The sequence below is a fragment of the Microbacterium gubbeenense DSM 15944 genome, from assembly GCF_000422745.1.
Lineage (GTDB): Bacteria > Actinomycetota > Actinomycetes > Actinomycetales > Microbacteriaceae > Microbacterium > Microbacterium gubbeenense.
This window is the reverse complement of the sequence record NZ_AUGQ01000007.1, coordinates 1-56,505: the sequence shown is the minus strand read 5'-3', so window position 1 is coordinate 56,505 and position 56,505 is coordinate 1. Positions and strand designations below refer to the sequence as shown.

Annotated in this window: 56 protein-coding genes and 1 pseudogene (1 of these 57 only partly in view); 26 read left to right on the top strand and 31 right to left on the bottom strand. The window is 68.8% G+C overall.

What is annotated here, in order from left to right:
* Positions 1–183: the 5' portion of an LGFP repeat-containing protein gene (locus G510_RS17460; protein ID WP_051216474.1), read on the bottom strand. The gene continues 1,644 nt to the left of window position 1, outside the view; the window shows 183 of its 1,827 coding nt (coding positions 1–183); it begins with the start codon at positions 181–183; its stop codon lies off the left edge, out of view.
* A 172-nt stretch (positions 184–355) separates the two neighbouring features.
* On the opposite strand from G510_RS17460, the gene G510_RS0106235 reads away from it, so the two are divergent.
* Entirely contained in the window at positions 356–1,447 is a 1,092-nt protein-coding gene (locus tag G510_RS0106235) for a glycosyltransferase (protein WP_029152941.1), read from the top strand.
* On the opposite strand, the gene G510_RS17455 is transcribed toward G510_RS0106235, so the two are convergent.
* Positions 1,433–3,139 carry a glycosyltransferase family 2 protein gene (locus tag G510_RS17455; RefSeq protein WP_051216472.1) on the bottom strand — a complete coding sequence of 569 codons (1,707 nt, stop codon included), beginning with the start codon at positions 3,137–3,139 and terminating at the stop codon, positions 1,433–1,435. The genes G510_RS0106235 and G510_RS17455 overlap by 15 nt on opposite strands.
* Before the next feature lie 89 nt (positions 3,140–3,228).
* On the opposite strand from G510_RS17455, the gene G510_RS0106225 reads away from it, so the two are divergent.
* Both G510_RS0106225 and G510_RS15590 read left to right on the top strand, forming a co-directional pair.
* Positions 3,229–4,530 (top strand): UDP-glucose dehydrogenase family protein, encoded by a 1,302-nt coding sequence (locus tag G510_RS0106225; RefSeq protein WP_029152940.1) that lies wholly within the window; start codon positions 3,229–3,231, stop codon positions 4,528–4,530.
* Positions 4,527–5,435: a glycosyltransferase family 2 protein gene (locus G510_RS15590; protein ID WP_051216470.1), complete on the top strand. Its 909-nt coding sequence runs from the start codon at positions 4,527–4,529 to the stop codon at positions 5,433–5,435. The genes G510_RS0106225 and G510_RS15590 overlap by 4 nt, the downstream gene beginning before the upstream one ends.
* Before the next feature lie 12 nt (positions 5,436–5,447).
* Here G510_RS15590 and G510_RS0106215 read toward each other — a convergent pair whose 3' ends face one another.
* The 10 genes from G510_RS0106215 to G510_RS0106170 form a co-directional block, all read right to left on the bottom strand.
* Positions 5,448–6,212: an ABC transporter ATP-binding protein gene (locus G510_RS0106215; protein ID WP_036322196.1), complete on the bottom strand. Its 765-nt coding sequence runs from the start codon at positions 6,210–6,212 to the stop codon at positions 5,448–5,450.
* Entirely contained in the window at positions 6,209–7,081 is an 873-nt protein-coding gene (locus G510_RS0106210; protein WP_029152937.1) for an ABC transporter permease, read from the bottom strand. Before G510_RS0106210 ends, G510_RS0106215 begins: the two co-directional genes overlap by 4 nt.
* Before the next feature lie 79 nt (positions 7,082–7,160).
* Entirely contained in the window at positions 7,161–8,588 is a 1,428-nt protein-coding gene (locus G510_RS0106205) for an LCP family protein (protein WP_029152936.1), read from the bottom strand.
* Positions 8,585–9,055 carry a 5-(carboxyamino)imidazole ribonucleotide mutase gene (gene purE, locus G510_RS0106200; RefSeq protein ID WP_029152935.1) on the bottom strand — a complete coding sequence of 157 codons (471 nt, stop codon included), beginning with the start codon at positions 9,053–9,055 and terminating at the stop codon, positions 8,585–8,587. Before purE ends, G510_RS0106205 begins: the two co-directional genes overlap by 4 nt.
* A gap of 90 nt (positions 9,056–9,145) precedes the next feature.
* Positions 9,146–10,267, bottom strand: a complete 1,122-nt coding sequence (locus G510_RS0106195) for a 5-(carboxyamino)imidazole ribonucleotide synthase (protein WP_029152934.1) — start codon at positions 10,265–10,267, stop codon at positions 9,146–9,148.
* Positions 10,268–10,280: 13 nt separating this feature from the next.
* Complete coding sequence (locus tag G510_RS15585) at positions 10,281–10,799, bottom strand: PH domain-containing protein (protein ID WP_051216466.1); 519 nt, start codon at positions 10,797–10,799, stop codon at positions 10,281–10,283.
* A gap of 117 nt (positions 10,800–10,916) precedes the next feature.
* Complete coding sequence (locus tag G510_RS0106185) at positions 10,917–11,648, bottom strand: biotin--[acetyl-CoA-carboxylase] ligase (RefSeq protein ID WP_029152933.1); 732 nt, start codon at positions 11,646–11,648, stop codon at positions 10,917–10,919.
* A complete protein-coding gene (locus G510_RS0106180; protein ID WP_029152932.1) occupies positions 11,645–11,845 on the bottom strand; it encodes an acyl-CoA carboxylase subunit epsilon in 201 nt (66 codons plus the stop codon). Before G510_RS0106180 ends, G510_RS0106185 begins: the two co-directional genes overlap by 4 nt.
* The gene (locus tag G510_RS0106175) at positions 11,842–13,473 is read right to left on the bottom strand and encodes an acyl-CoA carboxylase subunit beta (RefSeq protein ID WP_051216464.1); all 1,632 of its coding nucleotides are present in this window, start codon (positions 13,471–13,473) and stop codon (positions 11,842–11,844) included. The genes G510_RS0106180 and G510_RS0106175 overlap by 4 nt, the downstream gene beginning before the upstream one ends.
* Positions 13,474–13,499: 26 nt before the next feature.
* Positions 13,500–14,711: a class I SAM-dependent RNA methyltransferase gene (locus tag G510_RS0106170; protein WP_029152930.1), complete on the bottom strand. Its 1,212-nt coding sequence runs from the start codon at positions 14,709–14,711 to the stop codon at positions 13,500–13,502.
* Positions 14,712–14,792: 81 nt separating this feature from the next.
* On the opposite strand from G510_RS0106170, the gene G510_RS0106165 reads away from it, so the two are divergent.
* A complete protein-coding gene (locus G510_RS0106165) occupies positions 14,793–15,431 on the top strand; it encodes a Maf family protein (protein ID WP_029152929.1) in 639 nt (212 codons plus the stop codon).
* A gap of 78 nt (positions 15,432–15,509) precedes the next feature.
* Complete coding sequence (locus tag G510_RS0106160) at positions 15,510–17,276, top strand: acetyl/propionyl/methylcrotonyl-CoA carboxylase subunit alpha (protein WP_029152928.1); 1,767 nt, start codon at positions 15,510–15,512, stop codon at positions 17,274–17,276.
* Positions 17,277–17,329: 53 nt separating this feature from the next.
* Here the strand turns inward: G510_RS0106160 and G510_RS0106155 are convergent, their stop codons facing one another.
* A complete protein-coding gene (locus tag G510_RS0106155; protein WP_029152927.1) occupies positions 17,330–18,769 on the bottom strand; it encodes an NAD(P)H-quinone dehydrogenase in 1,440 nt (479 codons plus the stop codon).
* A gap of 29 nt (positions 18,770–18,798) precedes the next feature.
* Between G510_RS0106155 and G510_RS0106150 the strand changes: the two genes are divergently transcribed.
* Positions 18,799–19,626, top strand: coding sequence for a purine-nucleoside phosphorylase (locus G510_RS0106150; RefSeq protein WP_029152926.1), 828 nt, complete (start codon positions 18,799–18,801; stop codon positions 19,624–19,626).
* A complete protein-coding gene (locus G510_RS0106145) occupies positions 19,626–21,248 on the top strand; it encodes a phospho-sugar mutase (RefSeq protein WP_036322194.1) in 1,623 nt (540 codons plus the stop codon). Before G510_RS0106150 ends, G510_RS0106145 begins: the two co-directional genes overlap by 1 nt.
* 9 nt (positions 21,249–21,257) lie before the next feature.
* Here G510_RS0106145 and G510_RS0106140 read toward each other — a convergent pair whose 3' ends face one another.
* The 3 genes from G510_RS0106140 to G510_RS0106130 form a co-directional block, all read right to left on the bottom strand.
* A complete protein-coding gene (locus G510_RS0106140; RefSeq protein WP_029152925.1) occupies positions 21,258–22,181 on the bottom strand; it encodes a DUF1700 domain-containing protein in 924 nt (307 codons plus the stop codon).
* Positions 22,178–22,516 (bottom strand): PadR family transcriptional regulator, encoded by a 339-nt coding sequence (locus G510_RS15580; protein ID WP_036322192.1) that lies wholly within the window; start codon positions 22,514–22,516, stop codon positions 22,178–22,180. The genes G510_RS0106140 and G510_RS15580 overlap by 4 nt, the downstream gene beginning before the upstream one ends.
* Positions 22,517–22,642: 126 nt before the next feature.
* Positions 22,643–24,562 carry a BglG family transcription antiterminator gene (locus tag G510_RS0106130; protein ID WP_029152924.1) on the bottom strand — a complete coding sequence of 640 codons (1,920 nt, stop codon included), beginning with the start codon at positions 24,560–24,562 and terminating at the stop codon, positions 22,643–22,645.
* 86 nt (positions 24,563–24,648) lie between these two features.
* On the opposite strand from G510_RS0106130, the pseudogene G510_RS19065 reads away from it, so the two are divergent.
* Positions 24,649–24,804 (top strand): annotated as a pseudogene (locus G510_RS19065) (hypothetical protein); the annotation flags it as partial.
* Here G510_RS19065 and G510_RS18800 read toward each other — a convergent pair.
* Positions 24,784–25,011, bottom strand: coding sequence for a hypothetical protein (locus tag G510_RS18800; protein WP_169562570.1), 228 nt, complete (start codon positions 25,009–25,011; stop codon positions 24,784–24,786). The pseudogene G510_RS19065 and the gene G510_RS18800 overlap by 21 nt on opposite strands.
* 3 nt (positions 25,012–25,014) lie before the next feature.
* Here G510_RS18800 and G510_RS18795 point away from each other — a divergent pair, with 3 nt between their 5' ends.
* From G510_RS18795 to G510_RS0106105, 5 genes are all read left to right on the top strand, one after another.
* A complete protein-coding gene (locus G510_RS18795) occupies positions 25,015–25,281 on the top strand; it encodes an HPr family phosphocarrier protein (protein WP_029152923.1) in 267 nt (88 codons plus the stop codon).
* A gap of 5 nt (positions 25,282–25,286) precedes the next feature.
* Positions 25,287–26,933, top strand: coding sequence for a phosphoenolpyruvate--protein phosphotransferase (gene ptsP, locus G510_RS0106120; protein ID WP_029152922.1), 1,647 nt, complete (start codon positions 25,287–25,289; stop codon positions 26,931–26,933).
* A 25-nt stretch (positions 26,934–26,958) separates the two neighbouring features.
* Positions 26,959–28,962 (top strand): PTS mannitol transporter subunit IICBA, encoded by a 2,004-nt coding sequence (locus G510_RS0106115; protein WP_029152921.1) that lies wholly within the window; start codon positions 26,959–26,961, stop codon positions 28,960–28,962.
* Positions 28,959–30,107, top strand: a complete 1,149-nt coding sequence (locus G510_RS0106110; protein WP_029152920.1) for a mannitol-1-phosphate 5-dehydrogenase — start codon at positions 28,959–28,961, stop codon at positions 30,105–30,107. The genes G510_RS0106115 and G510_RS0106110 overlap by 4 nt, the downstream gene beginning before the upstream one ends.
* A gap of 142 nt (positions 30,108–30,249) precedes the next feature.
* Positions 30,250–31,056, top strand: a complete 807-nt coding sequence (locus G510_RS0106105; RefSeq protein ID WP_029152919.1) for a DUF308 domain-containing protein — start codon at positions 30,250–30,252, stop codon at positions 31,054–31,056.
* A gap of 11 nt (positions 31,057–31,067) precedes the next feature.
* Here the strand turns inward: G510_RS0106105 and G510_RS0106100 are convergent, their stop codons facing one another.
* From G510_RS0106100 to G510_RS0106060, 9 genes are all read right to left on the bottom strand, one after another.
* Positions 31,068–32,042 carry an MsnO8 family LLM class oxidoreductase gene (locus G510_RS0106100; RefSeq protein ID WP_029152918.1) on the bottom strand — a complete coding sequence of 325 codons (975 nt, stop codon included), beginning with the start codon at positions 32,040–32,042 and terminating at the stop codon, positions 31,068–31,070.
* A 114-nt stretch (positions 32,043–32,156) separates the two neighbouring features.
* Positions 32,157–33,293 carry an adenosine deaminase gene (locus G510_RS0106095; RefSeq protein ID WP_029152917.1) on the bottom strand — a complete coding sequence of 379 codons (1,137 nt, stop codon included), beginning with the start codon at positions 33,291–33,293 and terminating at the stop codon, positions 32,157–32,159.
* 23 nt (positions 33,294–33,316) lie between these two features.
* On the bottom strand, positions 33,317–34,606 hold the full coding sequence (locus G510_RS0106090; RefSeq protein ID WP_029152916.1) for a thymidine phosphorylase: 1,290 nt from the start codon (positions 34,604–34,606) through the stop codon (positions 33,317–33,319).
* A 4-nt stretch (positions 34,607–34,610) separates the two neighbouring features.
* Complete coding sequence (locus G510_RS0106085) at positions 34,611–35,009, bottom strand: cytidine deaminase (protein ID WP_029152915.1); 399 nt, start codon at positions 35,007–35,009, stop codon at positions 34,611–34,613.
* Positions 35,010–35,013: 4 nt separating this feature from the next.
* A complete protein-coding gene (locus G510_RS0106080; RefSeq protein ID WP_029152914.1) occupies positions 35,014–36,294 on the bottom strand; it encodes an ABC transporter permease in 1,281 nt (426 codons plus the stop codon).
* Entirely contained in the window at positions 36,291–37,523 is a 1,233-nt protein-coding gene (locus G510_RS15575) for an ABC transporter permease (protein ID WP_051216462.1), read from the bottom strand. The genes G510_RS0106080 and G510_RS15575 overlap by 4 nt, the downstream gene beginning before the upstream one ends.
* Entirely contained in the window at positions 37,520–39,049 is a 1,530-nt protein-coding gene (locus G510_RS0106070; RefSeq protein WP_029152913.1) for an ABC transporter ATP-binding protein, read from the bottom strand. Before G510_RS0106070 ends, G510_RS15575 begins: the two co-directional genes overlap by 4 nt.
* Before the next feature lie 75 nt (positions 39,050–39,124).
* A complete protein-coding gene (locus G510_RS0106065) occupies positions 39,125–40,228 on the bottom strand; it encodes a BMP family lipoprotein (RefSeq protein WP_029152912.1) in 1,104 nt (367 codons plus the stop codon).
* Between the two features lie 167 nt (positions 40,229–40,395).
* Positions 40,396–41,508 carry a mannose-1-phosphate guanylyltransferase gene (locus tag G510_RS0106060; RefSeq protein WP_029152911.1) on the bottom strand — a complete coding sequence of 371 codons (1,113 nt, stop codon included), beginning with the start codon at positions 41,506–41,508 and terminating at the stop codon, positions 40,396–40,398.
* 178 nt (positions 41,509–41,686) lie between these two features.
* Here G510_RS0106060 and sdhC point away from each other — a divergent pair, with 178 nt between their 5' ends.
* The 9 genes from sdhC (at position 41,687) to pstB (ending at position 50,378) form a co-directional block, all read left to right on the top strand.
* Positions 41,687–42,121, top strand: a complete 435-nt coding sequence (sdhC, locus tag G510_RS0106055) for a succinate dehydrogenase, cytochrome b556 subunit (protein ID WP_245563241.1) — start codon at positions 41,687–41,689, stop codon at positions 42,119–42,121.
* On the top strand, positions 42,121–42,564 hold the full coding sequence (gene sdhD / locus G510_RS0106050) for a succinate dehydrogenase, hydrophobic membrane anchor protein (protein ID WP_029152909.1): 444 nt from the start codon (positions 42,121–42,123) through the stop codon (positions 42,562–42,564). Before sdhC ends, sdhD begins: the two co-directional genes overlap by 1 nt.
* A 22-nt stretch (positions 42,565–42,586) precedes the next feature.
* On the top strand, positions 42,587–44,416 hold the full coding sequence (gene sdhA, locus G510_RS0106045) for a succinate dehydrogenase flavoprotein subunit (protein WP_029152908.1): 1,830 nt from the start codon (positions 42,587–42,589) through the stop codon (positions 44,414–44,416).
* Entirely contained in the window at positions 44,416–45,174 is a 759-nt protein-coding gene (locus tag G510_RS0106040) for a succinate dehydrogenase iron-sulfur subunit (protein WP_036322187.1), read from the top strand. Before sdhA ends, G510_RS0106040 begins: the two co-directional genes overlap by 1 nt.
* A gap of 68 nt (positions 45,175–45,242) precedes the next feature.
* On the top strand, positions 45,243–46,067 hold the full coding sequence (locus tag G510_RS0106035; RefSeq protein ID WP_036322185.1) for an exodeoxyribonuclease III: 825 nt from the start codon (positions 45,243–45,245) through the stop codon (positions 46,065–46,067).
* A 137-nt stretch (positions 46,068–46,204) separates the two neighbouring features.
* A complete protein-coding gene (locus G510_RS0106030; RefSeq protein WP_029152905.1) occupies positions 46,205–47,323 on the top strand; it encodes a phosphate ABC transporter substrate-binding protein PstS in 1,119 nt (372 codons plus the stop codon).
* 131 nt (positions 47,324–47,454) lie between these two features.
* Complete coding sequence (gene pstC / locus G510_RS0106025; RefSeq protein ID WP_051216460.1) at positions 47,455–48,453, top strand: phosphate ABC transporter permease subunit PstC; 999 nt, start codon at positions 47,455–47,457, stop codon at positions 48,451–48,453.
* A gap of 1 nt (position 48,454) precedes the next feature.
* Complete coding sequence (pstA, locus tag G510_RS0106020) at positions 48,455–49,561, top strand: phosphate ABC transporter permease PstA (protein ID WP_029152903.1); 1,107 nt, start codon at positions 48,455–48,457, stop codon at positions 49,559–49,561.
* A gap of 37 nt (positions 49,562–49,598) precedes the next feature.
* On the top strand, positions 49,599–50,378 hold the full coding sequence (gene pstB / locus G510_RS0106015; protein ID WP_029152902.1) for a phosphate ABC transporter ATP-binding protein PstB: 780 nt from the start codon (positions 49,599–49,601) through the stop codon (positions 50,376–50,378).
* A gap of 246 nt (positions 50,379–50,624) precedes the next feature.
* Here pstB and G510_RS15570 read toward each other — a convergent pair whose 3' ends face one another.
* A complete protein-coding gene (locus G510_RS15570; protein ID WP_036322183.1) occupies positions 50,625–51,125 on the bottom strand; it encodes a MarR family winged helix-turn-helix transcriptional regulator in 501 nt (166 codons plus the stop codon).
* Positions 51,126–51,205: 80 nt separating this feature from the next.
* On the opposite strand from G510_RS15570, the gene G510_RS0106005 reads away from it, so the two are divergent.
* Positions 51,206–51,781: an NADPH-dependent F420 reductase gene (locus tag G510_RS0106005; protein WP_029152901.1), complete on the top strand. Its 576-nt coding sequence runs from the start codon at positions 51,206–51,208 to the stop codon at positions 51,779–51,781.
* Positions 51,782–51,821: 40 nt separating this feature from the next.
* Positions 51,822–52,649, top strand: a complete 828-nt coding sequence (locus tag G510_RS0106000; protein ID WP_051216519.1) for a VOC family protein — start codon at positions 51,822–51,824, stop codon at positions 52,647–52,649.
* Between the two features lie 114 nt (positions 52,650–52,763).
* On the opposite strand, the gene G510_RS0105995 is transcribed toward G510_RS0106000, so the two are convergent.
* The 3 genes from G510_RS0105995 to G510_RS0105985 form a co-directional block, all read right to left on the bottom strand.
* Positions 52,764–53,393 carry a hypothetical protein gene (locus G510_RS0105995; RefSeq protein WP_029152899.1) on the bottom strand — a complete coding sequence of 210 codons (630 nt, stop codon included), beginning with the start codon at positions 53,391–53,393 and terminating at the stop codon, positions 52,764–52,766.
* A gap of 63 nt (positions 53,394–53,456) precedes the next feature.
* The gene (locus G510_RS0105990; RefSeq protein ID WP_029152898.1) at positions 53,457–54,401 is read right to left on the bottom strand and encodes a permease prefix domain 1-containing protein; all 945 of its coding nucleotides are present in this window, start codon (positions 54,399–54,401) and stop codon (positions 53,457–53,459) included.
* A gap of 1 nt (position 54,402) precedes the next feature.
* A complete protein-coding gene (locus tag G510_RS0105985; protein WP_029152897.1) occupies positions 54,403–54,735 on the bottom strand; it encodes a PadR family transcriptional regulator in 333 nt (110 codons plus the stop codon).
* 84 nt (positions 54,736–54,819) lie between these two features.
* Between G510_RS0105985 and G510_RS0105980 the strand changes: the two genes are divergently transcribed.
* Positions 54,820–55,803: a pirin family protein gene (locus G510_RS0105980; RefSeq protein WP_029152896.1), complete on the top strand. Its 984-nt coding sequence runs from the start codon at positions 54,820–54,822 to the stop codon at positions 55,801–55,803.
* 12 nt (positions 55,804–55,815) lie between these two features.
* Positions 55,816–56,136, top strand: coding sequence for a GNAT family N-acetyltransferase (locus G510_RS0105975; RefSeq protein ID WP_029152895.1), 321 nt, complete (start codon positions 55,816–55,818; stop codon positions 56,134–56,136).
* A gap of 104 nt (positions 56,137–56,240) precedes the next feature.
* On the opposite strand, the gene G510_RS15565 is transcribed toward G510_RS0105975, so the two are convergent.
* Positions 56,241–56,505, bottom strand: a 265-nt coding sequence (locus G510_RS15565; protein ID WP_036322179.1) for a transposase, incomplete at its 5' end; no start/stop codon positions are given.

Below are 56,505 nucleotides of genomic sequence, written 5' to 3'. Positions count from 1 at the left end.
GGGCTGCTCGGTCGCCGCGACCTCGGGCGACGGCGCCACCGTCGGAGTCGGTTCGGGCGCGGGCTGCTCGTCCGCGTACGCGGCAGTCGGCAGAAGGGATCCGATGAGGGCCGCCGCCATCGCGACACCGAAGAGGGCACGCCCCTTCTGGGCATACCGATAGCCGTGGTTGGTGCGACGCATGGTTACCAGTGTGACAGAAGTGACTCGATTGTGACACTGAAAGTCTTGACGTCGTCGTCCGACACGCAGATTCCGGTGACCCCAACGGATCCCCATGACGCTGTGAGCATCGGTTCGCGTCACCGGAGCGGGCCCGTCCCGATTCCGGTGACGCGGCCGTAGGATCGACCACATGCGATCCGGCCCCCAGGTTCTCGTCTTTCCGGCGTATCTGAACAACGCGTTCCTCAATCTGCTCGAGCTGTCGGCGCGCGCCGATGGGTTCCGCGTCGAGGGCGCCCACACCTACGACGACCTCGTCGCGGGCGCAGCTCGACTCGGCCGCGGCGACACCCTGCACGTCCACTGGACCACGCCGATCGCGCAGCAGGCCCAGTCCGAATCCGAGGCGAGGCGCCGCGTCGCGAACCTCGAGCGGATATTCACCGGCCTCCGCTCCCGCGGCGCGAAGCTCGTCTGGACCATCCACAATCGCCTCCCCCACGAGCTCACGTTCCGCGAGCTCGAGGTGGCGCTGTACCGCCTGCTCGCGAGCTCCGCCGACGCGATTCACATCATGGCGCCGCACACGCCCGCCGCGATCAGTGACGTGGCGACGGTGGATCCGCGGAAGATCCGCCAGATCGCGCACCCGAGCTACGAGGGCGTGTACGACACGGGCATCACCTGCGCCGACGCTCGAGCGTCGTTCGACATCGCCGAGAGCGACCGTTCGGTGCTGTTCCTCGGCCAGATCCGCCCGTACAAGGGCGTCGACGATCTCGCTCGCGCCGCGGCCCGGGCGAACGACGAGCGCGGCGGCGACCTCGTGCTGATGCTGGCCGGAGCCGTGAAGGAGATGCCCCGAGCCGAGTTCGCGGCCTCGCTCCCCGCGAGCCTGCGCACGGTGTCGCAGCTCGAGTTCGTCGACGACGCCGACATCGCGCGGTGGTTCCGCGCCGCCGACGTCGCGTGCTTCCCCTACCGGGCGATCCTCAACTCCGGATCCCTTCACCTCGCCGCGACCTTCCGCGTACCGGTGATCCTGCCGGGCGATCCGTTCCTCCGCGATCAGTTCGCGGGCGAGGCGTGGGTGGCGTTCTTCGACCCCGCGGGTCCCGAGGCATCGATCGCCGAGCTGCTCGCGGGCGATCCGTTCGCGGGCGTGACCGACCGCGACTTCGACGCGTTCCTCGCCCCGATCGCGCCCTGGGACATCTCGCGCGAGTATTCGGCGCTGCTCACGTCGCTCGCGAGTGCCCCGTCGTCGTTATCGCGCGTCTGAACGACCACCGCGCACTCTGGAACGAACGGCGGCGATGATGCCGCGCAGGAGCCAGCTGCGCCGGCGGCGCACGATGAGGATCCGGTCGACGACGTCGTAGAGGAACGCATCGCGCCGCGAGTACGCCGGAAGCTCGAACGCGGCATCGACGTTCCAGAACGCGCCGTCCTCGCCGAGCGCGACGGGCGTGAGCGGGCGGTGGAGCGGCAGCTGGTGCGCGGGGAACGCCGCCGACCAGGTGCGCACGCCGTCGTCGGCCGTGCGCCAGGTCACGCTCACGGGCCGGATCAGTCGTGGCCCGTCACCTTCGAGGGACGCCTCTCCGTCGAGGAGCGCGAGGGCGACGTCCCCGGCGTCGGGCGACACGGTGCCGTCGATCGCGAGCAGGTCCCCGCCCGCGAGGCTGTGCGCACGCGCCGCAGTGCGCTCGCGCGCCCCGAGATCGCCGGACTGCCACGCGTCGGCGGCGAACAGGCGAACCCGCTCTCCGAGCACGCGCTCGGCCGCGCCGACGAGCGCCTGCCACGCCGACGGATCCCCCGTGCGCGGCTGCGCGAGCTGTCGCGAGAGGCGCTCGGTGAGCATGTCGCGTTCCTCGTCCGACAGCTCACGCGAGTCCAGTTCCGAGATGAGGGCGCGCCACGTCGAGACGAGATCCGCGCGCTCCTCCGACGGATCGGATCCCTCGGGGTGCCCGCCTGCAACGCGCGCGACGGCGTGGCCGGCGGCGAAGGATCCGGCTGCCGCGAGCTCGAGGGCGAGGCGCCGCAGCGGCCCGACCTCGTCGGGCACGGGCGTCAGGTCGAGGAGCGCGCGCACCTTCTCGGCGACGAGGGCGTCGCCGTCGGAGTGCGATTCCCACGCGAGCAGGTAGCGGTTGACCGCCACGAACGCGTCGCGATCCCAGACGAGGTCGGCAAAGACCGCCGCGAGATCCGCGTCGCGGGTGTCACGCACGATCCGCGCGCACTCCGCCTCCTGCGTGAGGTAGCTGACGAGGCTCGTCGCTGCCCCCGCGCGGGCGGTCATCGACCCGGATCCCGGGCGCTCGCGGTAGACGTAGACGACGTCGTCGACGACGTCGATCGATTCGGCTTTCACGAGCGCCGACACCATGGGCACGATGTCGTTCGAGCGGGGAACGTCGGGGAACCGGATACCGCTCGCCTCCCAGAACTCGCGGCGGAACGCGCGGTTCCAGCACGGCCTGCTGTACAGCAGCGTCGGCTCGTCGGCGAGCGTCACGCCGCGCGAGGCGCGCCCGTATGCGGGCATCGCCGCGGTCGGGCGCCACGTGTCGACCGCGCGGAACTTGATGTAGTCGCCGACGGCCAGGTCGGATCCGCTCACCTCGAGGCTCGTGACGAGCGCGTCGTACGCGCCGTCGGGGATCAGGTCGTCGCCGTCGGCGAAGACGAGGTAGCGGCCGCGCGCGAGATCCGCTCCGGCGTTGCGCGCGGATCCGCCGCCCTCGCCGGGAGACGAGACGACGCTGACACGCGCGTCGCGGCCCGCGGCCTCGCGCGCGAACTCGATCGTGCCGTCGTCCGAGCGGTCGTCGACGACGATCACCTCGAGATCGACGTCCTGCCGCAGCACGGAGTCGAGTGCCTGCCTGAGCCAGGGGCGGACGTTGTGCGTGGGGATGACGACCGACAGCAGTGGTGCGTCGTCGTGAGCGGATCCGGTCATGTCCGCACCAGGATATGCGACGGTTGCGCGTGGCAGGATAAGGGAAGTGTCCCGGCAGGGTCATTCACCCTTTGACGAAGGAGATCTCCATGCAGTTGAGCGTGATCGGATGTGGGTACCTCGGCGCGGTCCACGCAGCCTCGATGGCATCCCTCGGCCACACCGTCGTCGGCATCGACGTCGACGAGGCCAAGATCGCGAAACTCGCCGCCGGAGAACCCCCCTTCCACGAACCCGGACTCGTCGACGTCTTGAAGGACGGGCTCGCCTCCGGGCGGCTCACGTTCTCCACCGACTACTCCGACCTCGCTGACGCCGAGGTCCACTTCATCGGCGTCGGCACCCCGCAACGCTCCGGCGCCCAGGGCGCCGACATGACCTACGTGAACGCCGCCACCGACGCGATCCTCGAACACGCCAAGCCCGGATCCCTCATCGCCGGGAAGTCGACCGTCCCCGTCGGCACCGCCGCGAGACTCACCGAACTCGCCGCGACAAAGGGCGTGCGTCTCGCGTGGAACCCGGAGTTCCTCCGCGAAGGATTCGCGATCAAAGACACCGTCGACCCCGACCGGCTCGTCTACGGCGTCACCGACGCCACCCGCGACGAAGACACCGCCACCCTCGACAACGTCTACGCGACGATCCTCGACCGCGGCACCCCCCGCCTGGTCACCAACCAGCCCACCGCGGAACTCGTCAAAGTCGCCGCCAACAGTTTCCTCGCCACGAAGATCAGCTTCATCAACGCCATGGCCGAAATCTCAGAGGTCACCGGAGCAGACGTCACCCAGCTCGCCGACGCGATCGGACACGACGAAAGAATCGGCCGGAAGTTCCTCAACGCCGGCGTCGGGTTCGGTGGCGGGTGCCTCCCCAAAGACATCCGCGCCTTCACCGCCCGCGCCGAAGAACTCGGCAAAGGCGAATCCGTCGCGTTCCTGAAGCAGGTCGATGAGATCAACCTCCGCCGCCGGCAACGCGTCGTCGACCTCGTCGTCGATTCGTTCGACGGACAGGTGTTTGGACACCGCGTGACGGTGCTCGGCCTCGCCTTCAAGCCCGACAGTGACGACATCCGCGACTCCCCCGCCCTCGACGTCGCCGTCCGCCTCAAGGGTCTCGGTGCCGAGGTCGTCTCGTACGACCCCGAGGCGATGGACACCGCACGCCGCGCGCACCCGCAGCTGAACTACGCCGACTCCCTCGAGACCGCACTTGACGGATCCGAAGCCGTCGTCGTGGTCACCGAGTGGAAGCAGTTCAAAGCCCTCGACCCGGCCGAGACGCTCGCGAAGGTCGCCCGTCCCGTCATCTTCGACGGACGCAACATCCTCGACCCGGCAGCCTGGCGAGACGCCGGCTGGACGTACACGGGCATGGGCCGATGACCGAGCCGCGCGTCGCGATCGTCGTTCGCACGAAGGATCGTCCGCGGTTCCTCGACCGCGCGCTGCGCAGCATCACCGCGCAGACGCTGTCCGACTGGGAGTGCGTCGTCGTCAACGATGGCGGCGATCCCGCAGCCGTCGATGCGATGGTCGCGCGCGTTCCCGAGAAGCTGCGCGAGCAGGTCCGCGTGCTGCATCGCCAGGAGTCGCACGGGCGCTGGGCGAGCGCGAACGCGGGAGTCCTCACGACGACGGCGCCCTACCTCGTCCTGCACGACGACGACGACTCGTGGCACCCGTCGTTCCTCGAGCGGGCGGCCGACTACCTCGACAGCGAGAAGAACGACAAGCGCGGCGGCGTCGTGTCGAAGATCGAGATCGTGTGGGAAAGAGTCGAGGGCGGCGACTACGTCGAGCTCGGCCGCGAGGTCTTCCAGCAGCACTTGACGGCGCCGACGCTCGGCGACACCATGCTGCACAATCGCTTCGTGCCGATCGGGTTCGTCTACCGGCGCACCCTGCACGACGAACTGGGGCTCTACGACGAGCGCCTGCCCGTCGTCGGCGACTGGAACTTCGCGCTGAAGGTGCTCACGAAGGGCGCGCTCGAGTACCTCGACGATGACAAGCCGCTCGCCTACTGGCACCAGCGCCCCGCGTCGGCCGGATCCGACGGCAACAGCGTCATCTCGAGCAACGACGAGCACGCCAAGATCGACGCGCAGCTGCGCGACGAGGCCCTGCGCGCCTGGGTCGCGAAGAACGGCCCGGGCCTGCCGCTGTATCTGACGAAGTTCATCGACCAGCGTCTGGTCGAGATGGAAGACCGCATCCGCACCGACATCGAGCGCTACAGCCTCCCCGAGCGCGCCCTCCGCGTGCTGAAGTCGAAGTTCAGGAAGTAGCGCGGCGCCCGCTCAGTGCGGGGTCTCCCGGATGACCTTGACGGCGTCCTTGATCGGGCCGTCGAAGAGCACCTTGTGCTCGTGGATCACGATGCCGCGCGTGCAGAGGTCTTGGACGGTGCCCATGTTGTGGCTGACGATGAGCATCGTCACGCCCTTCTCGGTGAGCTCCTTCATCTTCTGATTGCATTTCTCGCGGAACGGCGCATCACCGACCGAGAGCACCTCGTCGACGAGCAGCACGTCGGCATCGACGTGGATCGCCACCGAGAATGCCAGGCGCATGAACATGCCCGACGAGTAGTTCTTGACCTCCTGGTCGATGAAGTCACCGATCTCGCTCCACGCGACGATGTCGTCGAAGCGCTCGTCGATCTCGTGCTTCTGCATGCCGAGGATCGCGGCGTTCAGGTAGACGTTCTCGCGCCCGGACAGGTCGGGGTGGAAACCCGCGCCGACCTCGATCAGTCCCGCGACGCGGCCCTTCGTGAACACGCGGCCTTCGTCGGGCGCCATCACTCCGGAGACCATCTTGAGCGTCGTCGACTTGCCTGATCCGTTGAAGCCGAGCACCGCGACGGCCTCACCCTCCCCGACCTGGAAGCTGACGTCCTGGAGCGCCTCGAAGTGATCGGCGCGCACCTTCTTCTTCTTCGTCCAGCTGACGAAGCCCTCCTTGAGCGAGTGCGTGTTGCGCTTCATGAAGCGCTTCGTCACGCGGTCGACGATGATCGCCGGCGTCCTGTCCGAGGTCTGCTGCAGAGTGTTCGACATCATAGATCCTGGGCGAAGGTGCTCTCGAAGCGGCGGAACGTGACCTGTCCGATCACGACGATGACGATGCTGATGATGATGGCGATGCCGACATGCTCGCCGAAGTGCGGGGCGAAACCGACCCATCCTCCGGCGTGCTCCTCGACGGTCGGCTTCCAGAAGCCGTAGTGCATCAGCTCGACGGCGACCGTGATCGGGTTGCACATGTAGACGTACAACATGACGTCGCCGAGATGCTCCTCGATCAGCTGCCAGGTGTAGAGCACGGGCGATGCCCACGTCGCGAGCTGGCGGATGACCTCACCGAAGTTCTCGATGTCGCGGAAGCGCACGTTGATGCCCGCGAACAGCAGCCCGAGGCCGAAGGCGATGAGCGCGATGATCAGCAGCCCGAGCAGGATCGCGCCGAGGTTCAGGATGCCGGGCACCCACCCGTAAACGAACGCCACGACGAGCAGGATCGCGAGCTGCGGCAGGAAGTGTACGAACGCGCCGGCCGTCGCCGCGATCGGGAACAGCTCGCGCGGAAGATAGATCTTCTTGACGAGCGCCTTGTTTCCGACGACCGAGCTCGTGGCGTTTCCGAACGCTTCGTTGAAGAACTGCACCGTGATGAAGCCCGAGAACAGATACAGCGGGTAGTTGTCGGTGCCCCGGTCCATGCCGAAGATGACGCCCATCACCGCGAAGTAGATGAAGAACTGCACCAGCGGCTTGACGTACGACCACGTCCACCCGAGCACCGAGTTGCGGTAGCGGGTGGCCGTGCCCTTGCGGATCAGCAGCCGCAGCAGGTAGCGCCAGCGGACGACGTCCGCCAGCCCGCGCCCGCGGCCGGGCACGTCATATTCACTCAGGTCGATACTCGTCACAGGAACGCGCCTCGCAGGGGTCGAACGCGGAAGGTCACATCGGATCCTATCGCCCGGGACCGCGGGAGTCTGGGAGCGCTCACTCAGCCGGCGCCTCGGTCGCGGGGTGGAGGGCATCGTGCACCATCTGCTGGATCAGCGCGACGTCGGGCTCGATCTGGTCGACGCCCATATCGGGATTGAGCTCGACCGAGCCCATCTCCTGTTTGCGCGCCTCGACGGCCAGGTCGAGGAACGTCGGCACCAGCGCGCGCGGCACGTCGGTATCGAGCACCGCCGTGCCCGCATCCGCCACCTCTTCGAGGCGCGTGAGCAGGTTCTGCGGCGTCATCTGGCTGAGCACCGCGGTCTGCAGCTCGCGCTGACGCTGCATGCGATCCCAGTCGCTCGTCGTGTAGCGGGAGCGGGCGTACCAGAGGGCGGTCTCGCCGTTCATCTTCTGCTCCCCCTTCTCGATCCACCCGGTCGCCCATTCCTCCGCGGGCTGGTCGTCGTACGCGGGGCCGCCGCCCTCGGGGAGGCGCTCGTCGACCGTGATGGTCACGCCGCCGACCGCATCGATCAGCGCGGCGAAGCCCTGCATGTCGATCGAGACGTAGTACGGAATCTCGAGGCCCGTGAGCCCCTCGACCGCGTCCTTGGTCGCCTCGACCTCGGGGAGCGAGTCGTGCTTCTCCGCGTCGGGATACAGGCTCTCGCCGCCGTCCTCGCGGCAGAACGCGACCGCGTTCGTGAGCTGGTTGATCCCGCTCGTCCACCCGCATTCCGGATCCGCGTGGCCCTCGAAGCGCGTCGGGTACTCGGCGAGCATCGGGCTGCCCTCGCTGAACGGGGCGTGCTCGAGATCGCGCGGCACGCCGGTGATCGTGATCGCGCCCGTGTCGGCGTTGATCGAGATCACGGAGATGCTGTCGTAGCGCAGCGAGTCGCGCCCCTCACCCGAATCGGCGCCGAGCAGCAGGACGTTGTAATAGCCGTCGCTCGGCGGCACGACCGGCGCGGCGTTCGAGAAGTTGTCGTTGAGGAATCCGCTCGAGGTGATCAGCGTGCTGACGCCGAATACGCCCGTGACCGCCTGCACGGCCGCAAGGATCAGGCCCAACAGGAGGATGAAGAATCGCTGCGGAGCGCGCGTCCTCACGACGCGCACGAGGCGCAGCGTATCGATCGAGAGGATCACCCAGACGACCGCGTAGACCGCGAGGAGCACCGCAAGAATCGGGAGCGTGAATCGGAACGTCACGACCGCGAGCGCGGCGGTGCGCCAGAGCAGCGCGCCGAGCGCGGCGATGACGACGAGCACCCACATCACGAGCGTCAGCCGCAGCCCGAGCCGGCCGAGCCGCCGGTTGCCGGCGAGCGCCTGCGCGGATCCGGGGATCAGGAAATTGAGGATGACGAGCCACCAGCCGCGGCGGGTCATCATCTTGACGTTCGCCGCGTCGGGGCGGCGAATCGGTCGCTGATTCATGACCGATCCCGCCGTGCGCTCGGCGGAGAGCGTCACGAAAGAGAATCCTTGAGACGTGCGTTCTTCTCGTCGACCTGGCGCTCGAGCTCCTTCGCGTAGGACTCGACGCGATCGGCGACGTCGGCGTCGCCGGATCCGAGGATCCGCGCGGCGAGGAGGCCCGCGTTCTTCGCGCCGTTGATCGACACCGTCGCCACGGGGATCCCCGCCGGCATCTGCACGATCGACAGGAGCGAGTCGAGGCCCTCCAGCGTCTTGAGCTCGACCGGAACGCCGATGACGGGCAGCGCCGTGAGCGAGGCCAGCATGCCCGGAAGGTGCGCGGCGCCGCCGGCGCCCGCGATGATCGCCTTGAGCCCGCGGCCTCGCGCCTCGCGCCCGTAGCTCATGAGCTTGTCGGGCGTGCGGTGGGCCGACACGACCTCGACCTCGTGGGCGATGCCGAACTCGGTGAGCGCGGCGGACGCGTCCTGCATGATCCGCCAGTCGGAGTCCGAGCCCATCACGACGCCGACGAGCGGCTTTTCAGAGGAGTGAAGCACCATACGAGGGTATGTGACCAGTTTGTGATCTCCTGACAGTGCCACGCCTCGTCATTCGAAGTGGGCGGCTGCGGCGCGGGCGACGTATACGGCGTCGTCGATGCTGTCGCCCACGACGTTGATGTGTCCGACCTTGCGGCCCGGGCGCGCCGACTTTCCGTAGGTGTGGATCTTCGCCGCCGGCTGCGCCCGCATCGCGGCGCCGAATCGCTCGTCGATATCGATGCCCGCGGGCCCGCCGAGGATGTTGATCATGCAGGTCGCCTCGGCGACAGGATCCGCCGCGCCGAGCGGCAGGTCGAGCACCGCGCGCAGGTGCTGCTCGAACTGGCTCGTCACCGCGCCGTCCTGCGTCCAGTGCCCGCTGTTGTGCGGGCGCATCGCCAGCTCGTTCACGAGCAGCCGCTCATCGGTCGTCTCGAACAGCTCGACCGCGAACATGCCGGTCACCCCGAGCGCCTCGGCGATCTCGGTGCCGATTCGCGCTGCGATCTCGATCGTGCGCTCGGACGCGTGCGGGGCCGGCGCGAAGACCTCGGAGCACACGCCGTCCTTCTGCACCGTCTCGACGACCGGAAACGGGGCCATCTCTCCTGACGGGCGACGGGCGACCTGCTGCGCGAGCTCGCGGCGGAAGTCGACGAGCTCCTCGACGAGGATCCGCTCGCCCGCGAACGCATCGAACCAGTCGGCGGCCTCGTCGGCGGATCCGATCACCCGTACGCCCTTGCCGTCGTACCCCCCGCGCGGGGTCTTCACGACCGCACGACCGCCGTGCTCGTCGATGAACGCCTGCAGCTCCTCGCGGGTCGAGACGCCGGCCCAGTCGGGCTGCGGGGCGCCGATCTCGGCGAGCTTCGCGCGCATGACGAGCTTGTCCTGCGCGTATTGCAGCGCATCGGGGCCCGGGTGGACGGCTGTGCCGTCGGCGATCAGCGCGCGCAGGACGTCCTGCGGCACGTGCTCGTGGTCGAACGTAATGACATCGACGTCGAGCGCGAACGCCCGCACCATCTCGAGGTCGCGATAATCGCCCGTGGCGGTCGCCGCGAGCGCGGCCGACATGCCGTCCTGCTCGGCGAGCACTCGGATCTCGATCCCGAGTTCGCTCGCCGGAGCAATCATCATCCTGGCCAGCTGGCCGCCGCCGATCACACCGACACGCTTCGTCATAACCCCTATTGTTTCAGGTCACGGGCACATCGTGATGCAGGTACGGGCTCGCCGCCTGCTGCTGCGCCTGGCGATGCGCGAGGATCTGGCAGACCTCGATCTGATCGCTGAGCGTCTCGCGCACGAGTTTGGGCGAGTGCACATCGCGCATCTCGATGCCGCCGTCCCCCGTGCCGAGCGAGAGCGTGCCGCGGCCGAGCATGCGCTGCAGCGGACCCCGCGACACCTCGATCATGTAGCCGGCCTGGTGCAGGATCTCGCGGCGGCGGCGGATCAGGAGTCCGCGCGTTTCGATCACGCGACGCGTCGTGACGATGTAGCTCCGCGAGGCCCAGACCCACCATGGCAGCACGACCGCGAACAGCACGATGGCGGCCGCGGCGGCCAGGAGCATCCAGTCCTCGAACGGCGCGGGGAGGTTCGTGAAGAAATACGCCGCCGCCCCGGCCGTGGCGATCAGGAGGATCGCCGGGAGCACGAGCCACGCCGACCCGCGCCGGAACGTGGCGATGCGGAGCTCGTGCTGATCCATGCGCCCATCCTCTCTCGCGCCGCTCGGAATCCGGGCGCGGCGCGCCCTCCCCCACCATGTCCCGATCGACGCGGTTATCCGGCCGTCAGAGCAGCTCCAACGGGGAGACCGATAGGTTCAGGCAGGGCGGAGGTGCACGATGTCGCCGACCGCGATAGGGCGCGAGGCGCCGTCGATGAGCAGGTGGCCCAACTCGTCGAGGCCCATCGCGCGACCGGTGATGCGTTCGCCGCCCGGCAGGTGCGCCGTCACGCGCTGCCCGATCGTCACGCAGCGCTCCGCGACGATGTCGCGCACGGATCCGCGCCCGAGTGCGTCGACCAGCTCGCCCAGGCGGCGCAGATAGTCGGCGATGAGCCGTTCTTCATCGACCACGACGCCGCGCGCGGCGAACGAAGTCGCCGTCTCGACCGGCAGCTGTCCGGCTGTCATCCGCGTATTCACGCCGCTTCCGACCACGATCGTGTCGAAATCGGCGACCTGCGCGAGAATCCCGCAGATCTTCCGGCCATCGACGAGCACGTCGTTCGGCCACTTCACGCCGGCGCCGGGAAGCTGCGCGCCGATCGCATCGACCATCGCCGCGCCCGCGACGAGCGGGATCCATCCGCGGCGCTCGTCCGGCACCGTGCCGACCCGCAGGACGACCGAGATCGCGAGCGCCGTGCCCGCGGGCGCGACCCACTCGCGGTCGAGACGGCCCCGCCCGGATCGCTGATCGCGGGTGACGAGCGCGCCGAGGTGCGGCCAGGACTCGCCCGACTGCAGCGCCGCGACGAGCTCCGCGTTCGTCGACTCGCTGACGGGAACCTCCACGACGTGCGGCGCGGCGGCGCCCTCCGCGCTCATCCTGCGAACCTGCCCCACTCGCGGCGCCGGGTGTCGCGCATGCGCAGCGACCGCGACCAGCGATCGACGGGCTCGTCCGTGATCGTCGCGGTCGAGGCCTCCTGCTCGTAGTGCTCGCTCACAACCGTGACGATCGCCGCCAGCTCTTCGTCGGTCGGGCTTCCGCCCGCGACGCGCACCATCGGGTTCTCGGTCACAGCGGAATGTTCCCGTGCTTCTTGGGCGGAAGCTCGACGCGCTTGCGGCGCAGCGAGCGCAGCGCCTTCGCGATCATGACGCGCGTCTGCGCCGGCTCGATGACGCCGTCGAGCTCGCCGCGCTCGGCCGCGAGGAACGGCGAGGCCACCGAGTAGGTGTACTCGTCTGCGAGCTTCGTGCGCACCGCCTGCACGTCCTCGCCGGCCTCCTCGGCGCGCTTGATCTCGCCCCGGTACAGGATGTTGACGGCGCCCTGGCCGCCCATCACGGCGATCTCTGCCGACGGCCACGCGAGGTTCACGTCGGCGCCGAGCTGCTTGGATCCCATGACGATGTACGCACCGCCGTAGGCCTTCCGCAGGATGATCGTCACGAGCGGCACCGTCGCCTCGGCGTACGCGTACAGCAGCTTCGCCCCGCGGCGGATCACGCCCGTCCACTCCTGGTCGGTGCCGGGAAGGTAGCCCGGAACGTCGACGAGGGTCACGACCGGGATCGAGAACGCGTCGCAGAATCGCATGAAGCGCGCGGCCTTCTCGCCGGCCTCGATGTTGAGGGTGCCGGCCATCTGCTGCGGCTGGTTCGCGATGATGCCGACCGATCGGCCCTCGATCCGCGAGAAGCCGACGACGATGTTCGGCGCGAACAGCGGCTGCGTCTCGAGGAACTCGCCGTCGTCGGCGATGACCTCGATCACCTCGTGGATGTCGTAGGGCTGGTTCGGCGAATCGGGAATGAGGGTGTTGAGCTTCTGGTCGAGATCGTTCGTCTCGAACTCGAAGTCGGACGCGAAGTCGGGCGGATCCGACATGTTCGTGTCGGGCAGGTAGCCGAGCAGCGTGCGCGCGTAGTCGATCGCGTCGTCCTCATCCTCTGCGAGATAGTGCGCCACGCCCGAACGGGTGTTGTGCGTGTGCGCGCCGCCGAGCTCCTCCATGCCGACGTCCTCGCCCGTGACCGTCTTGATCACGTCGGGGCCGGTCACGAACATCTGGCTCGTCTTGTCGACCATGATCACGAAGTCGGTCAGCGCGGGCGAATACACGGCGCCGCCGGCCGCGGGGCCCATGACGATCGAGATCTGCGGGATCACGCCCGAGGCCTGTGTGTTGAGGCGGAAGATCTCGGCGTACTTCCCGAGCGCGAGCACACCCTCCTGGATGCGCGCGCCGCCCGAGTCGAGGATGCCGATGATCGGCAGCCCGTTCTGCAGCGCGTACTTCATGACCTTCAGGATCTTGTCGCCGGCGACCTCGCCGAGGGATCCGCCGAACGTCGAGAAGTCCTGCGAGTACACCGCGACGACGCGGCTGTGGATGCGCCCCACGCCCGTGACGACCGAGTCGCCATACGGGCGCGACCTGTCCATGCCGAACGCGGTCGTGCGGTGCCTGACGTACTCGTCGAGCTCGACGAAGCTACCCGGATCCATGAGCTGCTCGATGCGCTCGCGGGCCGTCTGCTTGCCCTTGGCGTGCTGCTTCTCGGCAGCCACCTTCTCAGGCTCGACAACGGCCTGGTCGTAGCGGTTGCGCAGGTCCTGGATCTTGCCTGCGGTGGTCGTCATGTCCGGTTCGGTCACGCGTTCCACCCTATCCGCGGCATGCGCCTCGCCCTTGGCGAACATGCACAACGGATCGGCGCGTCGTGTGTTCAACGCCGCAGAACGGCGATCGCCTCGACGTGGTGCGACCCCGGGAACAGGTCGATGCCGCGCACCCGGTCGAGGTCGTATCCCAGGCGCCGGAAGATGCCGACATCGCGCGCGAGCGCGACCGGATCGCACGCCACGTACACGACGGCGCGCGGGCCGAGCTCCGCGATGCGGGTCACCACCTGCTCGCCCGCTCCCGCGCGCGGCGGATCCAGCAGGGTCACGCCCTGCGCGAGCGACGGATCCGCGGGAAGCGCGTCGACGAACCGCTCGACGCGCGCCGTGACGGCCGTAACCTTCAGGTCCTCGAGGTTCTCCCGCGCGTGGAGCGTCGCGCGCGACGAGGACTCGACGGTCGTCACGCGGCCGCCGCGATCGGCGAGCGCGGCGGCGAACAGGCCGACCCCGCCGTAGAGGTCGAGGTGGTGGGCGCCGTCGTCGGCCTCGATTCCGGCGAGCGCCTCGCGCACGGCGGCGTCGAGCGCGGTCGCGGCCTGGCGGTGCACCTGCCAGAACCCGCCCGCGTCGACGCGGAACTCGCGGCCGGCCGCGATCTCGGTGACGACCTCGGGCTCCGAGCGGGGGCCGCGGCCGCGCGCGTCGGGGCGCCGGAGGATCCGCACGGATCCGTCGGCCGGCTCGACGAGGTCGACCCGGCCGGGCTTCTCACGGCCCAGCGCAAGGGCTGTTCGTTCGATCTGCTCGGTCGCCAGCGGGTGGTCCGCGACCTCGATCACGTCATGGGTGCGCGCGGCGTACGGGCCGACGCGACCGGACGAGTCGACGTGCAGACCGACGCGCGTGCGCCAGCGAGTGCCCTGCTCGTCGTCCGCGACCGGCTCGACGGTCGTCGGCACAGATCCGCCGGCGAACTTGTCGAACGCCTCCGTCAGCACGCGCGCCTTCAGCTCGCGCTGGTGGGCGAGGGCGATGTGACCGAAGTCGGCGCCGCCGGGGCGCAGCTCGGGGGCGACATCGATGGAGGCCTGGCGCCAGATGTGCGGCACGCGGGGCGGCGAGGCCTCGAGCACCTCGAGCGCCTCAGCGCGCGCGAAGGACTTCTTCACCTGGACGATGCGCGCGACGACGCGCTCGCCCGGGAGCGTGTCGGGGACGAACACCACGAGCCCCGGATCCCCGTGGCGGGCGATGAACACCCCGCCGTGGGCGACGCCGGAAATCTCGAGCTCTACGATGTCGCCTGTCTGCATCCGGCTATTGTCCCACTGCGATTCCGGAGATCTCCGGCACGCGGATCGCGGCGCGCGCCGGATGTGTCGGAGACTAGGAGCATGCAGGTGTGTCTCGCGTCCACGTCCCCCGCCCGTCTGATGCTCATGCGGCAGGTGGGGATCGAGCCGCAGCTCGCCTCCCCCGGCGTCGACGAGGACGCGGCGGTCGCCGCGCGCGAGACGGCGCTCGGGCGCGGGCTCTCCCCCGCCGAGCACGTGCAGTTCCTCGCGAAGGAGAAGGCGAAGGCGGTCGCCGTCTCGCTCGCCGATGATTTCTCAGGCCTCGTGATCGGTGGCGACTCGATGTTCGAGCTCGACGGCCGCGTCTACGGCAAGCCCCACACGCCCGAGCGCGCCGCCGAGCGCTGGCGCATGATGCGCGGCAGGACCGGGATCCTGCACTCGGGCCACAGCATCATCCGCATCGACGACGGATCCCTCACCCGCGCGGACGCGACCGCCGAGGCGCGCGTGAGCTTCGTCGCGGACATCACCGACGACGAGATCGACGCGTACGTCGCGACGGGCGAGCCGCTCGGGGTCGCGGGCGCGTTCACCGTCGACAGCCTGGGCGGGGCGTTCATCGAGCGCGTCGAGGGGGATCCGTCGACGGTCGTCGGCATGTCGCTCTCGACGATCCGCCGCCTCGTGCGCGAGCTCGGCGTCGAGTGGACGGGCCTCTGGAGCGCCTCCTCGTAGCGATCCGCACACGAAACGCCGTGCATGTTGTGGAGGTCAATCAAATGGCACGGGCTCGTGCCGAATAGGCTCGAATCCATGCCCGCAATCCGTAAGGTGCTCATCGCCAACCGTGGAGAGATCGCCGTCCGCATTATTCGTGCGGCCCGCGACTCCGGAATCGGCTCCGTCGCCGTCTATGCAGACCAGGACCGTGATGCGCTGCATGCGAAGCTCGCCGACGAAGCCTACGCGCTCGACGGCTCGACCAGCGCCGACACATACCTCGTCATCGACAAGATCCTCTCGATCGCCCGCCGTTCGGGCGCCGATGCCGTGCATCCCGGCTACGGCTTCCTCGCCGAGAACGCCGAGTTCGCGCGCGCGGTCGAGCGATCCGGCCTGATCTGGATCGGCCCGGGCCCCGAGGCCATCGAACAGCTCGGCGACAAGGTGACGGCCCGCCACGTGGCCGAGAAGGTCGGCGCCCCGCTCGCCCCCGGCACACCCGGACCGGTCGAGACCGCCGATGAGGTCGTCGCGTTCGCCGAGGAGTTCGGCCTGCCCATCGCCATCAAGGCGGCCTACGGCGGCGGCGGCCGCGGCCTGAAGGTCGCCCGCGAGCTCGACGAGGTCGCGGAACTGTTCGAGTCGGCCACACGCGAGGCCGTCGCGGCGTTCGGGCGCGGCGAGTGCTTCGTCGAGAAGTACCTCGACAAGCCCCGCCACGTCGAGACCCAGTGCCTCGCCGATGCCGCAGGCAACGTCGTCGTGGTCTCCACGCGCGACTGCTCGCTGCAGCGCCGTCACCAGAAGCTCGTCGAGGAGGCGCCCGCGCCGTTCCTCACGGACGAGCAGACCCAGACGCTGTACGACGCGTCGAAGGCGATCCTCAAGGAGGTCGGCTACGTCGGCGCCGGAACCTGCGAGTTCCTCGTCGGGGCCGATGGCACCATCTCGTTCCTCGAGGTGAACACGCGCCTGCAGGTCGAGCACCCCGTGAGCGAGGAGATCACCGGAATCGATCTCGTGCGCGAGCAGTTCCGCATCGCCGCGGGCGGCACGCTCGACTACGACGACCCGACGCCCGAGGGCCACTCGTTCGAGTTCCGCATCAACGGCGAGGATCCCGGACGCGGCTTCCTGCCGCAGCCCGGCCCCGTTCAGGTGTTCAAGCAGCCGGGCGGCCCCGGCGTGCGCGTCGACTCCGGCGTGACCGCAGGCGACGAGATCAGCGGCGCGTTCGATTCGATGCTCGCGAAGCTGATCGTGACCGGCGCGACCCGCGCGGAGGCGCTCGAGCGCTCGCGCCGCGCCCTCGACGAGTTCGAGGTCGCGGGGCTTCCGACCGTGATCCCCTTCCACCGCGCCGTCGTGGCCGACCCGGCGTTCGCGCCCGAGTCCGGCCCGTTCGGCATCTTCACGCGCTGGATCGAGACCGAGTTCGACAACCGGATCTCGGCATGGGACGGCGAGGCCCAGGACGCATCGCCCGCGGAGGAGCGGCACAGCGTCGTCGTCGAGGTGAACGGCAAGCGGGTCGAGGTGAGCCTTCCCGACCGCATCACGCAGCCGGCCAGCATCGGACGCCCCGTCGCGGCGCCGCCGTCGCGCCGCAGCCACCAGTCGACGGGCATCTCGAGCGGTGCGTCGGGGGACGCGCTGAAGTCGCCCATGCAGGCGACGGTCGTCAAGCTCGCGGTCGAGGAGGGCCAGGAGGTCGTCAAGGGCGACCTCGTGGTCGTGCTCGAGGCCATGAAGATGGAGCAGCCGCTCACCGCCCACAAGGACGGGCGCGTCGAGAAAATCGACGCGCCGGTCGGCGGCACCGTCAGCTCGGGCCACCAGCTGCTGCAGATCGTCTGATCACACGAAGAAGCGGGCCGCCCCCTCCGGGACGGCCCGCTTTCTCGTGCGGTCTACTCCTCGCCGCGCATCGAGATGCCGTGCATGGCGCGCGCGGCGTCGGTGATGGATCCCGCGAGCGACGGGTAGGCCGTGAACACGCGCGCGACCTGGTCCACCGTGAGTCGGCGCTCGACGGCCATCGCGATCGGGAAGATCAGCTCGCTCGCCTTCGGGCCGACGACGACGCCGCCCACGACCGTGCCGGAGAGGTTGCGGGCGAAGAGCTTCACGAACCCGTCTTTGACGCCCATCATCTTGGCGCGCGGGTTCTCTTCGAGGTCGATCTTGAGCTCGATCGCGTTCTTCGCATCGTTCGTGAAGCCGACCGTCGCGATCTCGGGCGACGTGAAGATGTTCGATGCGACCTTGTGCTTCGAGAACGGAATCACCGAGTCGCCCATCGCGTGGAACACCGCCGTGCGGCCGAGCATCGACGACACCGACGCGAGCGGCACGAGGTTGGTGCAGTCACCGACCGCGTAGATGTTCGGGATCGACGTGCGTCCGACCTTGTTGACGCGGATGTGGCCCGATTCCTCGAGCTGCACCCCGGCGCTCTCGAGCCCCAAACCCGGTGTATTCGGCACCCCGCCGACGGCCATCAGGCAGTGCGATCCCTCGACGGTCGATCCGTCCGACAGCGTCACGACGACGCCGTCACCGGTGTTCTCGACCGTCTGCGCGCGAGACTTCGCGAGCAGCGTCATGCCGCCGCGGGTGAAGACCTTCTCGAGCACGCGCGCGGCGTCGGGATCCTCGCCCGGCAGCACCTGCTCGCGGCTCGAGACCAGCGTGACCTGAGCGCCGAGGTTCATGTACGCGGAGGCGAACTCGGCGCCCGTGACGCCGGATCCGACGACGATCAGGTGCTCGGGCACCGCCGACATGTTGTACATCTGCTTCCACGTCAGGATGCGGTCGCCGTCGGGCTTCGCGGTGGGCAGCTCCCGCGGCGACGCACCGACCGAGACGATGATCGTGTCGGCCTCGATGCGGTCGAAGTCGGTGCCCTCGGGGCCCGTCGACACGACGATCGCGTCGTCGCCCTCGAGGCGGCCGTACCCCGAGATGATCGTGACGCCCTCCTCGAGCAAGCGCTCGCGCATGTCCTCGGACTGCTGGCCCGCGAGAGCGAGGATGCGCTTGTTGATGGCGAGCAGATTGATCGCCACCTCGGGCTTGAGCGGCTTGCCCTTCTCGCCGCGCGCGAAGAACTGCACGCCAAGATCGCCGGCGTCCTCGATCGCGCGGGCCGCGTCGGCTGTCGCGATGAGGGTCTTGGAGGGCACCACATCCGTGAGCACGGCGGACCCGCCCACGCCGGTGCACTCGACGATTGTCACCTCGGCCCCGAGCTGGGCGCCCGCGAGCGCCGCCTCATAGCCGCCGGGGCCGCCGCCGATGATCGCGATGCGCTGTTTGCGCTCGAAGTCGAAACTCATAATGTCCATTCTCACACCGCGGCGGATATCGTGTCTGCATGACTGATCCGTCGCACCCCCTCGACCTCGCCGCCGACCCGTTCGAGGTCGCCCGCACCGCCGCCGCCGATATCGCGCGGCTGACCGGAATCGCACACCACGACATCGCCGTCACCCTCGGCAGCGGGTGGGGGCAGGCAGCCGATCTCATCGGCGAGACGGTCGCCACGATCCCCGCGACCGAGGTCACCGGTTTCTCGAAGCCGGCGCTCGACGGCCACGTCGGCACGCTGCGCAGCGTGGCGACCCCCGACGGGCGCCACGTGCTCGTGATCGGCGCGCGCACCCACTACTACGAGGGCCACGGCGTGCGCCGGGTCGTGCACAGCGTGCGCACCGCCGCCGCAACGGGCGCGACGACCATGGTGCTGACGAACGGGGCGGGCGGGCTGAAACGCGGCTGGACCCCAGGGCAGCCCGTGCTCATCAGCGACCAACTGAACCTCACCGCCGACACCCCGCTCGAGGGCGCGACGTTCATCGACATGACCGACCTGTACGCCGCGCGGCTGCGGGCGATCGCGCGCGAGGTCGATCCGTCGCTCGACGAGGGCGTGTACACGCAGCTGCGCGGGCCGCAGTACGAGACGCCCGCCGAGGTGCGCATGGTCGGGGCCATCGGCGGCGACATCGTCGGCATGTCGACGGCGCTCGAGGCCATCGCCGCCCGCCAGGCCGGCATGGAGGTGCTCGGCTTCTCGCTGATCACGAACCTCGCGGCCGGCATCTCGCCGACGCCACTCAGCCACGAGGAGGTCATCGAGTCGGGCCGCGCCGCCGAATCCCGCATCTCCCAGCTGCTCGCCGACGTGATCGGACGCCTCTGATGGCGGCGTGGCACGACTGGCTCGCGCAGGATCCCGATCCCGAGACGCGCGCGGAGCTCAGCGCGCTCGTCGCGGCCGCTGAGCAGAACGACGCGGCGGCACAGACCGACCTCGCCTCGCGCTTCGCGGGGCGCCTGCAGTTCGGCACCGCGGGCCTGCGCGGCGAGCTGGGCGCGGGATCGATGCGGATGAACCGTGTGCTCGTTGCGCAGGCGGCCGCGGGGTTCGGCAACTACCTGCTCGCGTCGTCGGCGAGGCCGGTCGTCGTGATCGGCTACGACGGCCGCAAGAACTCCGATGTGTTCGCGCGCGACTCGGCCGAGCTGTTCGCGGGCGCCGGGCTGAGGGCGATCCTCCTCCCCCGCCTGCTGCCGACGCCGGTTCTCGCCTTCGCGGTGCGCTACCTGGGCGCCGACGCCGGTGTCATGGTCACGGCGAGCCACAACCCGCCGAACGACAACGGCTACAAGGTCTACCTCGGCGGCGCCGACGGCGGGGCCCAGATCGTCTCGCCCGCCGACGCCGAGATCGCCGGATTCATCGACGCCGTCGCCGAGGGATCGATCGCCGATCTGCCGCGCTCGTCGTCGTACGAGATCGCGGGCGACGACGTCGTCGACGCGTACATCTCGGCGACCGCCGCCGTCGCGCCGGCCCCAAGTTCTGCCGAGAGCATGCGCTGGGTCTACACGGCCATGCACGGCGTGGGGTGGGAGACGGCGAGCGCCGTCGTCGAGCACGCGGGATACCCGCAGCCCGACGTCGTCGCCGAACAGATCTCCCCGGATCCGGCGTTCCCGACCGTCGCGTTCCCGAACCCCGAGGAGCCGGGCGCGATGGATCTCGCGTTCCAGGCCGCCCAGGCCGCGGGCGCCGAGTTCATCGTCGCGAACGATCCCGACGCCGACCGGGTCGCGGTGGCCGTTCCCGGGCCGGACGGCTGGCGCCGCCTCACCGGCAACGAGATCGGCCTGCTGCTCGGCGCCCGTGCCGCGCGTGCGGCGGGCGGATCCGGATCCCTCGCCTGCTCGCTCGTCTCGTCGCCGGGCCTTGGCGAGATCGCCCGGCTCCACGGCCTCGACTGGCACGAGACGCTCACGGGCTTCAAGTGGATCTCGCGCGCGCCCGACCTCGTGTACGGCTTCGAGGAGGCGCTCGGCTACCTCGTGAACCCCGAGACCGTGCGCGACAAGGACGGCATCTCGGCGATGGTCGCCGTGCTCGGCCTTGCCGCCGACGCGCGCGCGGAGGGGCGGACGCTGGCCGATCTGCTCGCCGAGCTCGCCGACGAGATCGGCCACTTCGCGAGCGCGCAGGTCTCGATCCGCGTCGAGGATCTGTCGATCATCGGATCCACGATGGCGCGGCTGCGGGCGGATCCCCCCGCCGCGTTCGGCGACGTCGCGGTCGCCCGCTTCGACGACCTGCTGCGCCCCGCCCCGGGACAGCCGGGCGGCGACATCCTGCGGTTCCTGCTCGACGGCGGATCCCGCGTCATCTTCCGCCCGAGCGGCACCGAGCCGAAGCTGAAGGCCTATCTCGATGTCAGGGCGACATCGGCGCCCGACGCCGAGCAGCGGCTCTCGGCGCTGGAGCGTTCGGTCCGCGAGCTCATCGTCTGACCCGCGTCGTCAACCTGACCGCTTCCGGCGTGTGAGAGCAGCTGCGGGACGGTTCAGGCCTCGGGTGCCCGCTAGTGCACCGATGCCGAGCGCGAACCACATGCCGCCCGCGCTCCAGAAGCCCAGGAACAGCAGACCGGGGTCGAACATGCTCGCGACCAGTGTCGCTGCTCCCGACGCAGTGACGATCACGTAGGCGATCCGCACACCGCACGCGAACAGCGCGCCCACCGCGACGATCGCAGTCCCGAGCAGCACGACGTAGACGGTGGGCTCGACGGTGCCGGTGGCAACTGCGCACACCGACACAATCCCGGGCAGTGCGACCGCGACGCCGCCGATGATCCGCAGGGCGAGTCGCGCGCCGGTGCCTCGCGAGCGGGTCGCCGAGGGAACGACGGCCGCGGCCCACAGCATGAACATCAGCGGGGTGAACATGACGAGGTTCCCCCAGAGGAAGAATCCGGCGATTACGATTGCTGTTGCGGCGATCGCAGCGAGCACAGGCCCGATGGATCCCCACGGCCGCGGCACGATGAGCGGCGTCGCTCCGAGCAGGACGGGAAGCGCGACCGCGAGCACAGCTCCGCCGAGTCCGAGCCCCGACGCGAGTTCAGGCTCGATGAACAGCATCAGGGCCGAAACAATCACACCGACGCCGACCGTCGCGATCGAGAGCCAGCGCTCGGCGCGATGCTCCGGGTCGGTTGCCGGCTGCACGTCGAGCTCATCCGCGTAGTTCTTCGCAGCTTCGCGTGGCGTGCCCAGCCCCGCGAGAATCTGATCGATGTCGCGCCCGCGCTCGAGGGAATCGAGGATGTGGGACTCGACGTCATCGATGATCTCGGCTCGCTGCACGGCGGGCAGGATTCCGAGCTCACGATCGAGCTGCGCGAGGTACCGCTCGGCGCGGCGTTCCTGCGTGGCGTTCATGCTTTCTCCTCCAGTGTGTTGTTCACGTGCTGCGAGATCGGACCCCACACTTCGGCGAAGGCTGAGAGCATCGCCCGGCCGTCGTCGGTGATTTCGTAGTACTTCCGCGGTCGAGATCCGTCCCGCACTTCGCGTCGGCTCCGCACGGAGCCGGCCTGCTGCATGCGTGCGAGCAGCGGATAGAGGCTGCCTTCACTCGCCGTGAGGTCGCGCGCGACGAGCTGGTCGGCGAGCTCGAGCCCGTACATATCGCGGTCCGCGAGAAGCGCGAGCACACAGCCTTCGAGCACCCCCTTGCGAAGGTTCGTGGCGATGCGTTCGCGGATCTCATCCATGCCATCGACATTATCTTGTGTAGCAAGACTTGCACAACAAGACAATTACGGACATGCCTCAACATTCCCGCTGCTGCGCTAATTTCGGCGTTCTAGAGCAGCGACAGGAAGGTTGAGTTCGAGTCGCTACGTTTCGTCGATCAGGGCCGCGAGCTCCGTCAGGAAGGTCGCGAGGTCGGTCGCGCGGCGGGTGATTCGGCGCGCGTTCGACGGATCCGCGAACACATCGACGAACTGCTCGAACACGGTCTGGAACGCCGGGCGATCCGATTCGCTGAACGCCACGAGAGCCACGACGTGCACGCGATCCTCGCCCCAGACGATGCCGTGCTCCGAGACCGCCACGGCGATCGCGGTGCGGTTCGCTGACATCGTCATGGCGTGCGGCACGGCGAGAGATTCCGTGAACGCGGTCGAGCTCAGGGCCTCGCGCTCGAGCGCGCTCGCCACGTAGCCGTCGTCGATGATTCCGGCGTCGATGAGCGAGTCGCCGAGCGTGCGGATGATCGACTCGGGCGATGACTCGGGCGCATCGCGCACGAACGCGTCGGGCACGAACCACTTCTCGATCTCCTCGCGCAGCCGCACGAGGCGGCGCTGCCGGCGCACGCGATGCGCGGCGTCCGCGATGCGGGACACGTCGCGCTCGGAGAGGAACGGCGGGATCCGCACCACTTTCTCCGATGCCCCGTGCGCCGGCGGGTCGATCGTCGTCAGCACGAGGTCGGCGCCAAACCCCGCCCAGTCGGGGTCGTACCGGGTGGAGCGCTCGATGATCTCGACTTCGCCGCCGAGCTCCGCGACGATGCCCTTCTCGAGCTGGCGCCGCATCTCGTCGATGCCGGGGCACACGAGGGCGACCGTCACGACCGCGCGCGACTCGCGATCGATCTCGAGCGAGGCGCCGAGGTGCATCGCGATGTCGGTGATCTCGTCGTCAGGAATGGTGACCCCAAGGTCGCGCGACAGGTCGCTCGCGACCTGCACCGCCATCTCGAACACGAGCGGCGAGGCCGCCTTGAGCGAGCGCGTCATCGGGTTGCGCGAGAACAGCTGCTCCTGCACCCGCCGCACGAGGTTCTCCACATGCAGGGCGAGCCGGCCGACGAGCCCCTCCTGCGCCAGCTCGACGTCGTACGCGTCGGCGACCCGCGCGACGGCGGACGCGACCGCGCGCTCGACCGCCGGATCCGCGCGGATCCCGGACCCTGACGATCCGGAGTCGACGATCGAGAGCATGACGAGCGAGGCGAGGTGCGCGAGGTCGGACTCGCCGAGCTCCGCGCCGAATCGATTGCGGGCGATTCCGCGGATCACCTCGGCGACCGGCGCGAGCTCGCGCGCCGCGATGCCGGAATCCGGCAGCGGATGCCCGTGCGCCGAGCGGTCGCACGCGATCGCCACGTGCAGCACGACATCGGCCGCCGCGAGCTCGTTGACGGCGTACCCGAGGCCCGACAGTGCGTCGAGCAGGTCGCGACCGGTCTGCGTGAACTCCCCCGCGTCGAGGCCCAGGCGCTCAGCCGCACGGTGCGACGCGATCACGTCGCGCCCGCCCTCGTCGGCCTGCTCGTGCACGAGGAGGCCGATGAAGCGGCGCCGCGCGAGCTCGGATCCCTCGATCGATACGACGGCCGCCTCGCGCCGGAAGCCGAGTTCGGTGCCGTCGAGCGCCGCACGGATCCGCCGGAGATCGGCCTCGATCGTGCCGGGCGACACGTGCAGTTCGAGAGCCGCCACGAATACGTCGACGCCCTCGTCGGTCTCGAGCAGCTGCCGGACGAGGGTGAGCGCCCGCTCTCGCGGCGTGCCGCGCGTCGGTCGGTCCTCGTCGAGCTCGACCTCGGCGGCTCCCGAGGCGGCGCGATATCCGAGCGGACCCGACTCGATCGCGTCGCCGTGAGGCGCCAGCCGATTGATCGCCGTGACGTAACTGCGCACGCTGCGCGAGGTGACACCGAGGTGGTCGGCGATGTAGCCGGCCGTCACCCAGTCGGATCGACGCAACAGGATGCCGAGCATCCGCGCCTGTCGTTTCCGGGTCACCCGCCAAGTCAATCACCCTTCGGCGGCAGTTTTCCGCAGGGTGCGGAAACAGGTCTCCATTGCCTTCGCGCCCGGACAGGAACAGGATGATGGTGAGAAGGAGACGTGAATCGATGAAGATCATCGTGATCTGTGGCGCCGGCGCTTCGAGCACATTCGTCGCGACGCGGCTTCGCCGTGCCGCGGAAGCGGCCGGCACCGACGTCGAAGCCGTCCCCTCCTCACTGTCGTCGTTCGCCGGGCAGCTCGGATCCGCCGATGCGGTTCTCGTGGCCTCCCACGTGGGCGATGCCTTCGCCGATGTGCACGCGCATGCGCGCGCACAGGGCGTGCCCCTCGCAGTACTCCCCGCCGATATCGCGCGAGATCGCGAGGGCTCGCTGGCCCTCGAGGTCGTGCGCGACCTCGCCCCGCGGATCCACCACGGACCCGCCCTTCGAAAGGAACACACCATGGCTACTCGCACAGTCACCATTGCCGGTTCGCACGGCCTGCACGCCCGCCCGGCGAAGCTGTTCAGCGCCGCCGCGAAGGACTCGGGCCTCGATGTCACGATCGCGAAGGTCGACGGCAAGGCCGTCAACGCCGCGAGCATCCTCGGCGTCATCTCGCTCGGCGCGAACACGGGCGACGTCGTCACCCTCACCGTCGAGGGCGACGGCGCGGAAGGCGTGCTCGACCAGCTCGCCACCATGCTCGAGACCGACCAGGACGCGTGATCGACGTGGCCGAGATCAGCGGAACCGGAATCGGGCAGGGCATCGCCCACGGTCCCGTCGCCACGATGGCGGCCGGCCTCGAGCCGCCGAGCGACGCGCCCTCGAAGCGCACGCCCGACGAGGAGAAGCAGGCCGTCGCCGAGGCGGTCTCGGCCACAGCCGCCGAGCTCAATGCGCGCGGCGAGCGCGCGGGCGGCTCGGCCCAGGACGTGCTCGAGGCTCAGGCCATGATGGCCGAGGACCCGACGCTCGAGGAGTCGGTCCACGACAAGATCGACGCGGGCGCCACGGGCGAGTACGCCGTCCACACGGCGTTCGCCGAGTTCGCGGAGCAGCTCCAGGAGCTCGGCGGATACCTCGGCGAGCGCGCCGCGGACCTCGCCGATGTCGCCCAGCGCGTCATCGCACACCTGCGCGGAGTCTCGGCTCCGGGCGTGCCCGAGCCCGGGCACCCGTTCGTGCTCGTCGCGAACGACCTCGCCCCCGCCGATACGGCGCTGCTCGACCTCGACCAGGTGCTCGCCGTCGTGACGACCGAGGGGGGCCCGACCTCGCACACCGCGATCCTCGCCCGCGAGAAGGGCATCGTCGCGGTCGTGGGAACGGGCGCGACGGGCCTCGAGGACGACCAGATCGTGATCGTCGACGCCGAGAACGACGTCGTGATCATCGATCCGTCCGAGGAGCAGATCTCCGAGGCCACCGCGCGCGCGGACGCCCGCGCCGCGGCGCAGGCCGCCCCGATCACCCCGGGAGCGCTATCGGACGGCACGCTCGTGCCGCTGCTCGCGAACCTCGGGGATCCCGATGGCGCCGCCGAGGCGGTCGAGCTGGGAGCGGAGGGCGTGGGCCTGTTCCGCACCGAGTTCCTCTTCCTCTCGAACGACGAGGCGCCGTCCGTCGAGAGCCAGAAGAAGAGCTACGTCGATCTTCTGGCGGCATTCGCCGGCAAGAAGGTCGTCGTGCGCGTGCTCGACGCGGGCGCCGACAAGCCGCTGCCGTTCCTCACCGACGAGGGCGAGGAGAACCCGGCCCTCGGGCGCCGCGGGATCCGCGCGCTCTCGTTCCACGAGGACATCCTGCGCGATCAGCTGACCGCTCTGGCTCAGGCCGACGCCGAGACCGACGCCGACCTGTGGGTCATGGCCCCGATGATCGCGACGATCGACGAGACCGAGTACTTCATGAACCTGGCCACCGAGCTCGGGCTGAAGACCACGGGAGTCATGGTCGAGGTTCCCTCGGCCGCGCTGCTCGCGGACCAGATCCTCAAGGTCGCCGATTTCGCGTCGATCGGCACCAACGACCTCGTGCAGTACACGATGGCAGCGGACCGCCTGCTCGGATCCGTCGCCCACCTGCAGAGCCCGTGGCACCCCGCGGCGCTGCGCCTGATCAAGGCCGTCGCCGATGGTGGCCAGGTCAACGACAAGCCCGTGGGCGTGTGCGGCGAGGCCGCCGCGGATCCGCTGCTCGCCGTCGTTCTCGTGGGCCTCGGCGTGACCACCCTGTCGATGTCGCCCTCGGCGCTCGCTGATGTGCGCGCCGAACTCCTTAAGCACACCCTCCAAGACGCCCAGCGCATTGCGCAGGCCGCCCTCGACACCGGCAATGCTGACGGCGCGAAGTCGGCTGCGCGCGCTGCCGCGTAACGTCCCTCTCACCCAAGGAATCACGATGTCTACCGACACAGCAACGAAGGCCCCGGGCGGTTTCCGGGTCGCTGTCCAGAAGATCGGCTCGTTCATGTCGGGCATGATCATGCCCAACATCCCGGCGCTCGTCGCCTGGGGCCTGTTCACCGCCTTCTTCATCGAGAAGGGCTGGACGCCGAACGCCGACCTGTCGACGATCGTCGACCCGATGATCCACTACCTGCTGCCGCTGGTCATCGCCTACACGGGCGGATTCATGATCTACGACAAGCGCGGCGGCGTCGTCGGCATGATCGCGACGATGGGAGCGATCGCGGGCAGCGACCTCCTGATCGCCGCGCAGAACGCCGACGGCGAGGGCGGCCTCGGCCAGATCCACATGTTCCTCGGCGCCATGGTCATGGGCCCGCTCGGCGCGTGGATCATGAAGAAGCTCGACGCCCTGTGGGAGGGCAAGGTCAAGGCCGGCTTCGAGATGCTGGTCAACATGTTCTCGGCCGGAATCCTCGGATTCCTCGCCGCGATCTTCTCGTTCTACATTCTCGCGCCGGTCGTCAACTGGATCACCGGTGTCCTCTCGTCGGCCGTCGAGTTCCTTGTGAGTCGCGACCTGCTGCCGCTCACGAGCATCCTGATCGAGCCCGCGAAGGTGTTCTTCCTCAACAACGCCATCAACCACGGCGTGCTCACCCCGCTCGGCACGATCGAGGCCACCGACCAGGGCAAGTCGATCCTGTTCCTGCTCGAGGCGAACCCCGGCGTCGGCCTTGGTCTGCTGCTCGCGTTCACGTTCTTCGGCGTCGGCGCGGCGAAGGGCTCGGCCCCGGGCGCCGCGATCATCCAGTTCTTCGGCGGCATCCACGAGGTGTACTTCCCCTACGTGCTGATGAAGCCGTCGCTGCTGATCGCCGTCATCGCGGGCGGCATGTCGGGGGTCGCGACCAACGCGCTCTTCGACACGGGCCTGCGCGCCCCGGCCGCGCCCGGATCGATCATCGCCGTGATGATCCAGACCCCCGGCAGCGACTACCTCGGCATCATCCTTGCCGTGGTCATCTCGGCCGCCGTGACGTTCGCCATTGCCTCCGTCATCCTGCGCGCGAGCCGCAAGCGCGACCTCGCCGCGGGCGACCGGTTCGGCGCGGCCGTCGCTCAGACCGAGAAGAACAAGGGCAAGAAGTCCGACTTCCTCTCCGGAATGGCCGCGGGCGCGAGCGTCACCGCGACGAAGACGATCGAGAAGGTCATCTTCGCGTGCGACGCGGGCATGGGTTCGTCGGCCATGGGCGCGGGCGTCCTGCGCAAGAAGGTCAAGGATGCCGGCATCACGGGCGTCACGGTCACCAACAAGTCGATCGCCAACCTCGACGGCACTGCCGACCTCGTGATCACGCAGTCGCAGCTCACCGACCGCGCGAAGCAGAACGAGCCGAGCGCGATGCACGTGTCGGTCGGCGGGTTCATGAACGCGCCCGAGTACGACGAGGTCGTCGAGATGCTGCTGAAGCAGCAGAACGGCGAGTCTGAGGAGGCCCCCGCAGAGGCCGCCCCGGCTGCCGCACCGGTTGCTGACGCGGAGCCGGCCGGCGCCGCGGAGGTCCTGAAGCCCGAGTACGTGAAGATCCACTCCGGATCCGTCACCCGCGACGAGGCGCTTCAGGAGGCCTCGGGCATCCTCGAGGCCGCCGGCGCCGTCACGGGCGACTACTTCCAGGCGATGAAGGATCGGGAGCAGACCGTCTCGACGTTCATGGGCAACGGTCTCGCGATCCCCCACGGAACCGACGCGGCCAAGGACGCCGTGCTCGGATCCGCGCTCGCCGTGATCCGCTACGACGGCGGCGTCGACTGGGGCGACGGCGACACGGCGACGTTCGTCGTCGGCATCGCTGGCAAGGGCGACGCGCACCTCGAGATCCTGCAGTCGGTCGCGATCCAGTTCGGCGACGACGACACGGTCGCGCGCCTCAAGGCCGCCGAGACCGAGGAGGAGCTCTACACGCTGCTGAAGGGTGGGCTCTCGTGACGAAGAAGGCCGTGCACTTCGGTGCCGGGAACATCGGGCGCGGGTTCGTCGGCGCGCTGCTGCACGAGGGCGGCTACGAGATCGTCTTCTCGGACGTCGCCGGATCCCTCGTCGACGCGATCAACGCCGCCGACTCGTACACGGTGCACGAGGTCGGCGACGGCGGACGCGACGTCACCGTCACGGGCTTCTCGGCGCTGAACAGCTCCGAGGCCCCGGACGCGGTGGCTGCCGAGGTCGCCTCGGCCGACGTCGTCACGTGCGCCGTCGGGCCGACCGTGCTGAAGTTCATCGCGCCGGTGCTCGTGGCCGGGCTGCGCGCACGCGTGGCGAGCGCGCGCCCGCTGCAGGTCATGGCGTGCGAGAACGCGATCGGCGCGACGGATCAGCTGCGCGAGCATGTCGAGTCCCTCGCGGGTGACGAGTGGCCCGACCTGTCGTCCCGCGCCGTGTTCGCGAACACGGCCGTCGACCGCATCGTCCCGGGGCAGCCCGAGGGCGCCGGCATCGACGTCACGGTCGAGCCGTTCTTCGAGTGGGCGATCGAGCAGGGCCCGTTCGACGGCGACCTGCCGTCGATCCCCGGAGCGCACTTCGTCGACGACCTCGGCCCGTTCATCGAGCGCAAGCTGTTCACGGTCAACACGGGGCACGCGGCGACGGCCTATCACGGCGCGCTGGCGGGCTTCGAGAAGATCGCGGACGCCCTGTCCGATCCCGACATCGAGCAGAAGGTCGGCTCGGCGATCTCCGAGACGAGCGCCGTTCTCGAGCAGAAGCACGGCTTCGCCGCCGAGGATCTCGCCGAGTACCGCAGGACGATCATCGAGCGCTTCAAGAACCCGGCCCTGCCCGACACGGTGACGCGCGTCGGGCGCCAGCCGCTGCGCAAGCTGTCGCGCCACGAGCGCTTCATCGGTCCCGCGGCCGAGGCCGCCGAGCGCGGGCTCGGCGTCGCCGGGCTGCTCGCGGCGGTCGACGCGGCGCTCGCGTTCGAGGATCCTGCCGACGAGCAGGCCGTCGAGCTGCGCGCGAAGCTCACGTCCCTGAGTGCCGACGCGTTCACGACAGAGGTGACGGGCCTCGACCCGTCGCACCCGCTCTACGCCCCCGTCCGCGACGTCGTCGCGCGACACACGGCGTAGCGCGGCACCAGCCCCGGAGTCCGCACCTCCGGCACCCCGCGACCAGATCCCCGCACGGATCCGGTCGCGGGGTCTTCTGGTTTTCCCCCGAGTTCTCCGACTGCCGTCGCGGAACGCGGTCCGAACCGGGACAATGGAAGATATGAGCACTCCGCAGCCTCCGTACGGTTTCCCCGAGCAGACCCCGCCGGCGTCGAACGCCCCGACGGCGCCCCACGGCTACCCCGCGCAGGCAGGACCGCAGTCGCCGCCGCCGCCCGCGCCCCCTGAGCGCAAACGTCCCGGCTCCCTCATGCCGGTGCTCGCTCTGGTCTTCGCGATCATCGGCCTCATCGTCGTGAGCCTCGGGTATGCGTCGTTCGCGCCCGGCATCGGCACCGTTCTCGGCGGCGTCTCGTTTGCCGGGTGGCTGTTCATCATCGCGGGCCTCGTGCTCGCGATCGTCGCTCTCGTGCGCCGCGCGGCCGCGAAGGGCGTGAGCATCGCGGCGCTCGTCATCTCGATCATCGGCGGCCTGGCCGGCATCGGCTCGGTCATCGTGTTCGTCACCGCGAGCTTCTTCAACTTCGCGAACACGATGGTCGACGAGTACGGCGATCTCGTGCCCGAGAACCCCGACGACTACTTCGAGATGCCCGAGGGATCCGACGGGTTCGACGGGTCCGAGGGAACCGTCGATGCCGACGTGCAGGCCGACTGCGATGTGCTCTTCGCCGCCGCTCCGGACGCGATGAACTCCAACGCCGATCTCAGCCAGCTGTTCGACGACCTCGCCCGCCAGATGTCCACCGAGCAGGTGCGCGAGCCCCTCGAGGATCTCGCGGACGCCTACGAGGAGCTGCTCGACATGGACGACCCGGGCGACGCGGCGGAGGCCGCGGGCGAGCACCAGCGCGCGGCGCAGGAGCTCTACAGCGTATGCGGGCTGAGCATCGACGAGCTGCAGTAGCCGGATCCGCGCTACGCCTTGGCGACCGCGCTCACGAGCGCCGCATCGAGGTCGCCGAGCGCTCCGCGATCGAACGTCGACGTCGACGCCATGATCTCGTCGGCGCCCGAGTCGTCGATGAGCTCGTGCAGGCGCTCCGCGACAGCGCCGGACGTGCCGGTGATGACCTTCTCAAGGTGCTGATCGACGCGCTCCCGCACGCGGTCCGACCAGGTCTGGGCGAGGATCCGCTCGGGTGATTCGAGCGGCGGGAACTCTCCCGTGCGCCTCGACATCGCCATCGCCCAGGCCTCGGGCAGGGCGAGCTCCCGCGCGCGCCGCTCGTTCTCGGCCGCAAATGCGTCGACCGAGAGGATCACGTGCGGCCGGGCATCGGCGGCATGCGGAGAGAAGATGTCGCGGTAGCGCGCGAGCGTGTCGTTCAGGGCGTCGTCGAGCACGAGCGGCCCGCCGACAACGACGGGCAGCCCGAGCCGCGCCGCGATATCGACACCCGATCGCGTGGCGAGCACGTGCACGGGGATCCGCGGTGTCGCCGGACGCGCCGTCACCTCTTCCTCGTCGCGGAGGAAGCCCACGAGCTCCCGGATCTCCCGCTCGAACATCGCAGGCGAGGTCCGCTCGCGCCGGAGCGCGCGGCGCACGGCCGGCGTGAACCCCAACGAGTTCCCGACCCCGAGGTCGATCCGGTCGGGGGTGAGGGATGCGAGCATGCGGAACTGCTCGGCGACGACGAGCGGTTGGTGCTGCGGCAACATGACGCCGCCCGAGCCCAGGCGGATCCGTTCGGTCACCTGCCCGATCGCCGCGAGCAGCACCGCGGGCGATCCGGACGCGATGCCGGGCACGGCGTGATGCTCGGCGACCCAGAACCGGTGATACCCGGCCTCTTCGGCCTGCACCGCGCGAGCGACGGAGTCATGGAGCGCCTGCCCATCGACGTCCCCGTGACGGGTCCGAGACCGATCGAGAAGAGAAACCCGCACGTCGACCTCAACTCCGATCGCTCGGAGACTATTCCCCCCTAATTCTTCATTTCTGGCACTTTTCTGCGTGCATTTGCACGCGGAAAAGTGCCAGAAATGAAGAGTTGTCGGGCGTCAGGCCTGTTCGAAGCCCTCCGCGATCAGGTCGATCAGTTCTTCGCGCTGTTCGATCGGGAGGAACGTCGCCGCGGCCGCGTTCAGCTGGAACGTCTCGAGGTCGTCGAGGCCGTACTCGAACGTGTCGACGAGCACGGCCAGCTCCCGCGTGAGCGTGGTGCGGCTCATCAAGCGGTTGTCGGTGTTGACCGTGACGGCGAACCCGAGCTGGTAGAGCAGGTCGAACGGGTGGTCCTCGAGCGTCGTTCCCCACCGCGCGATCGCGCCCGTCTGCAGGTTCGAGGTCGGTGCCATCTCCAGCGCGATCTCGCGGTCGCGCACCCAGCGCGCGGTGTCACCGAAGCGCACCCGCACCTCGTCGCCCTCGGCCTGCACCTCCTCGAGGTCCTCCGCGATCCGCACGCCGTGCCCCAGGCGCAGCGTGCGCCCGTCGAGCAGCGCCGAACGGATCGAGTCGATTCCCGCGGCCTCGCCGGCGTGGATCGTCACCGGCATGAACTCCCGCGCGAGGAGGTCGAGCGCCTCGACATGCCCCGACGGCGGGAACCCGTCCTCGGGCCCCGCGAGATCGAACGCGACTACGCCGTCCTCGCGGAAGTCGACCGCGAGCTGCGCGATCTCGGACGAGCGGGATCCCTGACGCATCGCGGACAGGATCTGCCCGACGCGGATCGAATGGCCGTTGTCGGCGGCGATGTCCTCGCCCTCCTCGATGCCTTCCTGGACGGCCTGGACGGCGTCGGCCAGCGCGAGGCCGCCCGTCGTGTGCTGTTCGGGCGCCCACCGCACTTCGGCGTAGATGATGCCGTCGTTCGCGAGATCCTCGACAAACTCCCGCGCGACGCGCGACAGGTTCTCCGCTGTCTGCATCACCGCGACGGACAGATCGAAGCTCTTCAGGTAGTCGACGAGCGATCCCGAGGCCGACTGCGCGGCGAACCACTCGCCGAGCTCTCGCGAGCTCTCGGCCGGCAGTGGGATGCCGGCGGCTCCCGCGAGCTCGAACACCGTGGAAGCCCGCAGGCCCCCGTCGAGGTGGTCGTGCAGCGAGATCTTCGGCAGGCTGCGGATCGGAACGCCCTCGACGCTCGCCTCTCGACGGGCCGGGCGATGCTTGTTCTGCGGACGCGACATGCGATTCTCCTGCGTGTGACGGGTCAAACGGATGTGATGCGTTCGCGCACGATCGGCGCGGCCTCGGGAGCAGTCTCGCCGATCTCGAACGAACCCGCCAGGGCCTCGAGCGCGCGGTCGAACCGGCTGCCGTCGTCGGCGTTGAGCGTGAACAGCGGATCTCCGGCGCGCACCACGTCGCCCGGCTTCGCGTGCAGATCGATTCCGGCCGCGTGCACCACCGGATCCGCCGCCCGCGCGCGCCCCGCACCGAGGCGCCACGCGGCGATTCCGACGTCGAACGCGTCGAGGCGCGTCATGACGCCGTCGCGCTCGGCCGCAACGACGTGCGTCTCGCGGGGCGCCGGCAGCGGCGCGTCCGGATCCCCGTCCTGCGCGCGGATCATCGCGCGCCACGTGTCCATCGCGCGGCCGTCCTTGAGAGCCTCGGCCGGATCCGCGTCGATGCCCGACATCTGGAGCATCTCCCGCGCGAGCGCGACCGTGAGCTCGACGACGTCGGCGGGTCCGCCGCCCGCGAGCACCTCGACGGATTCCCGCACCTCGTTGGCATTTCCGGCCGTCAGCCCGAGCGGCGTCGACATCGCGGTGATCAGCGCCGTGGTCTTCACCCCGGAGTCGGTGCCGAGCGCGACCATCGTCTCGGCGAGCTCCTTCGCCTGCGCATAGTCCTTCATGAACGCGCCGGTGCCGAACTTCACATCGAGCACGAGCGACTCGGTGCCCTCCGCGATCTTCTTCGACATGATGCTCGAGGCGATCAGCGGAATCGCCTCGACCGTGCCGGTCACGTCGCGCAACGCATACAGCCGCTTGTCCGCCGGCGCGAGACCGGATCCGGCCGCGCAGATCACGGCTCCCACGGGGCCCTGCATCTGCGCGAACATCTCCTCGTTCGTGAGCTGTGCGCGCCACCCGGGGATCGCCTCGAGCTTGTCGAGCGTGCCGCCCGTGTGGCCGAGCCCGCGCCCCGACAGCTGCGGCACGGCGACGCCGAACGACGCAACGAGCGGTGCCAGCGGCAACGTGATCTTGTCGCCCACGCCGCCGGTCGAATGCTTGTCGGCGGTCGGTTTGCCGAGCCCCGCGAAGCTCATCCGCTCGCCCGTTGAGATCATCGCGTCGGTCATGACGCGGATCTCCTCGCGGGTCATGCCGTTCAGCAGGACGGCCATCGTGAACGCCGACATCTGCGCGTCCTGCACGTATTCGCGCGTGTATGCGTCGATCATCCACCGCAGCGCGGGCTCGGGGACTGCTCCCCCGTCGCGCTTGGTACGGATCACATCGACGGCGTCGAACGGCTCTGCCATGGAATCAGTTCACCCTCTCGAGGTCGCGCGGCCCGAATGCGTCGGGAAGCACCTCGTCGATCGTACGGATCCCCGAGACGGTTTCGAGGAGCATGGTCGGGTGGGCGTGTTCGTACAGCAGCTGCCGACAGCGACCGCACGGCATGATCGTCTCGCCCTCACCGTTCACACAGACGAACGCGACGAGGGACCCGCCGCCCGTCATCGCGAGGTTCGAGACCAGCCCGCACTCGGCGCACAGCCCGACGCCGTAGGAGGCGTTCTCGGTATTGCACCCCGCGACGGTGCGCCCGTCGTCGACCAGCGCCGCGGCGCCCACCGGGTAGTTCGAGTACGGCGCGTACGCCGAGCGCATGGCGCTGATCGCGACCTCGCGTAGCGCATCCCAGTCGATATCGGTCATGGCCTCATCCCTTGATATACGGCTGGCCGGATGCCGCCGGCGGGCGCGAGCGTCCGACGAGGCCCGCCACCGCGAACAGCGTGACGACGTACGGCAGCATGAGCATGAACTGGCTCGGAACCGGGGATCCGATCACCGAGAACACGCCCTGCAGGTTCGTCGCGAACCCGAACAGCAGCGCCGCGAGCGTCGCGCGGATCGGATCCCACTTACCGAAGATGAGCGCGGCGAGCGCGATGTATCCGGCGCCGCCCGTCATCTCGCGTCCGAACTGCGGGTTCGACACGAGAGTGTAGAACGCGCCGCCCATGCCCGCGATCGCGCCCGCGAGCATGACGTTGGCGTACCGGGTCGCCGCGACCTTGATGCCCACGGTGTCGGCGGCCTGCGGGTGCTCGCCCACGGCGCGCAGGCGCAGGCCCCAGCGCGTGTGGTAGAGCCCGTACCAGACGATCGCCACGACGATGTACATCAGGTAGGTCAGCACGGTCTGCTGGAAGAGCACCGGCCCGATCACCGGAATCTCGCTCAGCACCGGGATCGAGATGACGCGGAACAGCTCGGGCGAGTTCAGCGTCGCCGTGTTGTCGGCCATCACGGTGCTGAAGAAGAAGGTCGTCAGCCCCACGACGAGCACGTTCAGCACGACACCGACGATGATCTGGTTCACGAAGTAGGTGATCGCGAACACCGCCAGCACGAGCCCGACCAGCAGCCCCGCGATCATCGCGGCGACCAGGCCGAGCCACGGGGTGCCCGTGAGCGATCCGACGAGCGCCGCCGAGAACGCGCCCGACAGCAGCTGCGCCTCGATCGCGATGTTCACGACGCCGACGCGCTCGCCGATCACGCCGCCGAGCGCGCCGAAGATCAGCGGCGTCGCCAGGGCGAGGGATCCGGTCAGCAGGCCGATCATCGGCAGCGTCGCGCCGGCCGACGCCCACGCGAGGAATCCGACGAGCAGCAGCACGACGTAGACGATCGTCAGCCAGAGCGGCGAGGGCCTCCCCGCGCGGGTGCGGAGGAAGGCGACGACGGTCGCGACCGCCATCAGCGCGACGCACACCCACGCCGTGGGGTTCGACGGCACGACGAGGTCCGGCAGCTGGATCGCCGCGGCGGCGCTGCGCACGAGGCGGAAGGTGCTCACGCCCTCGCGCGGCGCCAGCAGCGGCATCAGCGCGAACAGCACCGTGAACACGGCGAAGATCGCCGGAACCTTCCACGACGTGATCGTGACCTTGCGCTGCTCGTCGCTCACGACGGGCTCGATGACGGCGCTCATACGGTCACCGCCTTCGCGTGACGGCCGCGTTTTCGCGCCCGGGGCTGGGCCGGATCCGGCAGGCGGAAGATCGCGCGCACGAGCGGCGGCGCCGCGATGAACAGCACGATGAGCGACTGCACGACGAGGACGACCTCGTTCGGCACCTGCTCGGCCGCCTGCATCGAGAAGCCGCCGGCCTTGAAGGCGCCGAACAGGATGCCGGCGCCGAGGATTCCGATCGGCGACGAGCGGCCGAGCAGCGCCACCGTGATGGCGTCGAAGCCCATGCCGGCGTCGATGTCGCCGCCGAAGCCCGTGGGCACCGTGCCGAGCACCTGGCTGACGCCGGCGACGCCGACGAGGCCGCCGGCGATGACCATCACGATCACGTACGAGCGGCTGACGCTGATGCCCGCCGCACGCGCGGCGTGGGGGTTCTCGCCGACCGCGCGCAGCCGGAATCCGAGACTCGATCGCTCGAGCAGCCACCACGTGAACGCGACGGCGACGAGCGCGAGGATGAAGCCGGCGTGCAGGTTGAAGCGATCGCCGAGCAGGTTCGGCAGCAGCGCCGTCTCCGCCATCGGCGCCGTCTTGGGGTTGTTCGATCCCGGGGCCTGCAGGATCCCCTGCGTCGCGAGCATCCACGCGAGCAGATACAGCGCGATGTTGTTGAGCATGATCGTGAGGATCACCTCGTGCGCGCCGGTTCTGGCCTTGAGGTACCCGGCGATGCCGGCCCAGATGCCGCCGGCGACGACGCCCGCGACGACCGCGACGAGCAGGTGCAGGCCGACGGGAAGGTCGAGGTAGGCGCCGACGTATCCGGCGCCGGCGGCGGCCATGAGCATCTGCCCCTGTCCGCCGATGTTGAACAGGCCCGCGCGGAACGCCAGGCCGACGCCGAGGCCGGCCGCGATCAGCGGGGTCGCGAACTTCAGCGATTCCGTGAGGGGCCGGATCTGCGCGGCGAAGCCGGACGCGTTCGGGTTGAACACGGCGCCGCGGAACAGCGCGGCGTACGCGCCGGAGACGGCGTCCCACACCGCGGCGACGGTGTCCATCGGGCGGGCGAAGAAGTACCCGGCGGCCGACTGGACGCTCTCGTTCGTGATCGCGATCAGAACGGATCCCGCAATGAGTGCCAGAACCACCGACAGCACCGAGATCGCGGCGCCCCCGGTCGTGATCTGCCTCAGCGCGACGTGCCAGCGCGACGGCTTCGGCGCGGTCTCTGCGGCGCTCATGCGCTCGTCTCCCCACCCAGAGCCGATGACCCCGACATGCCGGCCATCATCAGGCCGAGCTCCTCGCGCGGTGTGTCGCCCGGAACGATTCCGACGACCTTGCCGCGGTACATGACCATGATCCGGTCGGCGAGCGCGGCGGCCTCATCGAGCTCGGTCGAGATGACGAGCACCGGGATCCCGGAGTCGCGCGCCGCGACGATGCGCGTGTGGATGAACTCGATCGAGCCGACGTCGACGCCGCGGGTCGGCTGCGCCGCGACGAGCAGCGACAGGTCGCGGCTCAGCTCTCGCGCCAGCACGACCTTCTGCTGGTTGCCGCCCGACAGGCGGCCGGCGGCCTGCGCGGGCCCCTGCGTGCGGATGTCGAACTCGTCGATCTTCTCGCGCGCGAAGTCGTTCAGCGCGTTCTGCCGGATGGTGCCGCGCGAGACGAAGGGCTCTCCGTGCGAGCGGTCGAGCATGAGGTTCTCGGCGATCGAGAACTCCTTCACGAGCCCGTCGACGCTGCGATCCTCGGGCACGAAGCCGACGCCGTCGTCGAGGATGTCCCGCACGCTCCGACCGGCCAGCTCACGGCCATTCAAGCGCGCCGAGCCGGACACGCGGTCCTGCAGCCCCACGATCGCCTCGGTGAGTTCGGTCTGCCCGTTGCCCTGCACGCCCGCGATCGCGAGCACCTCTCCCGCGTGCACGGAGAACGAGACGTCGTCGACGACGACGGTGCCGACGTCGTCCGTGACGGTCAGACCGCTCACGACGAGCGCCTCGTCGCCGAGGGTCGGCGGATCCTTGTGCACGGTCAGCTCGACCGCGCGGCCGACCATGAGCGAGGCGAGCTCGGCGTTCGACGCCGTCGGCTCGGCCTCGCCGACGACCTTGCCGAGGCGGATCACCGTGATGCGGTCGGCGACTTCGCGCACCTCGCGGAGCTTGTGGGTGATGAACACGATCGATGTGCCGGCGTCGCGCAGCTGACGCATCGTCGTCATCAGCTCATCGGTCTCCTGCGGCGTCAGCACGGCGGTCGGTTCGTCGAACACGAGCACCTTCGCATCCCGCGAGAGCGCCTTGATGATCTCGACGCGCTGCTGCACGCCGACCGGCAGGTCCTCGACGAGCGCGTCCGGATCGACGTTGAAACCGAACCGCTTCGAGATCTCGTGCACCCGCGCGCGGGCCGCAGCCAGGTCGAGGCGGCCGCCGAACTTCGTCTGCTCGTGACCGAGCATGACGTTCTCCGCGACGGTGAACACCGGGATCAGCATGAAGTGCTGGTGGACCATGCCGATGCCCGCGGCCATCGCGTCGCCGGGCCCGCTGAATCCCTGGACGGCGCCGTCGATGAGGATGTCGCCGTCGTCGGCCTGGTAGAGGCCGTACAGCACGTTCATCAGAGTGGACTTGCCGGCGCCGTTCTCGCCGAGGAGGCAGTGGATCTCGCCGGGTTCGATCGTGAGATCGATGTGGTCATTGGCGGTGAGAGCACCGAATCTCTTGGTGATGCCGCGCAACTCGAGCTTCATGAGTCGATCCTATTCAGCAGGGCGTGAAAGCGGGGAGGCCAGCGTGAGCTCGCCTCCCCGCTTTTTGATACGGGATCAGCCGAGGTACGACTCGACGGCGACGTCGCCCGCGATGATCGATTCCTTCAGCGCCTCGACCTCGGCGAGAAGATCGGCATCGACCTTGTCGGCGAAGTCGTGCAGGTCGGCGATGCCGACGCCGTCGTTCTCGAGCGTGCCGACGTAGGGCGTCGGGTCGAACGAGCCGTTCGCGCTGTCCGTGACGGCCTGGTACGTCGACAGGTCCATGTTCTTCAGGATCGACGTGAGCACGAATTCGGCCGTGGACGGGTCGGTCTCGTACAGGTCGGCGTCCGCGCCGATGAGCGCGATGTCGCTGTCGGACTCCTTGATCGCCTGCAGCGCCGACTGGTAGATCGGACCGCCGACCGGCAGCAGCACGTCGACGCCCTGGTCGATGATGTTCTGCGCGGCGCTCTTGGCCTCGGGGCCGGCCTCGAAGCCGCCCGTGAAGGTGCCCGTCTCGCCGTCCCAGCCGACGACGGAGACGTCGGTGCCCTTCTCCTCGTTGTAGTAGTCGACGCCCTGTTTGAAGCCGTCCATGAAGATCGTGACGGTCGGGAACTCCTGGCCGCCGAAGGTGCCGACTTTGCCGGTCTCCGAGTAGCCCGCCGAGAGGTAGCCCGCGAGGAACGCGGCCTGCGCCGTGTCGTACAGCAGCGGCTTGATCGTCGGCACGTCGGTCTCACCGTCGAAATCGGCGTCCGCGGCGTCGTCGACCAGGATGAAGTCAATGTCCTCGTTCGCCTTCGCGTTCTCGATGGTGGCGGGGGCGAGGGCGAAGCCGACCGAGACGATCGCGTTGCAGCCCTGGGCCACGAGGTTCTCGAGGTTCGGGGCGTAGTCGGTTTCGGCGTTCGACTCGACTTCCTTCCACTCGACGCCGAGCTCCTCGGCCGCCTGGACGACGCCCTCGAGCGAGAGCTGGTTGAACGACTTGTCGTCGAAACCGCCGAAGTCCGAGACGATGCACGGCAGGAAATCACTGGCCGCGTCCTCCGTCCCGCCGTTGCCGCCGCTCGCGGTCTCTTCCTCGGGCGCCGCACCGCATCCTGCGAGCAGAAGGCCTGCGCTGACGGCGGCGATGCCGGCCAGCGCGGAACGCGTGATCGTCTTCATAACGCTGAGTCCTCCATTGACTGGGCCCCACAGCACAGCCGCCAATCGGACTGCGCCTCGCAGGGCAATATGCACACGCTACCCCGGCACCATTGCGCTTTTCGAGCACTTTGGTGCGGTGAAACGGGAAAGTTACATATGCCCCGCGGCCCGGTTGTCGCGACCGTCTAAAGAACGCTCCCGCGGCCCTGCTTCTGCAGCGCCGTCACGGTCTGCTTCACACGCTGCGCGTGCTCGTTCGTCGTGATCAGCAGCGCGTCCGGCGTGTCCACGACGATGACGTTCTCGACGCCGATCATCGCGACGACGCGATCCGTCTGCGACACGACGAACCCCGATGCGCCGTCGTCCAGGACGTTCGCGTTCTCGCCGAGCACGGTCACGCCGTTGCGCTTGCCGTCGCCGACGAGGCCCCACAGGCTCGCGAAGTCGCCGACGTCGTCCCAGTCGAACTGCCCCGGGATCACGGCGAGGCGCCCCTTCTCGGCCGCGGGCTCGGCAACCGCGTAATCGATGGCGATCTTCTTGAGCCCCGGCCACACGCGCTCGACGACCGCGTCGTGCTGGTCCGTGTCCCATGCCTCCGCGATCTCGACGAGTCCCGTGTGCAGCGCGGGCTCGTTCGCTTTGAGCTCATCGAGGAGCACGTCCGCACGCGAGATGAACATGCCCGCATTCCAGAGATAGGACCGGTCCGAGAAGTATTCGCGCGCCGTGGCGAGATCGGGCTTCTCGACGAAGCGCTCGACGCGCGCCGCCATCGGCGCGTCGTCGATGACGAGCTCCTCGCCCGTCTTGATGTACCCGAAGCCGACCGCCGGCTCGGACGGCTGGATGCCGATCGTGGCGATGTAACCGGCGCGGGCCGCGGCGACGGCTTGGCGCACCGTGAACTCGAACACGCGCTGCCGCTTGATGACGTGGTCGGCCGCGAAGGATCCGATCACGACGTCCGGGTGGCGACGGTGCAGGATGGCCGCGGCGAGCCCGATCGCCGCAGCGGAGTCGCGCGGATCCTGTTCGATGAACACGTTCTCGAGCGAGACGTCGGGAAGCTCCTCCTCGACCTTCGCGCCGTGCGCGCGGCCGGTGACCACGCTGATCCGCTCGGGTCCGGTCAGCGGCAGGAGCCTGTCCCACGTCGTGCGCAGCAGCGAGACGCCGGATCCAGTCAGGTCGTGCAGAAACTTCGGCGACTCGGCTCGCGACAGCGGCCAGAGCCTCGATCCGATGCCACCAGCGGGGATCACGGCGAAGAAGTCATCGATCGGCTCAGACATGACCTCAACCGTAGTCGACGCGCTTCTGGGCTCGCAGATGTCTTGACGTCGAGATACTTAGGCGAGCCTTCATCGATGGATCGACATGTGCGGAGTATCCTGGGTCACAGGCTCACCGCATGTCTGTATGTGGGGCGTGCGCGCCGGCATCATCAGCTTTCGATCAGAGAGGACGATCGTGTCCGCACCCGCGCGTCTGACACCCGATGTGTCCCAGACCACGTCAAAAGTTCCGCGAGGAACTCTCTACCGCGGCCGCGAGGGCATGTGGTCGTGGGTGCTTCATCGCATCACCGGCGTCGCCATCTTCTTCTTCCTCCTCGTGCACGTCCTCGACACAGCGCTCATCCGCGTGTCGCCCGAGGCGTACGACGCCGTGATCGGCACCTACAAGAACCCCATCATGGGCTTCGGCGAGGTCGTGCTGGTGGCCGGAATCGCGTACCACGCGTTCAACGGACTCCGCATCATCCTGATCGACTTCTGGTCCAAGGGCGCGAAGTACCAGCGCCAGATGTTCTGGTGCGTCATCGTCGTGTGGATCGTGACGATCGCTGGCTTCAGCGTGCGCCATATCCCGAATGTCCTCTCGCACATGGGAGGCGGTCACTGATGAATGCTTCGACCATCGACGCGCCCCGCGCACCCCAGCGCCGCAAGGGCTCCAACTTCGAGAAGTGGGGCTGGCTGTACATGCGCGTCTCCGGCGTGCTCCTCGTCGTGCTGATCTTCGGTCACCTCTTCGTGAACCTGATGCTCGGCGACGGGATCAGCGCTCTCGACTTCGGCTTCGTCGCCGGAAAGTTCGCGAACCCGCTGTGGCAGTGGTGGGACGTTCTGATGCTGTGGCTGGCCTTCATCCACGGTGCGAATGGCATGCGCACGATCGTGAACGACTACGTTCGCGGCGCCAAGACGCGCGCCACGCTCGTCTGGGTCATCGGCATCGTTGCGGCCCTCATGATCCTGCTGGGCACGCTCGTCGTGTTCACCTTCGACCCCTGCATCGGCGCGAGCACCGGCGGCGCGATCGCCGACGCCTGCCAGGCCCTCTGACGGAAAAGACTGCGAAACAGCAATGGCATCCAACGCATACCCCGACGCAGAGTTCAAGGACGGCGTCTACTACCACCAGCATGACGTCGTCATCGTCGGCGCCGGCGGCGCCGGAATGCGCGCCGCCATCGAGGCGGGTCCGAACGCGAACACCGCCGTCGTAACGAAGCTGTACCCGACCCGATCCCACACGGGCGCGGCGCAGGGCGGCATGGCCGCGGCGCTCGCGAACGTCGAGGACGACAACGCCGAGTGGCACACGTACGACACCGTCAAGGGCGGCGACTACCTCGTCGACCAGGACGCTGCGGAGATCCTCGCGAAGGAGGCCATCGACGCGGTCATCGACCTCGAGAACATGGGCCTGCCCTTCAACCGCACGCCCGACGGCAAGATCGACCAGCGGCGCTTCGGCGGCCACACCCGCGAGCACGGCAAGTCGCCTGTGCGCCGCGCGTGCTACGCCGCCGACCGCACCGGTCACATGATCCTGCAGACGCTGTACCAGAACTGCGTCAAGCTCGGCATCAACTTCTTCAACGAGTTCTACGCGCTCGACCTCGTCACCTCGAAGGACGAGAACGGCCGCACGCGCGTGGCGGGCATCGTGGCCCTCGAGCTGGCGACCGGCGACCTGCACGTCTTCCAGGGCAAGTCGGTCGTGTTCGCCACCGGCGGCTTCGGCAAGATGTTCAAGACGACGTCGAACGCGCACACGCTCACGGGCGACGGCGTCGGCATCATCTGGCGCAAGGGCCTGCCGCTCGAGGACATCGAGTTCTTCCAGTTCCACCCGACCGGCCTGGCAGGGCTCGGCATCCTCCTGACCGAGGGCGCCCGAGGCGAGGGCGCGATCCTCCGCAACGCGTCGGGCGAGCGCTTCATGGAGCGCTACGCCCCGACCATCAAGGACCTCGCGCCGCGCGACATCGTGGCGCGCTCGATGGTCAAGGAGGTCCTCGAGGGCCGCGGCGCCGGACCGAACAAGGACTATGTCTACCTCGACTGCACCCACCTGGGCGCCGAGGTGCTCGAGACGAAGCTGCCGGACATCACCGAGTTCGCCCGCACCTACCTGGGCGTCGACCCCGTCGTCGAGCCCGTTCCCGTGATGCCCACCGCCCACTACGCGATGGGCGGTATCCCGACGAACAACAACGGCGAGGTGCTTGCGAACAACGACGAGATCGTCCCGGGCCTGTACGCGGCCGGCGAGTGCGCGTGCGTGTCCGTGCACGGATCCAACCGCCTCGGCACTAACTCGCTGCTCGATATCAACGTGTTCGGCAAGCGCTCGGGCCGCAACGCCGTCGAGTACGCGAAGTCGGCCGGCTTCGTGCCCCTCCCCGCGGATCCCGCGAAGGAGGTGCGCGAGATGGTCGAGCGCCTGCGCTCCTCGCAGGGCACCGAGCGCGTGGCGGACATCCGCCGCACGCTGCAGGAGGAGATGGACAAGAACGCGCAGGTGTTCCGCACGGAGGAGACCCTCACGAACGTGATGGGCACGATCCACGGCCTGCGCCAGCGCTACATGAACGTCGCCGTCGATGACCGTGGCAAGCGGTTCAACACCGACCTGCTCGAGGCGATCGAGCTGGGCTTCCTGCTCGACCTCGCCGAGATCGTCGCCTACGCCGCCCGCAACCGCAAGGAGAGCCGCGGCGGCCACATGCGTGAGGACTACCCCGACCGCGATGACGAGAACTACATGAAGCACACGATGGCGTATCTGACGGGCAACCCGCACTCGCCGGATCCTGACGATCACATCGCCCTCGAGTGGAAGCCCGTCGTCTTCACGAAGAACGAGGCGGGCGAGCTCCGCTACCCGCCGATGGAGAGGAAGTACTGATGTCCGCTGTCGTGGCAGATGCACCGGCCGAGGAAGAGGCGATCCAGTCGTACCTCGTCACCTTCATGGTGCGCCGCTTCAACCCGGAGGTCGACGCCGAACCCAAGTGGGTCGACTACGACGTCGAGATGTACCCGACCGACCGCGTACTCGATGCCCTGCACAGCATCAAGTGGGACATGGACGGCTCGCTTTCGTTCCGCCGCTCCTGCGCGCACGGCATCTGCGGATCCGACGCGATGCGGATCAACGGCCGCAACCGCCTCGCCTGCAAGACGCTGATCAAGGACCTCGACATCGCGAAGCCCGTGTACGTCGAGGCGATCAAGGGTCTCCCCCTCGAGAAGGACCTCATCGTCGACATGGAGCCGTTCTTCGCGTCGTTCCGCGAGGTGCAGCCCTTCCTGCAGGCGAACTCGGCGCCCAAGGGCAACAAGGAGCGCCACCAGACGATCGAGGACCGCGCGCTCTTCGACGACACCACGAAGTGCATCCTGTGCGCGGCGTGCACCTCGTCGTGCCCCGTGTTCTGGACGGACGGGCAGTACTTCGGCCCGGCCGCGATCGTCAACGCGCACCGGTTCATCTTCGACTCGCGCGATGACGAGTCGCAGGTGCGCCTCGACATCCTCAACGACAAGGAGGGCGTGTGGCGCTGCCGCACGACCTTCAACTGCACCGAGGCGTGCCCGCGCGGCATCGAGGTCACCAAGGCGATCGCCGAGGTGAAGCAGGCCATCCTCAAGGGCGGCCGCTGAGCGAACGCAGCACGCGAAACGGGGTCCGGCATCGTGCCGGGCCCCGTTTCGTCGTTAGGCTGGGGCGCATGACTCGCATCGCCTCCGTGAACGTCAATGGGATCCGCGCCGCCGCTCGAAAGGGCATGGGCGAGTGGATCGACGCCTCGGGCGTCGACATCCTGACCCTGCAGGAGGTGCGCGGACAGCGCGAGCACCTCGAGGCGATCCTGCCGGGCTGGCACATCCTCGAGGACGAGTCACTGCAGAAGGGCCGCGCGGGCGTGGCGATCGCCTCCCGCGAGCCGTCCGTCGCGCACCGCGTCGGCCTCGGCGAGGACACCGTCGATTCCCACGGCCGCTGGATCGAGGCCGATTTCCACGTCGGCAGCACGACCCTCACGGTGGTGAGCGCCTACGTGCACTCCGGGGAGGTCGACACCCCGAAGCAGGCCGCGAAGTGGCTGTTCCTCAACGCCATGCTCGAGCGTCTCCCCCACCTCGGCGAGTACGCGGTCGTCACGGGCGACCTCAACGTCGGTCACAGAGAGCTCGACATCAAGAACTGGCGCGGCAACCGCAAGAAGTCGGGCTTCCTGCCGCGCGAGCGCGCGTACTTCGACCGGTTCTTCGGCGAGGCGGGCGCATCGCTCGAGATGGTCGACGGATCCACCGGAACGGGGCTCGGCTTCGTCGATGTGGGCCGCACGTTCGCCGGCGAGGTCGACGGGCCGTACACCTGGTGGTCGAACCGCGGCCAGGCGTTCGACAACGACACCGGGTGGCGCATCGACTACCACGTCGCGACTCCCGCCCTCGCGGACCTCGTCAAGGACTACCGCGTTGACCGCTACCCCTCGTACGACGCGCGCTGGAGCGACCACGCACCGGTCATCGCCGACTACGCACTCTGAGGGGTTTCACAACCTCGTTAATCTCCCGTTCACCTTGAGTCTCTGATCCGGTCAGAGAGCGCGCTTAGCGTCGAAAACTGTTGGGCGTCCCTCCCAGCACCAGAACTGCCCTTTCTCTGAACGGATCGGATTTCTTCGTGAAGCTTTCTCGCCTGTCCGGCATCGCCGCTATTGGTGCCGTTGCTGCCCTTACCCTCGCCGGCTGCGCCGCGAACGAGGCACCCGCCAGTGACGCCCCCTCCGACGGCGGCTCGTCCTCCGAGGCCCCCGCGGGCTCGGCCGGCACGCTCGGCGCCACCGGCGCCTCGTCGCAGGCCGCCGCGCAGGCAGCCCTCGTCGCAACGTTCCAGACGAACAACCCCGACGCGACCGTCAACTACGAGTCGACCGGATCGGGCACCGGCCGCGACAACTTCATCGCCGGCGCCTCCGACTTCATCGGCTCCGACCGTGCGTTCGAGGTCGAGGAGTTCGAGGGCGGCTTCGCCACCTGCGCGTCGGACAGCATCGTCGAGATCCCGACCTACATCTCGCCGGTTGCGCTCGCGTTCAACCTGCCCGAGATCGACACGCTCAACCTCGACGCCGCGACGATCGCCGGTATCTTCGCCGGTGAGATCACGCAGTGGAACGACGAGGCGATCGCGTCGCAGAACGAGGGCGTCGAGCTCCCCGATCTCGCGATCACCCCGGTGAACCGCTCGGACGCCTCCGGCACCACCGAGACGTTCGTGTCGTACCTCGCCGCGACCGCCCCCGACGTGTGGACCTACGAGGTCGGCGACGAGTGGCCGATCGATGGCACCGAGCGCGCCCAGGGCACGCAGGGCATCTCGCAGGTCGTCGGCTCGAGCGAGGGCACCATCGGTTACCTCGACGCGTCGCAGGCTCCCGAGGACGCCGGCCAGGTGGCCGTGGGCGTCGACGGCGAGTACGTGCCGTACTCGTCGGAGGCCGCCTCGAAGCTCATCGAGAACTCGGACCTCGAGGACGGTCGTGAGGACCAGGACCTCGTCTTCGCGGTCGACCCCGCTTCGGCCTCGGACGGCGCCTACCCGATCGCCCTCGTGTCGTACCTCATCGGCTGCGTCGAGTACGAAGACGCCGAGAAGGCGCAGCTCGTGAAGGACTACTTCACGTTCGTCGCGTCGGAGGAGGGCCAGCAGGTCGCCGCCGATGAGGCCGGCAGCGCTCCGATCTCGGAGGGCCTCCGCGAGCAGGTCAACGCGGCGATCGACGCGATCGTCACCGAGTAACACTTTCGGGACCGGGCCCGGCCGCATAGGCTGAGAACCGGTTTCCATGCCCCCGGGCGGGGGCGAGCACGACCTCATCCCCGCCCGGGGGCGCACGCATGATGTCCCCCACGTACAAGAACTGGGAGCTAATGAGCATCTCGGAGAAGGCGCCCGCGCCAGCGCCCGACGCGCAGCATCCATCGCCCGCCACCCGGATCCGCGCCCGCAAGCGCCCCGGCGACCTCGCCTTCTCGGGGGCCTCGCTCGGTGCCGGCATCATCATTCTGATCGTGCTGGCCGCGACCGCCTTCTTCCTCATCGCGCAGTCGATCCCCGCGTTCGCGACGGATCCTGACGACAACCCGATGCTCGAGGGCGAGAGCTTCTGGAGCTACGCCGTTCCGCTGCTGTTCGGCACGCTCTGGTCGTCGCTTCTCGCGCTGTTCATCGCCACGCCGATCGCGATCGGCATCGCGCTGTTCATCTCGCACTACGCGCCCCGCAAGCTCGCGGCCGTGCTCGGATACGTGATCGACCTCCTCGCCGCGGTCCCGTCCGTCGTGTTCGGCCTCTGGGGCGCGCTGTTCTTCTCGAGCTTCCTGCAGCCGTTCTACGTCACCCTGACGAACACGCTCGGCACGGTTCCGGTCCTCGACCTGTTCTTCAGCGGCCCCGTCTCGGCCAGCGGTCGCACGATCATGACCGCCGCTCTCGTGCTCGCGGTCATGATCCTCCCGATCATGACCGCCATCTGCCGCGAGGTGTTCCTGCAGACGCCGAAGCTGCACGAAGAGGCATCCCTGGCGCTCGGCGCCACGCGCTGGGAGATGATCCGCATGTCGGTCCTCCCCTTCGCCCGCGGCGGCATGGTGTCGGGCGCGATGCTCGGCCTCGGCCGTGCGCTCGGTGAGACCATGGCAGTCACGATGGTGCTGTCGGGATCGCCCATCATCGCCTTCCAGCTGCTGCAGTCGGGAAACCCGCAGTCGATCGCGGCGAACATCGCCCTGCACTTCCCCGAGGCGTATGGCACGGGCGTCAACACCCTGATCGCCACCGGCCTCATCCTGTTCATCGTGACGTTCGCCGTCAACGCCATCGCGCGCTGGCTCGTGAACCGTCGCGCCGAGTTCTCGGGAGCGAACTGACATGACCTCTCCCTCGGCCACCGCCGCGCCCGCCCCCACCCGATCCATCACCGCGGGCCACCTGCCCGGCTGGACCCCCTGGGCGATCCTCGTCGGCGCCATGGCGATCTCGTTCGCGATCTTCGGCGTGACCCACGACGGCCGGGATCTCGCCGATTTCAATGTCGTCGGCGCCCTGTTCGTCGGCATGGTGATCTACATCGTGCTCATCGGCGTCATCTCGTCGATCGCCGAGAGCCGCCGCCACGCGACCGATCGCCTCATGACGGCACTCATCTCGACCGCGTTCGTGATCGCCTGTCTGCCGCTCGTCTCGCTGCTGTGGACCGTCGTGTCCAACGGCCTCGCGCGCATGGACGGCGAGTTCTTCAGCTTCTCGATGCGCAACATCATCGGCGAGGGCGGCGGCGCCGTCCACGCGATCTGGGGAACGCTCATCATCACGGGGCTCGCCACGCTGATCTCCGTTCCGATCGGCCTTATGACGTCGATCTACCTGATCGAATACGGCAACGGCAACCGGCTCTCCCGCGCCATCACGTTCTTCGTCGACGTCATGACCGGCATCCCGTCGATCGTCGCCGGTCTGTTCATCTACTCGGTGTTCGCGCTACTGCTCGGCCCCGGCGTGCGCATGGGCATCATGGGTGCGCTCGCGCTCAGCGTGCTGATGATCCCGGTCGTCGTGCGCGGATCTGAGGAGATGCTGCGCATCGTGCCGAACGAGCTGCGCGAGGCCTCGTACGCGCTCGGTGTGCCGAAGTGGCTGACGATCACGAAGGTCGTGCTGCCGACGGCGATCGCCGGAATCACGACGTCTGTCATGCTGGCGATCGCCCGCGTGATCGGCGAGACGGCTCCCCTGCTGCTCACCGCCGGATTCGTGCAGAACCTTCAGCTCAACCCGTTCGAGACGTCGAACGGGCAGATGATGACGCTTCCCGTGTACGTGTACAACGAGTTCATGTACCCCAGCGCCTCGAGCCCGGATGCGTCGCTCGAACGCGCGTGGGCCGCCGCCCTCACGCTGCTGCTCATCGTGATGGTGCTCAACCTCCTCGCGCGCCTCATCTCGAAGGTGTTCGCCCCCAAGACCAGCGGTCGCTGAACCGCGCTGACGACAGCAACGAAGAAGGATTCATCGGATGTCCAAGAGCATCGAAGTCAATGACCTCAACGTCTTCTACGGCGACTTCCTCGCCGTCGAAGGTGTGTCCCTCGACGTGCAGCCCGGTACGGTCACGGCGTTCATCGGCCCGTCGGGCTGCGGGAAATCGACCTTCCTGCGCACCCTGAACCGCATGCACGAGGTCATCCCCGGCGCCCGCGTCGAGGGCGAGGTCATGATCGACGGCAAGAACCTGTACGGCCCGGGCGTCGACCCCGTGCTCGTCCGCCGCCAGGTGGGCATGGTCTTCCAGCGGCCCAACCCCTTCCCCACGATGTCGATCCGCGACAACGTGCTGGCGGGCGTCAAGCTCAACAACCGCCGCATGGCCAAGAGCGACCAGGATTCGCTCGTCGAGCAGTCGCTGCGCGGCGCGAACCTCTGGAACGAGGTCAAGGACCGCCTGGAGAAGCCGGGTTCGGGCCTGTCCGGCGGCCAGCAGCAGCGCCTCTGCATCGCCCGTGCGATCGCGGTCTCGCCCGATGTGATCCTCATGGACGAGCCCTGCTCGGCCCTGGACCCCATCTCGACGTTCGCGATCGAGGAGCTGATCGCGGAGATCAAGAACGACTACACGGTCGTGATCGTCACGCACAACATGCAGCAGGCGAGCCGCGTGTCCGACAAGACGGCGTTCTTCAACATCGCCGGCACGGGCAAGCCGGGCAAGCTCATCGAGTACGACGACACGACCAAGATCTTCACGACGCCGACGGTCAAGGCGACGGAGGACTACGTGTCGGGCCGCTTCGGATAATCCCGAGCCTTTCGGACGGAGACGAGCCACAACCGCGGACCAGATCGTGCATGCGGTCCGCGGTTGTGGCTCGTCTCCGCATCTGCTGAGTCAGGAATTCCTCGGGCTGCAGTTCGTTACACTGGTAGTGCCGGGCCGCAGATTACCCCGGGCTCCAAATTTCGCCGCTTCGAGCGGCCTTCCGCCGTGAGGCGTACTTCTGCGGCTCGGCACCTTCGTGCCCCACGGTCGATAGCCACGAGACTCTCAGCTCGGATCGAAATCGCCGCGGTGACGCCCAGCCACCTGCCCGCTCGGATCCAACCGTTCGAGCACGAGGTTCGCGATCTCGCGCAGCTGGACGCGCTGCTCCGGCGTGAGCGCATCGAGCACAGCGTCTCGGACGTTGTCGACGTGCCTCGGGGTCGCCGCGATCGCTTTCCGCCGCCCCTCGTGCGTCAGACGCACATCCGTGCCACGAGCATCGCCGGGTGCCTTCGAACGCACCACGTACCCGCGCGTCTCGAGGCGTCCGATGACATGCGACAGCCGCGGCCTCGTTGCGTTCGTGCGATCGGCGAGTTCGCTCATCCGCAGCGAATGGCCATCGGCCCGCGTGAGCACGGCCATAGCGAAGTAGTCGAAGTGCGTCAGGTCGTCGTCGCGCAGCAACTGAGCGTCGAGCCGCCGCGGCAAGAGCTCCATCATGGTCGCGACGGGCGCCCATGTCGCTTGTTCTTCGGGCGTGAATGAGCGAGGTCTGGACACGACACGATCCTACGGGAATAGTTGTGCCGACAACGATGTTGACCCTTATAGTTGTAGCAACAATCAAATTGGAGGACATCATGACCAGCATCACCATCTTCGGCAACGGCAACATGGGCACCGCGATCGACAGCGTTCTCGCTAAGGGCGGCGCCGACGTGCAGCACATCGGCAGCGCCGACAACAACGCCGACGTCCGGGGCGACATCGTCGTGCTCGCGGTCCCCTACCCCGCGATCGCCCAGATCGCGGCTGACTACGGCGACAAGCTCGCCGGCAAGACCGTCGTCGACATCACCAACCCGCTCGACTTCGCGACCTTCGACGCGCTCGTCGTGCCCGCGGGCAGCTCGGCGACGGCGGAGCTGCAGCAGGCCCTCCCGGCCGCGAACGTGGTGAAGGCGTTCAACACGAACTTCGCCGCGACGCTCGCGTCGGGCACCGTGGGCCAGGCGGAGACGACCGTGCTCATCGCGGGCGACGACGAGGGCGCGAAGACGGCGCTCGCCGACGCGATCACCGCGGGCGGACTGCGCGCGATCGACGCGGGATCCCTGAAGCGCGCGCACGAGCTCGAGGCGATCGGCTTCCTGCAGCTCACGCTCGCCGCGCAGGAGAAGGTGGCTTGGACGGCAGGGTTCGCCGTTGTCAGCTGACGTCCGCGGCGCGGCCGACCTGCTCGCCGCCGACACGGCCATGGGCCCGGTGACGCTCCGCGTCGCCGACCTGGACGCGATGACCCGGTACTACACGCAGGCCGTACCGCTCACCGTGCTCACCGCCGTCGGCCCGATGGCCGTGCTCGGCCGCGACACGGAACCCGTGGTGATCCTCGAGCACGCGCCGGAGCTGCGGCACGCGTCCCCGCGCGATGCCGGGCTGTACCACACGGCCATCGTGTTCGAGACGGAGCCCGCGCTGGCGGCGGCCGTGGCATCGGTCGCCCGCCACGCGCCGGGCACGTTCACGGGCAGCGCCGACCACCTCGTGAGCAAGGCGTTCTACTTCACCGACCCCGAGGGCAACGGTGTGGAGCTCTACTGGGACCGCGACCGCACGACATGGAGCTGGACCCACGGGCAGGTCGAGATGGGCGTCGTCCGCCTCGACCCGAACGCCTACCTGCGCGAGCACCTCACCGAGGCGGGCGCGGCGGATCCGGTCGTCGGCGGCGCGCGCGTCGGTCACGTGCACTTGAGCATCGGCGACGTCGACACCGCGCGCACCTTCTACGTGGACCAGCTGGGCTTCGAGACGACGCTCGATTGGAACGGCGCCCTGTTCGTCAGCGCCGGCGGCTACCACCACCACATGGCGATGAATGTGTGGAACAGCAGCGGGGCAGGCCGCCGAGGCCGAACGCTCGGCCTCGGCGCGGTGAACATCGCCCTGCCGACGCGGGAGGATATCGGCACCACGACCGAGCGCCTGCTGCATTACGGCGTCGAGATCCGCGACGACGGCGCAACGGTGTCGTTCGAGGATCCGTGGGCGAACCTCGTGCGCCTGACCACGAACAGCTGAGGTCACCGGCAGACCCGAGCACCGCCCATCCGGCCACCTCGAGCTCTCCAGATCACGATGTCCCCGTTAGTGCGCGATCACCGCCTCAAAGCCGCTCCAACGGGGACACGGTTCTCAGAGCAGGTCGTCGCGGCGCCAGAGGCGGGCGGCGATCGCGAGATCGTCGGCGTACGACGCCAGGCGCAGGGCGCGCGTCGTCAGCGCCGTCGAGCGGTGCGGTTCGGTCTGCTCGTAGTCGTCGGCGAGGTGCGTCGCCCCGGAGGCCTGCACCCGGCAGAATGCCGCCGTGCGATCCAGCGCCACCGCGAAGTCCCCGGTAAACGCACCCCGCAGGATCGTGTCGATGAGCACCATGAGCTCCGCTGGCCCCGCCGGCGTGGGGGCGCCCGCGACGACTGCGTCGGTCGTCGGCAGGTTCTGCCGGCCGAGCTCATACAGCAGTGCGGCGGTCTGTGGGTCGTCGTGGATACTGAGCTGCATGAGGTACATCCTCCACAGCGCGCCGGGCAGCGACTTCGCGGGCGAACGCGACCAGAGCTGGGCGATATCGTCGATGCCGTGCGACGCCGTGAACGCGATCAGCCGCTCGATCGTCTCCGGATCCTCGTCCTCACGCGCGCGTGCGAGGAGCGTCGTCGCGGTGGCGTGCGCGGCGCGCGAGACCTCCGCCGGATCCTCCGACGCGAACAGGCGGTCGAACGTCGCAGAGGGGCGGAACACGGGTCGGGAGAAGTCGCTCGTCATCGCGCTCCAGCGTACGCTCCCGGGACGACCCCGGGGCCGGTGCACGCAGTCTCGAACGCCGAATCAGCCTGCGCGCCGCACGCCGCGCCACGCCTGTACGACCGCAGCGACCGCAGTGACCGCGATGCCGACGATCAGAAGAATCGCAAGGATCCGCATCACGTCCGCGCCGACGCCCACCGCCTGGAACGCAGCGACGATCTCAGTTGCCAGCAGGAGCCCGCGCCCGATGACGGATGCCGCCCAACTGACGAATACGATCGCGATCGCGGTCCGGATCACCGCGAGGCCGACTGTCCAGACGCCGCGACGCGCGCGCACGACGACGAAGACGGCCTCAGCGAGTACGACCGAGAACAGCCCGGCGATCCACCACGGCCAGAGCTCGGCACTCAGCACCGACGTCCAGCTCCCATTGAGGAAGGCGAACCCGCGAGCGTAGTCCCACAGAACGGCTGTGACGACGAGCATGAGCACGACTCCCGACGCGATGGCGTCGGCCACGCCGCCCTGACGCTCGGGCGCTTCGGGAAGCCGATCGACGGTCCACCGCGCCGCGATCCGGGCCCCGGATCGGTCGAGGACAGCGAACACGATCGTCGTCCAGAAGAACACGTGCATGATCGCGCTGATCATCACCACGATCGACTCGGCGATGATCGTGCCGACGGGTTCCTCCGCGATTGCGTGACCGATCGCGACACCTGCTCCCGCGACAGGCGGGACACTCCATAGCAGCACCTTCAGAATCCGCCACCACAGCAGGAAGAACCGCGGCCCGATCAGGGCGAGGGGCCGATCCGCGAAGCCGCTCGCGAGCACAGCGGGATCGCCGAGGTCTTCGAGCGCGAGGCGTTCGGCCTCCGCGAGCGATACGCCCTCGTTGCCTCGCGCCTCGACGGCGTCGGCGATGGAGGCCTCGAGCTCTCGCCGCACGTCGTCTCTCGCGTCGGGCGGCAGGCGGCGGATCGTATCGTGCACGTAGCGTTCCGTGAGCGTGGCCGTCATGTCACTTCTCCTCATCGGTGAGAGACGCGATCGCTCGCGTCAGCAGCTGCCATTCGCGGGTCAACATCTCGGCGAGCCGTTCGCCCTCGTCGGATGTGAGGTAGAACTTGCGCGGACGCGACTGATCGGTGTTCCACTCGCTCTCGAGGTACCCCTGCTTCTCGAGCCGTCGCAGAAGCGGGTACAGCGTATTCGCATCTGTCTCGAACCCCTGGCTCGCCAGTTGCTCAAGCAGGTTATAGCCATAGTCCGCGCTCCGCAGTCGGCGGAGGCAGGCAAGGACGATCGTTCCCCGCCGCAGCTCCTGCAGGTGCGCGTTGGGAGAGTCGATCATGAGATCTGACGATACTGTGTGCAACACACTATTGTCAACGATAAACTTGTTCCTATGCAACCGCATGCACCGTATGCTGGCCCCATGAGCAACGTGGAGCGCAATCCCGACGTCGCTGTGCTGGAGCCCGGCGAACCGTGTTCCGATGTCGAGGTGCTGACCCCGCGCGACGTGCCCCTCGGCGGGCCCCGCGCGATGCCCGTCGCCCGCACCCTGCCGCAGCGCAAGCGCTCGCTCGTCGGATCCTGGTGCTTCCTCGACCACTACGGCCCCGACGACGTGTCGGTCACGGGCGGCATGAGCGTGCCGCGCCACCCGCACACCGGGCTCGCGACCGTGTCGTGGCTGTTCAGCGGCGAGATCGACCACCTCGATTCCGGTGGCAACGCCGCGCGGGTCGTCCCCGGCGAGCTGAACCTCATGATCGCCGGCCGCGGGATCACCCACCAGGAGATCTCGACGGATCAGACCCGCATCCTGCACGGCGTGCAGCTCTGGTACGCGCTCCCCGATGCCACGCGCTTCAGCGAGAACCACTTCGCGCACTATGTTCCCGAACCCGTCTCCCCTGCGCCCGGCGTGAGCGCGCGCGTGTTCATCGGCTCGCTCGCGGGATCCGCGTCGCCGGTCGACACGCGCACGCCCGACCTCCTGGGTGCCGAGCTCACGCTCGAGGCCGGCGCGTCCGTCACGCTCGAAGCCCGACGCGACTTCGAGTACGCGGTGCTCGCCGAGTCGGGCGATGCGCGAGTCAACGGCACGGCGATCGCGCACCGCGAGCTGGCGTACGTGCCGACCGGATCCGATTCGCTCACGATTGCGGTGGAGGACGCCGCGCGCGTGATCCTGCTCGGCGGCGTGCCGTTCGCCGAGCAGATCGTGATGTGGTGGAACTTCGTCGGCCGCACCCACGACGAGGTCGCAGAGTTCCGCCGCCGCTACCAGGCCGAGATGGGCTTCGAACCCGGCGAGAGCCCGGATCCGCTCTTCGGCGATTTTCCCTCCGGACAGCCGGATGCGCTGCCCGCCCCCGTCCTGCCGAACGTGCGGCTGCGCCCGCGCGAGTGAGGAACAACGATCATGGCAACTGTTGACCACCGTCCCGACGAGCGGCGCTACGTGCTGCTCGATGGCGAGACCGAGATCGGCGAGGAGAAGTACGTCGACACCGGCGACGAGCGCGTGCTCTTCCACACGCTCGTCTCGAAGGACTACTCCGGCCAGGGCCTCGCGTCGGTCCTTGTCCGCGGCGTCATCGACGACCTCATCGCCTCGGGCCACAAGGTCGTGCCGGTGTGCCCGTACGTGAAGGCCTGGCTGCCGAAGCACCCCGAGTACGCGGATCACGTCGTGGAACCGACCCGCGCGCACCTGCGTGCGATCGCGCAGCAGGGCGCTTAGAACGCAGGCGGCCGCTCGAGCGCGCGGCGGCGCAGCACGCCGAGCCGGATCAGGTATAGCGGCTCTTCGCGGTTCGTGGTGAATGACCCTGCTGTGGCGGGTATTCACGCTACGGTTCTCGCGGCGCTGGTGAGCAGGATACGCGTCCGGTAGTTCTCCGCGTTGCGGAATCCGCGGCCGGTGCGTTTGATGTTCTTGATGCCGGTGTTGCCCGCTTCGACCTTCGCGGTGGTTGCGCCGGTGACGATGAGGACCTCGATGGCGTCCCACCAGGTCACGACGGTGTCGTAGAGCTTCGTGGCCTCGGGCATGTTCGCGATCTGGACGAAGTAGCCCATCCGCATCCGCTCCTGCCAGGCCTGGGCGAGA

Bases quoted from the DNA above. Each gene is read 5' to 3' on its own strand.
- G510_RS0106085 (WP_029152915.1), bottom strand. From the start codon at position 35,009: ATGACCGATATCGACTGGGATGCGCTACGCGAGGTCGCGATCAGCGCC.
- G510_RS0106150 (WP_029152926.1), top strand. From the start codon at position 18,799: ATGACTGATCCGTCGCACCCCCTCGACCTCGCCGCCGACCCGTTCGAG.
- G510_RS0105995 (WP_029152899.1), bottom strand. From the start codon at position 53,393: ATGACGAGCGACTTCTCCCGACCCGTGTTCCGCCCCTCTGCGACGTTC.
- G510_RS0106195 (WP_029152934.1), bottom strand. From the start codon at position 10,267: ATGACGAAGCGTGTCGGTGTGATCGGCGGCGGCCAGCTGGCCAGGATG.
- G510_RS0106115 (WP_029152921.1), top strand. From the start codon at position 26,959: ATGTCTACCGACACAGCAACGAAGGCCCCGGGCGGTTTCCGGGTCGCT.
- G510_RS0106060 (WP_029152911.1), bottom strand. From the start codon at position 41,508: ATGTCTGAGCCGATCGATGACTTCTTCGCCGTGATCCCCGCTGGTGGC.
- G510_RS18795 (WP_029152923.1), top strand. From the start codon at position 25,015: ATGGCTACTCGCACAGTCACCATTGCCGGTTCGCACGGCCTGCACGCC.
- G510_RS0105980 (WP_029152896.1), top strand. From the start codon at position 54,820: ATGAGCAACGTGGAGCGCAATCCCGACGTCGCTGTGCTGGAGCCCGGC.
- G510_RS0106185 (WP_029152933.1), bottom strand. From the start codon at position 11,648: ATGAGCGCGGAGGGCGCCGCCGCGCCGCACGTCGTGGAGGTTCCCGTC.
- G510_RS0106235 (WP_029152941.1), top strand. From the start codon at position 356: ATGCGATCCGGCCCCCAGGTTCTCGTCTTTCCGGCGTATCTGAACAAC.
- pstB (WP_029152902.1), top strand. From the start codon at position 49,599: ATGTCCAAGAGCATCGAAGTCAATGACCTCAACGTCTTCTACGGCGAC.
- G510_RS0106040 (WP_036322187.1), top strand. From the start codon at position 44,416: ATGTCCGCTGTCGTGGCAGATGCACCGGCCGAGGAAGAGGCGATCCAG.
- G510_RS0106160 (WP_029152928.1), top strand. From the start codon at position 15,510: ATGCCCGCAATCCGTAAGGTGCTCATCGCCAACCGTGGAGAGATCGCC.
- G510_RS0105985 (WP_029152897.1), bottom strand. From the start codon at position 54,735: ATGATCGACTCTCCCAACGCGCACCTGCAGGAGCTGCGGCGGGGAACG.
- G510_RS0106165 (WP_029152929.1), top strand. From the start codon at position 14,793: ATGCAGGTGTGTCTCGCGTCCACGTCCCCCGCCCGTCTGATGCTCATG.
- G510_RS0106175 (WP_051216464.1), bottom strand. From the start codon at position 13,473: ATGTTCGCCAAGGGCGAGGCGCATGCCGCGGATAGGGTGGAACGCGTG.
- G510_RS0106140 (WP_029152925.1), bottom strand. From the start codon at position 22,181: ATGAACGCCACGCAGGAACGCCGCGCCGAGCGGTACCTCGCGCAGCTC.
- G510_RS17455 (WP_051216472.1), bottom strand. From the start codon at position 3,139: ATGACCGGATCCGCTCACGACGACGCACCACTGCTGTCGGTCGTCATC.
- G510_RS0106000 (WP_051216519.1), top strand. From the start codon at position 51,822: ATGGGCCCGGTGACGCTCCGCGTCGCCGACCTGGACGCGATGACCCGG.
- pstC (WP_051216460.1), top strand. From the start codon at position 47,455: ATGAGCATCTCGGAGAAGGCGCCCGCGCCAGCGCCCGACGCGCAGCAT.
- G510_RS0106065 (WP_029152912.1), bottom strand. From the start codon at position 40,228: ATGAAGACGATCACGCGTTCCGCGCTGGCCGGCATCGCCGCCGTCAGC.
- G510_RS0106225 (WP_029152940.1), top strand. From the start codon at position 3,229: ATGCAGTTGAGCGTGATCGGATGTGGGTACCTCGGCGCGGTCCACGCA.
- G510_RS0106035 (WP_036322185.1), top strand. From the start codon at position 45,243: ATGACTCGCATCGCCTCCGTGAACGTCAATGGGATCCGCGCCGCCGCT.
- G510_RS0105975 (WP_029152895.1), top strand. From the start codon at position 55,816: ATGGCAACTGTTGACCACCGTCCCGACGAGCGGCGCTACGTGCTGCTC.
- G510_RS0106170 (WP_029152930.1), bottom strand. From the start codon at position 14,711: ATGCAGACAGGCGACATCGTAGAGCTCGAGATTTCCGGCGTCGCCCAC.
- G510_RS0106155 (WP_029152927.1), bottom strand. From the start codon at position 18,769: ATGGACATTATGAGTTTCGACTTCGAGCGCAAACAGCGCATCGCGATC.
- G510_RS0106105 (WP_029152919.1), top strand. From the start codon at position 30,250: ATGAGCACTCCGCAGCCTCCGTACGGTTTCCCCGAGCAGACCCCGCCG.
- G510_RS0106215 (WP_036322196.1), bottom strand. From the start codon at position 6,212: ATGATGTCGAACACTCTGCAGCAGACCTCGGACAGGACGCCGGCGATC.
- G510_RS0106005 (WP_029152901.1), top strand. From the start codon at position 51,206: ATGACCAGCATCACCATCTTCGGCAACGGCAACATGGGCACCGCGATC.
- pstA (WP_029152903.1), top strand. From the start codon at position 48,455: ATGACCTCTCCCTCGGCCACCGCCGCGCCCGCCCCCACCCGATCCATC.
- G510_RS0106080 (WP_029152914.1), bottom strand. From the start codon at position 36,294: ATGAGCGCCGTCATCGAGCCCGTCGTGAGCGACGAGCAGCGCAAGGTC.
- G510_RS15580 (WP_036322192.1), bottom strand. From the start codon at position 22,516: ATGGATGAGATCCGCGAACGCATCGCCACGAACCTTCGCAAGGGGGTG.
- G510_RS15590 (WP_051216470.1), top strand. From the start codon at position 4,527: ATGACCGAGCCGCGCGTCGCGATCGTCGTTCGCACGAAGGATCGTCCG.
- G510_RS0106070 (WP_029152913.1), bottom strand. From the start codon at position 39,049: ATGAAGCTCGAGTTGCGCGGCATCACCAAGAGATTCGGTGCTCTCACC.
- G510_RS0105990 (WP_029152898.1), bottom strand. From the start codon at position 54,401: ATGACGGCCACGCTCACGGAACGCTACGTGCACGATACGATCCGCCGC.
- G510_RS0106090 (WP_029152916.1), bottom strand. From the start codon at position 34,606: ATGGCAGAGCCGTTCGACGCCGTCGATGTGATCCGTACCAAGCGCGAC.
- G510_RS0106095 (WP_029152917.1), bottom strand. From the start codon at position 33,293: ATGTCGCGTCCGCAGAACAAGCATCGCCCGGCCCGTCGAGAGGCGAGC.
- sdhD (WP_029152909.1), top strand. From the start codon at position 42,121: ATGAATGCTTCGACCATCGACGCGCCCCGCGCACCCCAGCGCCGCAAG.
- G510_RS15575 (WP_051216462.1), bottom strand. From the start codon at position 37,523: ATGAGCGCCGCAGAGACCGCGCCGAAGCCGTCGCGCTGGCACGTCGCG.
- G510_RS15585 (WP_051216466.1), bottom strand. From the start codon at position 10,799: ATGGATCAGCACGAGCTCCGCATCGCCACGTTCCGGCGCGGGTCGGCG.
- G510_RS0106145 (WP_036322194.1), top strand. From the start codon at position 19,626: ATGGCGGCGTGGCACGACTGGCTCGCGCAGGATCCCGATCCCGAGACG.
- purE (WP_029152935.1), bottom strand. From the start codon at position 9,055: ATGGGCTCGGACTCCGACTGGCGGATCATGCAGGACGCGTCCGCCGCG.
- sdhA (WP_029152908.1), top strand. From the start codon at position 42,587: ATGGCATCCAACGCATACCCCGACGCAGAGTTCAAGGACGGCGTCTAC.